This is a genomic window from Amycolatopsis sp. 3B14 (assembly GCF_050958625.1).
Classification (GTDB): domain Bacteria; phylum Actinomycetota; class Actinomycetes; order Mycobacteriales; family Pseudonocardiaceae; genus Amycolatopsis_E; species Amycolatopsis_E thermoflava.
Window position 1 is genome coordinate 56,640 of the sequence record NZ_JBHZEN010000060.1, and the last position, 53,313, is coordinate 109,952.

60 protein-coding genes and 1 pseudogene (1 of these 61 cut by a window edge) are annotated in these 53,313 nt (G+C 73.4%); 23 read left to right on the forward strand and 38 right to left on the reverse strand.

The window, feature by feature from the left end; translation table 11 throughout:
• Positions 1 to 223, forward strand: partial view of a response regulator gene (locus ACCP09_RS30675; RefSeq protein WP_400991332.1) — the final stretch only. 470 nt of this gene lie to the left of the window's left edge; the window shows 223 of its 693 coding nt (coding positions 471-693); its start codon lies off the left edge, out of view; the stop codon is at positions 221 to 223.
• 9 nt (positions 224 to 232) lie between these two features.
• A complete protein-coding gene (locus tag ACCP09_RS30680) occupies positions 233 to 655 on the forward strand; it encodes a nitroreductase/quinone reductase family protein (RefSeq protein ID WP_433752158.1) in 423 nt (140 codons plus the stop codon).
• 145 nt (positions 656 to 800) lie between these two features.
• Here ACCP09_RS30680 and ACCP09_RS30685 read toward each other — a convergent pair whose 3' ends face one another.
• Complete coding sequence (locus ACCP09_RS30685) at positions 801 to 1,715, reverse strand: LysR family transcriptional regulator (protein WP_433752160.1); 915 nt, start codon at positions 1,713 to 1,715, stop codon at positions 801 to 803.
• 123 nt (positions 1,716 to 1,838) lie between these two features.
• Here ACCP09_RS30685 and ACCP09_RS30690 point away from each other — a divergent pair, with 123 nt between their 5' ends.
• A complete protein-coding gene (locus tag ACCP09_RS30690; RefSeq protein WP_433752263.1) occupies positions 1,839 to 3,245 on the forward strand; it encodes an MFS transporter in 1,407 nt (468 codons plus the stop codon).
• Here ACCP09_RS30690 and ACCP09_RS30695 read toward each other — a convergent pair.
• From ACCP09_RS30695 to ACCP09_RS30710, 4 genes are read right to left on the reverse strand one after another with little or no spacing between them, the layout of a single operon-like run.
• Positions 3,205 to 3,855: an alpha/beta fold hydrolase gene (locus tag ACCP09_RS30695; protein ID WP_433752162.1), complete on the reverse strand. Its 651-nt coding sequence runs from the start codon at positions 3,853 to 3,855 to the stop codon at positions 3,205 to 3,207. The genes ACCP09_RS30690 and ACCP09_RS30695 overlap by 41 nt on opposite strands.
• Before the next feature lie 3 nt (positions 3,856 to 3,858).
• The gene (locus ACCP09_RS30700) at positions 3,859 to 4,176 is read right to left on the reverse strand and encodes a biotin/lipoyl-containing protein (protein WP_020418037.1); all 318 of its coding nucleotides are present in this window, start codon (positions 4,174 to 4,176) and stop codon (positions 3,859 to 3,861) included.
• A complete protein-coding gene (locus tag ACCP09_RS30705) occupies positions 4,169 to 5,158 on the reverse strand; it encodes an alpha-ketoacid dehydrogenase subunit beta (RefSeq protein WP_027929965.1) in 990 nt (329 codons plus the stop codon). Before ACCP09_RS30705 ends, ACCP09_RS30700 begins: the two co-directional genes overlap by 8 nt.
• Complete coding sequence (locus ACCP09_RS30710) at positions 5,151 to 6,122, reverse strand: thiamine pyrophosphate-dependent enzyme (protein WP_433752164.1); 972 nt, start codon at positions 6,120 to 6,122, stop codon at positions 5,151 to 5,153. Before ACCP09_RS30710 ends, ACCP09_RS30705 begins: the two co-directional genes overlap by 8 nt.
• Positions 6,123 to 6,277: 155 nt before the next feature.
• Between ACCP09_RS30710 and ACCP09_RS30715 the strand changes: the two genes are divergently transcribed.
• From ACCP09_RS30715 to ACCP09_RS30735, 5 genes are all read left to right on the forward strand, one after another.
• Positions 6,278 to 6,925: an IclR family transcriptional regulator gene (locus ACCP09_RS30715; protein ID WP_433752166.1), complete on the forward strand. Its 648-nt coding sequence runs from the start codon at positions 6,278 to 6,280 to the stop codon at positions 6,923 to 6,925.
• Between the two features lie 93 nt (positions 6,926 to 7,018).
• Complete coding sequence (locus ACCP09_RS30720) at positions 7,019 to 8,230, forward strand: CaiB/BaiF CoA transferase family protein (RefSeq protein ID WP_378337071.1); 1,212 nt, start codon at positions 7,019 to 7,021, stop codon at positions 8,228 to 8,230.
• Between the two features lies 1 nt (position 8,231).
• The gene (locus ACCP09_RS30725; protein WP_433752168.1) at positions 8,232 to 9,089 is read left to right on the forward strand and encodes a hydroxymethylglutaryl-CoA lyase; all 858 of its coding nucleotides are present in this window, start codon (positions 8,232 to 8,234) and stop codon (positions 9,087 to 9,089) included.
• Positions 9,090 to 9,169: 80 nt separating this feature from the next.
• Complete coding sequence (locus ACCP09_RS30730) at positions 9,170 to 10,453, forward strand: SLC13 family permease (protein ID WP_431910302.1); 1,284 nt, start codon at positions 9,170 to 9,172, stop codon at positions 10,451 to 10,453.
• A gap of 31 nt (positions 10,454 to 10,484) precedes the next feature.
• Entirely contained in the window at positions 10,485 to 11,003 is a 519-nt protein-coding gene (locus ACCP09_RS30735; RefSeq protein ID WP_433752170.1) for a gamma carbonic anhydrase family protein, read from the forward strand.
• 204 nt (positions 11,004 to 11,207) lie between these two features.
• Here ACCP09_RS30735 and ACCP09_RS30740 read toward each other — a convergent pair whose 3' ends face one another.
• The gene (locus ACCP09_RS30740) at positions 11,208 to 12,914 is read right to left on the reverse strand and encodes a DEAD/DEAH box helicase (RefSeq protein ID WP_433752172.1); all 1,707 of its coding nucleotides are present in this window, start codon (positions 12,912 to 12,914) and stop codon (positions 11,208 to 11,210) included.
• A gap of 163 nt (positions 12,915 to 13,077) precedes the next feature.
• Between ACCP09_RS30740 and ACCP09_RS30745 the strand changes: the two genes are divergently transcribed.
• Positions 13,078 to 14,001, forward strand: coding sequence for a DUF5829 family protein (locus ACCP09_RS30745; RefSeq protein ID WP_433752174.1), 924 nt, complete (start codon positions 13,078 to 13,080; stop codon positions 13,999 to 14,001).
• A gap of 39 nt (positions 14,002 to 14,040) precedes the next feature.
• On the opposite strand, the gene ACCP09_RS30750 is transcribed toward ACCP09_RS30745, so the two are convergent.
• A complete protein-coding gene (locus tag ACCP09_RS30750) occupies positions 14,041 to 14,700 on the reverse strand; it encodes a TetR/AcrR family transcriptional regulator (protein ID WP_231960920.1) in 660 nt (219 codons plus the stop codon).
• Between the two features lie 91 nt (positions 14,701 to 14,791).
• On the opposite strand from ACCP09_RS30750, the gene ACCP09_RS30755 reads away from it, so the two are divergent.
• Positions 14,792 to 16,198 carry an MFS transporter gene (locus ACCP09_RS30755; protein WP_433752176.1) on the forward strand — a complete coding sequence of 469 codons (1,407 nt, stop codon included), beginning with the start codon at positions 14,792 to 14,794 and terminating at the stop codon, positions 16,196 to 16,198.
• Here the strand turns inward: ACCP09_RS30755 and ACCP09_RS30760 are convergent.
• A complete protein-coding gene (locus tag ACCP09_RS30760; RefSeq protein WP_123686957.1) occupies positions 16,146 to 16,688 on the reverse strand; it encodes a MarR family winged helix-turn-helix transcriptional regulator in 543 nt (180 codons plus the stop codon). The genes ACCP09_RS30755 and ACCP09_RS30760 overlap by 53 nt on opposite strands.
• A gap of 55 nt (positions 16,689 to 16,743) precedes the next feature.
• Between ACCP09_RS30760 and ACCP09_RS30765 the strand changes: the two genes are divergently transcribed.
• Positions 16,744 to 17,463 carry an SDR family NAD(P)-dependent oxidoreductase gene (locus tag ACCP09_RS30765; protein ID WP_433752179.1) on the forward strand — a complete coding sequence of 240 codons (720 nt, stop codon included), beginning with the start codon at positions 16,744 to 16,746 and terminating at the stop codon, positions 17,461 to 17,463.
• 39 nt (positions 17,464 to 17,502) lie between these two features.
• The gene (locus tag ACCP09_RS30770) at positions 17,503 to 18,813 is read left to right on the forward strand and encodes a HEAT repeat domain-containing protein (RefSeq protein WP_433752181.1); all 1,311 of its coding nucleotides are present in this window, start codon (positions 17,503 to 17,505) and stop codon (positions 18,811 to 18,813) included.
• On the opposite strand, the gene ACCP09_RS30775 is transcribed toward ACCP09_RS30770, so the two are convergent.
• Positions 18,752 to 20,272 carry an MFS transporter gene (locus ACCP09_RS30775; protein ID WP_433752183.1) on the reverse strand — a complete coding sequence of 507 codons (1,521 nt, stop codon included), beginning with the start codon at positions 20,270 to 20,272 and terminating at the stop codon, positions 18,752 to 18,754. The genes ACCP09_RS30770 and ACCP09_RS30775 overlap by 62 nt on opposite strands.
• 90 nt (positions 20,273 to 20,362) lie before the next feature.
• Between ACCP09_RS30775 and ACCP09_RS30780 the strand changes: the two genes are divergently transcribed.
• Positions 20,363 to 20,893: a TetR/AcrR family transcriptional regulator gene (locus ACCP09_RS30780; RefSeq protein WP_433752185.1), complete on the forward strand. Its 531-nt coding sequence runs from the start codon at positions 20,363 to 20,365 to the stop codon at positions 20,891 to 20,893.
• Between the two features lie 3 nt (positions 20,894 to 20,896).
• Here the strand turns inward: ACCP09_RS30780 and ACCP09_RS30785 are convergent, their stop codons facing one another.
• Positions 20,897 to 21,721 (reverse strand): class I SAM-dependent methyltransferase, encoded by an 825-nt coding sequence (locus tag ACCP09_RS30785; protein WP_433752187.1) that lies wholly within the window; start codon positions 21,719 to 21,721, stop codon positions 20,897 to 20,899.
• A 186-nt stretch (positions 21,722 to 21,907) separates the two neighbouring features.
• Here ACCP09_RS30785 and ACCP09_RS30790 point away from each other — a divergent pair, with 186 nt between their 5' ends.
• Complete coding sequence (locus tag ACCP09_RS30790; RefSeq protein WP_433752189.1) at positions 21,908 to 22,582, forward strand: response regulator; 675 nt, start codon at positions 21,908 to 21,910, stop codon at positions 22,580 to 22,582.
• Between the two features lie 21 nt (positions 22,583 to 22,603).
• Here the strand turns inward: ACCP09_RS30790 and ACCP09_RS30795 are convergent, their stop codons facing one another.
• From ACCP09_RS30795 to ACCP09_RS30855, 13 genes are all read right to left on the reverse strand, one after another.
• On the reverse strand, positions 22,604 to 22,975 hold the full coding sequence (locus ACCP09_RS30795; protein WP_027929982.1) for a sporulation protein: 372 nt from the start codon (positions 22,973 to 22,975) through the stop codon (positions 22,604 to 22,606).
• 171 nt (positions 22,976 to 23,146) lie between these two features.
• Entirely contained in the window at positions 23,147 to 23,983 is an 837-nt protein-coding gene (locus ACCP09_RS30800; protein WP_027929983.1) for a mechanosensitive ion channel family protein, read from the reverse strand.
• Between the two features lie 83 nt (positions 23,984 to 24,066).
• On the reverse strand, positions 24,067 to 24,348 hold the full coding sequence (locus tag ACCP09_RS30805; protein ID WP_026153151.1) for a GlsB/YeaQ/YmgE family stress response membrane protein: 282 nt from the start codon (positions 24,346 to 24,348) through the stop codon (positions 24,067 to 24,069).
• Positions 24,349 to 24,413: 65 nt separating this feature from the next.
• The gene (locus tag ACCP09_RS30810; protein ID WP_433752192.1) at positions 24,414 to 24,704 is read right to left on the reverse strand and encodes a gas vesicle protein K; all 291 of its coding nucleotides are present in this window, start codon (positions 24,702 to 24,704) and stop codon (positions 24,414 to 24,416) included.
• The gene (locus tag ACCP09_RS30815; RefSeq protein ID WP_017982634.1) at positions 24,697 to 24,888 is read right to left on the reverse strand and encodes a gas vesicle protein; all 192 of its coding nucleotides are present in this window, start codon (positions 24,886 to 24,888) and stop codon (positions 24,697 to 24,699) included. The genes ACCP09_RS30810 and ACCP09_RS30815 overlap by 8 nt, the downstream gene beginning before the upstream one ends.
• On the reverse strand, positions 24,885 to 25,649 hold the full coding sequence (locus ACCP09_RS30820; RefSeq protein WP_027929984.1) for a GvpL/GvpF family gas vesicle protein: 765 nt from the start codon (positions 25,647 to 25,649) through the stop codon (positions 24,885 to 24,887). Before ACCP09_RS30820 ends, ACCP09_RS30815 begins: the two co-directional genes overlap by 4 nt.
• Entirely contained in the window at positions 25,642 to 25,998 is a 357-nt protein-coding gene (locus tag ACCP09_RS30825) for a gas vesicle protein (RefSeq protein WP_027929985.1), read from the reverse strand. Before ACCP09_RS30825 ends, ACCP09_RS30820 begins: the two co-directional genes overlap by 8 nt.
• Before the next feature lies 1 nt (position 25,999).
• Positions 26,000 to 26,302 carry a gas vesicle protein gene (locus tag ACCP09_RS30830; protein ID WP_037322426.1) on the reverse strand — a complete coding sequence of 101 codons (303 nt, stop codon included), beginning with the start codon at positions 26,300 to 26,302 and terminating at the stop codon, positions 26,000 to 26,002.
• A 7-nt stretch (positions 26,303 to 26,309) separates the two neighbouring features.
• Complete coding sequence (locus ACCP09_RS30835) at positions 26,310 to 26,555, reverse strand: gas vesicle protein GvpG (RefSeq protein WP_027929987.1); 246 nt, start codon at positions 26,553 to 26,555, stop codon at positions 26,310 to 26,312.
• Positions 26,556 to 26,558: 3 nt separating this feature from the next.
• Entirely contained in the window at positions 26,559 to 27,323 is a 765-nt protein-coding gene (locus ACCP09_RS30840) for a GvpL/GvpF family gas vesicle protein (protein WP_027929988.1), read from the reverse strand.
• The gene (gene gvpJ / locus ACCP09_RS30845) at positions 27,320 to 27,718 is read right to left on the reverse strand and encodes a gas vesicle protein GvpJ (protein WP_027929989.1); all 399 of its coding nucleotides are present in this window, start codon (positions 27,716 to 27,718) and stop codon (positions 27,320 to 27,322) included. Before gvpJ ends, ACCP09_RS30840 begins: the two co-directional genes overlap by 4 nt.
• Positions 27,715 to 28,746, reverse strand: a complete 1,032-nt coding sequence (locus ACCP09_RS30850; RefSeq protein ID WP_433752196.1) for an SRPBCC family protein — start codon at positions 28,744 to 28,746, stop codon at positions 27,715 to 27,717. Before ACCP09_RS30850 ends, gvpJ begins: the two co-directional genes overlap by 4 nt.
• 5 nt (positions 28,747 to 28,751) lie before the next feature.
• Complete coding sequence (locus ACCP09_RS30855) at positions 28,752 to 29,345, reverse strand: hypothetical protein (protein WP_027929991.1); 594 nt, start codon at positions 29,343 to 29,345, stop codon at positions 28,752 to 28,754.
• A 292-nt stretch (positions 29,346 to 29,637) separates the two neighbouring features.
• Here ACCP09_RS30855 and ACCP09_RS30860 point away from each other — a divergent pair, with 292 nt between their 5' ends.
• On the forward strand, positions 29,638 to 30,168 hold the full coding sequence (locus tag ACCP09_RS30860; RefSeq protein ID WP_433752198.1) for a helix-turn-helix domain-containing protein: 531 nt from the start codon (positions 29,638 to 29,640) through the stop codon (positions 30,166 to 30,168).
• Positions 30,169 to 30,311: 143 nt separating this feature from the next.
• Here the strand turns inward: ACCP09_RS30860 and ACCP09_RS30865 are convergent, their stop codons facing one another.
• The 3 genes from ACCP09_RS30865 to ACCP09_RS30875 form a co-directional block, all read right to left on the reverse strand.
• Entirely contained in the window at positions 30,312 to 31,550 is a 1,239-nt protein-coding gene (locus ACCP09_RS30865) for a sulfite oxidase (protein WP_433752200.1), read from the reverse strand.
• A 26-nt stretch (positions 31,551 to 31,576) separates the two neighbouring features.
• Positions 31,577 to 31,822 carry a hypothetical protein gene (locus tag ACCP09_RS30870; protein WP_228684650.1) on the reverse strand — a complete coding sequence of 82 codons (246 nt, stop codon included), beginning with the start codon at positions 31,820 to 31,822 and terminating at the stop codon, positions 31,577 to 31,579.
• 64 nt (positions 31,823 to 31,886) lie between these two features.
• A complete protein-coding gene (locus ACCP09_RS30875; RefSeq protein WP_027929995.1) occupies positions 31,887 to 32,678 on the reverse strand; it encodes an ArsR/SmtB family transcription factor in 792 nt (263 codons plus the stop codon).
• 83 nt (positions 32,679 to 32,761) lie between these two features.
• Here ACCP09_RS30875 and ACCP09_RS30880 point away from each other — a divergent pair, with 83 nt between their 5' ends.
• Positions 32,762 to 33,691: a LysR family transcriptional regulator gene (locus ACCP09_RS30880; protein ID WP_433752202.1), complete on the forward strand. Its 930-nt coding sequence runs from the start codon at positions 32,762 to 32,764 to the stop codon at positions 33,689 to 33,691.
• On the opposite strand, the pseudogene ACCP09_RS30885 reads toward ACCP09_RS30880, so the two are convergent.
• The 6 genes and pseudogenes from ACCP09_RS30885 to ACCP09_RS30910 form a co-directional block, all read right to left on the reverse strand.
• Positions 33,640 to 33,873, reverse strand: a pseudogene (locus ACCP09_RS30885) (sigma factor-like helix-turn-helix DNA-binding protein); the annotation flags it as partial. The gene ACCP09_RS30880 and the pseudogene ACCP09_RS30885 overlap by 52 nt on opposite strands.
• Before the next feature lie 124 nt (positions 33,874 to 33,997).
• The gene (locus ACCP09_RS30890) at positions 33,998 to 34,354 is read right to left on the reverse strand and encodes a hypothetical protein (protein ID WP_027929998.1); all 357 of its coding nucleotides are present in this window, start codon (positions 34,352 to 34,354) and stop codon (positions 33,998 to 34,000) included.
• 76 nt (positions 34,355 to 34,430) lie between these two features.
• Positions 34,431 to 34,946, reverse strand: a complete 516-nt coding sequence (locus tag ACCP09_RS30895) for a sugar O-acetyltransferase (protein WP_123687384.1) — start codon at positions 34,944 to 34,946, stop codon at positions 34,431 to 34,433.
• A gap of 24 nt (positions 34,947 to 34,970) precedes the next feature.
• Positions 34,971 to 35,759, reverse strand: a complete 789-nt coding sequence (locus tag ACCP09_RS30900) for a cyclase family protein (RefSeq protein ID WP_433752205.1) — start codon at positions 35,757 to 35,759, stop codon at positions 34,971 to 34,973.
• A gap of 3 nt (positions 35,760 to 35,762) precedes the next feature.
• A complete protein-coding gene (locus ACCP09_RS30905; RefSeq protein WP_027930001.1) occupies positions 35,763 to 37,046 on the reverse strand; it encodes an MFS transporter in 1,284 nt (427 codons plus the stop codon).
• A complete protein-coding gene (locus tag ACCP09_RS30910) occupies positions 37,043 to 38,242 on the reverse strand; it encodes a M20 metallopeptidase family protein (protein WP_433752207.1) in 1,200 nt (399 codons plus the stop codon). The genes ACCP09_RS30905 and ACCP09_RS30910 overlap by 4 nt, the downstream gene beginning before the upstream one ends.
• A gap of 113 nt (positions 38,243 to 38,355) precedes the next feature.
• On the opposite strand from ACCP09_RS30910, the gene ACCP09_RS30915 reads away from it, so the two are divergent.
• Positions 38,356 to 39,363 carry an Lrp/AsnC family transcriptional regulator gene (locus tag ACCP09_RS30915; protein WP_433752209.1) on the forward strand — a complete coding sequence of 336 codons (1,008 nt, stop codon included), beginning with the start codon at positions 38,356 to 38,358 and terminating at the stop codon, positions 39,361 to 39,363.
• 3 nt (positions 39,364 to 39,366) lie between these two features.
• On the opposite strand, the gene ACCP09_RS30920 is transcribed toward ACCP09_RS30915, so the two are convergent.
• Together ACCP09_RS30920 and sigJ are read right to left on the reverse strand one after the other, a co-directional pair.
• A complete protein-coding gene (locus ACCP09_RS30920; protein ID WP_433752211.1) occupies positions 39,367 to 39,711 on the reverse strand; it encodes an MmcQ/YjbR family DNA-binding protein in 345 nt (114 codons plus the stop codon).
• 48 nt (positions 39,712 to 39,759) lie between these two features.
• A complete protein-coding gene (gene sigJ, locus ACCP09_RS30925) occupies positions 39,760 to 40,641 on the reverse strand; it encodes an RNA polymerase sigma factor SigJ (protein ID WP_027930004.1) in 882 nt (293 codons plus the stop codon).
• 124 nt (positions 40,642 to 40,765) lie between these two features.
• Between sigJ and ACCP09_RS30930 the strand changes: the two genes are divergently transcribed.
• Both ACCP09_RS30930 and ACCP09_RS30935 read left to right on the forward strand, forming a co-directional pair.
• Positions 40,766 to 41,749 carry a GlxA family transcriptional regulator gene (locus ACCP09_RS30930; RefSeq protein WP_433752213.1) on the forward strand — a complete coding sequence of 328 codons (984 nt, stop codon included), beginning with the start codon at positions 40,766 to 40,768 and terminating at the stop codon, positions 41,747 to 41,749.
• 66 nt (positions 41,750 to 41,815) lie between these two features.
• Positions 41,816 to 42,418 (forward strand): isochorismatase family protein, encoded by a 603-nt coding sequence (locus ACCP09_RS30935; protein WP_378331863.1) that lies wholly within the window; start codon positions 41,816 to 41,818, stop codon positions 42,416 to 42,418.
• Between the two features lie 22 nt (positions 42,419 to 42,440).
• Here the strand turns inward: ACCP09_RS30935 and glpK (ACCP09_RS30940) are convergent, their stop codons facing one another.
• Complete coding sequence (gene glpK / locus ACCP09_RS30940) at positions 42,441 to 44,345, reverse strand: glycerol kinase GlpK (protein ID WP_433752265.1); 1,905 nt, start codon at positions 44,343 to 44,345, stop codon at positions 42,441 to 42,443.
• Between the two features lie 30 nt (positions 44,346 to 44,375).
• A complete protein-coding gene (locus tag ACCP09_RS30945; protein WP_027930008.1) occupies positions 44,376 to 45,137 on the reverse strand; it encodes an IclR family transcriptional regulator in 762 nt (253 codons plus the stop codon).
• 155 nt (positions 45,138 to 45,292) lie between these two features.
• On the opposite strand from ACCP09_RS30945, the gene ACCP09_RS30950 reads away from it, so the two are divergent.
• The 3 genes from ACCP09_RS30950 (at position 45,293) to glpD (ending at position 49,407) form a co-directional block, all read left to right on the forward strand.
• On the forward strand, positions 45,293 to 46,108 hold the full coding sequence (locus ACCP09_RS30950; protein WP_017982659.1) for an MIP/aquaporin family protein: 816 nt from the start codon (positions 45,293 to 45,295) through the stop codon (positions 46,106 to 46,108).
• Positions 46,109 to 46,126: 18 nt separating this feature from the next.
• A complete protein-coding gene (gene glpK / locus ACCP09_RS30955) occupies positions 46,127 to 47,638 on the forward strand; it encodes a glycerol kinase GlpK (protein WP_027930009.1) in 1,512 nt (503 codons plus the stop codon).
• Between the two features lie 83 nt (positions 47,639 to 47,721).
• Entirely contained in the window at positions 47,722 to 49,407 is a 1,686-nt protein-coding gene (glpD, locus tag ACCP09_RS30960; RefSeq protein ID WP_433752217.1) for a glycerol-3-phosphate dehydrogenase, read from the forward strand.
• Between the two features lie 435 nt (positions 49,408 to 49,842).
• Here the strand turns inward: glpD and ACCP09_RS30965 are convergent, their stop codons facing one another.
• Positions 49,843 to 50,295, reverse strand: a complete 453-nt coding sequence (locus ACCP09_RS30965) for a MarR family winged helix-turn-helix transcriptional regulator (RefSeq protein WP_148085769.1) — start codon at positions 50,293 to 50,295, stop codon at positions 49,843 to 49,845.
• A gap of 82 nt (positions 50,296 to 50,377) precedes the next feature.
• Here ACCP09_RS30965 and ACCP09_RS30970 point away from each other — a divergent pair, with 82 nt between their 5' ends.
• Positions 50,378 to 50,953: a class I SAM-dependent methyltransferase gene (locus ACCP09_RS30970; RefSeq protein ID WP_433752219.1), complete on the forward strand. Its 576-nt coding sequence runs from the start codon at positions 50,378 to 50,380 to the stop codon at positions 50,951 to 50,953.
• A 4-nt stretch (positions 50,954 to 50,957) separates the two neighbouring features.
• On the opposite strand, the gene ACCP09_RS30975 is transcribed toward ACCP09_RS30970, so the two are convergent.
• On the reverse strand, positions 50,958 to 53,276 hold the full coding sequence (locus tag ACCP09_RS30975) for a galactose oxidase-like domain-containing protein (RefSeq protein ID WP_433752221.1): 2,319 nt from the start codon (positions 53,274 to 53,276) through the stop codon (positions 50,958 to 50,960).
• Positions 53,277 to 53,313: the final 37 nt, after the last annotated feature.

Genomic DNA, 53,313 nt, shown 5'->3' on the forward strand with positions numbered 1-53,313 from the left:
GCGCGAGGCGGTGGCGCTGGTCGCGCAGGGGCTGTCCAACGACGAGATCGCCGAGCGCATGGTGATCAGCCCGCTGACCGCGAAGACGCACGTCAATCGCGCCATGACCAAGCTGCACGCGCGCGACCGCGCGCAACTGGTGGTGCTCGCCTACGAGTCCGGGCTGGTCACGCCCGCGAACCGGTCAGGAATCGAGAAGCACCGGCCCGCACCGCGGGGTTGACTGTCCGGCATGGCGAGCAAGCTCTCACTCTGGTTCCAGCGGCGCATGAACGCCCGCACCGTCACGCGCATCCGCCGCAAGGGCGGCCGGATGATGGGCATGGAGGTCCTGATCCTGCACACCACCGGCCGCCGCAGCGGGCAGCCTCGGGAGACGCCGGTGACCTGGTTCGCCGACGGCGACGACTGGCTGCTCGTCGCCTCCGGCGGCGGCAACCGGAACCCGGACTGGTATGCGAACCTGATGGCGCACCCGGACAAGGCGGCGATCGAGCTGTCCGGTCCGGACCGGGTGCCGGTGAAGCCGCAGCGGCTCGAGGGGGCCGACCGAGCCCGGGCGTGGCAGCGCATCGTCGCGGCACAGCCGCGCTACGACAAGTACCAGCGCAAGAGCGACCGTGAGTACCCGGTGGTCCGGCTGACCCGGCGGTGACCGCCTGGAGTCTCCGGCCATGGCCACCCCTCCCGGTGATCGTCGTGCCGGCCTGCTGCGCGCGGCGCGGCGCTGCTTCGCCCGCTACGGCTGAACGGAATTCCCGTCCGAGGAAACGAAACGGCTGCGGTCGCGGCCGAGGTGATCAAGCCGGTGCTGACGTTCGGTTGACCGCGTCCCGGATCGTGCCGCGGAGCCAGCGGTGCGCGGGGTCGGCGTCCAGCCGCGCGTGCCACTGCAGGTGCACCTCCAGCTCCGGCAACTCCGCCGCGACCGGGAACCACCGCAGGCCCAGCGCCCCGCCGTACTGGGCGGCCAGCCGCTGCGGCACCAGCCCGACGTAGCCGCTCGACGAAACCAGCAACGCGGCCACCGCGAAGGTCGGCACCACCGCGGCGACGTGCCGCTGCAGTCCGGCGGCGTCGAGCAGCTCGTCGAGGGGCCCGCGCGCCCGGCCGCGGCGGGACGCCGACACGTGCGGGTGCCGGCACAGCTGGGCCAGCGTCGGACGGCGGTGCCGCCCCAGCGGGCTGTCCGCCCGCACGATGCCGACCAGCCGTTCGCGGTACAGCACGGCCGTCCGGATGTCCGGCGCCGCTGCCCCCGCCACCCCGATGTCCAGGTCCACCGAGCCGTCGCGCAGGGCCTCGGCGCTCTCGCTGCCCTCCGCGACGAACCGCAGCGTCACCCCGGGCGCGACCGCGGACGCCGCCTCCACCGCGGCCGCCGCCAGTGTGGCCGCCACCCCGTCGTTGATGCGGATCGTGAAGGTTCGTTCCAGCTCCGCGAGCCGCACCTCACGATCTGCGCTGATCAACGCCGCCGCCTCCTCCAGCAGCGACCGCACCCGGGGCGCGGTGCGGAGCGCGAACGGCGTCGGCGCCATCCCGCGGCCCGCGCGCACCAGGATCGGGTCGTCCATCGCCCGCCGCAGCCTCCCGAGCGCGCGGCTGGTGGCCGGGATGGACAGGTGCAGCCGCTCGGCCGCCGCCGTCACGCTGCCCTCCCGGAGGAGGGCGTCGAACACCCGCAGCAGGTTCAGATCGAGCTGCTCGGCCACAGTTGCATGGTACGCAAGCTTGCCTTGTCAAAGTTGCGTGGCAGGCAGCCCACGCGAATCCCTAGCGTCCGTGTCATGCCACAAGTTCTCACCCGGGTTTCGCACCGGGGTCTGCTCACCGTGATGTGCGCGTGCGTCGTCCTCGTCGTCGGCATGGTCGCCGCGGTCAACCTGGCCGTGCCGATGCTCGCCGCGAGCGGCCTGCGACCGTCGGCCTCGGCGCTGGTCTGGATCGTCGACACCTACGTCGTCTTCTTCGCCTGCCTGGTGATCCCCGGCGGCGCGGCGGGCGACCGCTTCGGCCGCAAGGGCGTGCTGCTCGCCGGCCTGGCCCTGTTCGCGGCGGGCGCGCTGCTCTCGGCCATCGCGCCGGGCATCCCGCTCCTGCTCGCCGGGCGCGCGGTCACCGGGATCGGCGCGGCCGCCGTGCTGCCCAACACCCTCGCCGTGCTGCTGCATGCCGTCCCGGCCGACCGGACGGGCCCGGTCATCGCCACCTGGGCGTCGATGACCGGCATCGGCGGGGTGATCGGCAACGCGGGCGGCGGCGCGATCCTCACCGGCGGGTCGTGGCGCTGGCTGTTCGCCGCCGCGGTGCCGATCGCGCTGGTCCTGGCCGCGCTCGTGGCCCGGATCGCGCCGGTGTCGGCGCGCCACGACCGCCGCCTCGACGTGCCGGGCGCGGTGCTGCTGGTCGCCGCTTCGGTGGCGCTGCTGCTGGGCATCGTGCAGGGCCCGGAGGCCGGCTGGGGCAGCCCAGTGGTGATCGGCGGGTTCGTCTGCTCCGCCGTGTTGTTCGCGGTGTGGACGGTCGTCGAGCTGAAGGTCCGGCACCCGCTGCTGGATCCCCGGCTGTTCCGGATCGCCGGCCTGCGCAGCGCGTGCCTGGGCATGACGGCGATCTTCTTCGGCATGTTCGCGTTGTTCTACGTCAACGCGTCGTTCCTGCAGTACGGCAAGGGGTTCGGCGTGCTGTGGACCGGCCTCGGGGTCATCCCGCTGACGGTGCCGATCATCTTCGGCGCGCGGCACGTCAGCCGGCTGACGGCGCGGATCGGGCTCACCGCCGTGACCGCGCTCGCGTTCGCCTTCGTCGGCGCCGGCCTCCTCGGACTGTCCACGAGCGACACCGCCACCCCGTACACGCTCTACGCGGCCTGGCTCGTCGTGACCGGGATCGGCGTGACGCTGGCGCTGCCGACGCTGTCCGGGGTGATCGCCGGCTCGCTGCCCGCCGCGCAGGCCGGGGCCGCGACCGGGCTGCAGGCCACCACCCGCGAGTTCGGCAGCGCGCTCGGCGTCGCCGTCATCGGCACGGTGCTCACGTCACAGTTCAGCGCCGCGCTCCCCGAGGACGCGCGCGGCGCGCACACCGTCGCCGAGGCGCTCACCCGCGCCCCGGCCCACCAGGTGATCCCGGCGTTCGTGTCCGGCGCGGACACCGGGCTGCGGGTGCTCGGCGCCGCCGTGCTCGTCCTCGGGGCGCTGGTCATCCTGCAGGGGCGAGGAACGCGAGCGCCGCGTCCTTGAACCTGCGGCTGGACACCGCGTTGAAGTGGGTGCGCCGTCCGAGCGACACGAACGGCGCACCCAGCGACGCCGCGAACTCCGGCGCGTCCGCGGCGATCTCGTCCTGCTCACCGGCGGCGAACAACACGGGCACCGGCGGCGGGCCGTCGAGCCGGTGGCCGGCCATCCCGTCGACGCAGGCGTCCAGGTCGCCGCCGGACAGCGCCTCGCGCACGCGCTCCATCGACTCGCGGGCGACGGGGCGCCCGCCGATGCCGCCGAGCACCATCCGGCCGATCCGTCCCGGGGCGAGCCGCGCCAGCCCCCACCCGACCAGACCGCCCATCGAGTACGTCACGGCATCCACAGTGGACAACCCGGCCTCGTCGAGCACGGCGAGGACGTCCCGCGCCAGCCCGCCGGGCGCATACCCGGAGGCCGGCTTGCCGCTCTGCCCGTGCCCGCGCAGATCCACGACCACGTGCCCGAGCCCGGCCAGCGCCCGCACCCAGCCGGTCTGCTCCCAGGTGCGGACGCTGTCCGAGGCGAAGCCGTGGATCAGCAGCACCGGCCGCGGGCCGGGCGCGTGGTCGAACCAGATCTTGGTGCCGTCGGCGGCGGTGGCGAACACGCCTCAGTCCTCCGGCAGGGTCAGGCGGACGCGCCGCTGTGGCTTGCGCTCCTCCGGGACGGTGCCGACGATCCCGGCGTCCTCCACGGTGAAGGTGACCAGCGGCGCGCCGACCGCGAGTTCCTCGTCCTCGCCGACGTGCAGCCGGGTGACGCGGCCGGACTGGGGCGAGGGGATCTCGACGGCGGACTTGGTGGTCTCCAGTTCGACCAGCGGCGCGTTGCGCTCGACCCAGTCGCCCTCGGCGACGAGCCACTCCAGCACGCGGGCGCTGATCAGGCCCTCGCCGAGGTCGGGCAGGGGGAAGGTCACTTCAGCCACGGCGGTACTCCAGGGTGGTCTGCACGGCGGTCAGGATGCGGTCGACGCTGGGCAGGTACTCGTCCTCCAGCGCGCCGGACGGGTAGGGCACGTCGAACCCGGCGACCCGCTGCACGGGGGCGCGCAGGTCGGCGAAGCAGCGTTCGGTGATCAGCGCGGACACCTCGGCGCCGAGCCCGGCGGTCAGCGGCGCCTCGTGCACGACGACCGCGCGGCGAGTGCGGGCCACCGACCGCGCGAGCCCGTCGGTGTCGATCGGCTTGAGCCAGCGCAGGTCGAGGACTTCCAGTTCGACCCCGTCCTCGGCGGCCAGTTCGGCGGCCTGCAGGCAGCGGGCGACCATCGCGCCCCACGCGACCAGGGTGCCGTGCTTGCCGGGCCGGGCGATGCGGCTGGTGCCGGGCGGCGGCATCTCGGCCGGCTCGGTGGGGTCGAACGTCTCGCGGTGCCAGTACCGGGACTTGGGTTCGAGGAAGATCACCGGGTCGGGATCGGCGATGGCCTGCCGCAGCAGGCGGTAGCCCTCGCTCGGGGTGGCGGGCGCGACGACCTTGAGGCCCGGCACGTGCGCGAACAGCGCCTCCAGGCTTTCGCCGTGGTGCTCGGGCGCCTTGATCCCGCCGAAGCTGGGCAGCCGCAACGTGATCGGCATGTTCAGCACGCCCCGGCTGCGGTAGTGCATGCGCGCGACCTGGTTGACGATCTGGTCGATCGCGGGGTAGCTGAAGCCGTCGAACTGGATTTCCGGCACCGGCCGCCACCCGGCCACCGCCAGCCCGACCGCCATGCCCATGATCGCGGACTCGGCGAGCGGGGTGTCGAACACGCGGTGCTCGCCGAACTTGTCGCGCAGCCCGTCGGTCACCCGGAACACCCCGCCGAGCGTGCCGACGTCCTCGCCGAAGATCAGCACCCGGTCGTCGTCCTCGCACGCGTGGCGCAGGGCGAGGTTCAGCGCCTGCTGCAACGAGAACTCAGGCATCGAGGGACTCCTTCCACACCCGCTGCTGCTCCAGCAGGGCCGTCGTGGGCTCGCGGTAGACGAACGAGAACAGCTCCTCGGCGGGCGGTGGTTTCAGCGCCAGCAGGCCGTCGCGGACACCGCTCACCACCGTGGCGGCGTGCGCCTCGGCGGCGGCGACCTCGTCGGCGGACAGCAGCGCGGCCGCGCGGGTCAGCGGGTCCCGGTCGAGCCATGCGCGCTCGTCCTCCAGCGTGCGGTAGCGGCCGGGATCGTCCGATGTGGAGTGCGGGCCCATCCGGTAGGTCATGGCCTCGATCACGGTCGGGCCGCCGCCGTCGCGGGCGCGGTCCAGCGCGGCGCGGGTCGCCTCGAACACCGCGACCACGTCGTTGCCGTCGACGCGCACGCCCTCGATGCCGTACCCGGCGGCGCGGGCCGCCACCGAGCCGCCCGCCACCTGCTCCGCTGTCGGCACGGAGATCGCCCAGCCGTTGTTCTGGCAGAAGAAGACCACCGGCAGCCGGTAGACGCCGGCGAAGTTCATCGCCTCGTGCACGTCGCCCTGTGAGCTGGCGCCGTCGCCGAAGTAGGTGATCGCCGCGCCGCCGGTGTCGTCGAGCTTCGCGCCCATCGCCCAGCCGACCGCGTGGGTGACGGGGCCGCCGACGACGGCGTTGAACGGCGCCAGCCGGGAGGCCTTCGGGTCGTAGAGCCCGCCGTGCCACACGTTGAGGTGGGTCGCGAGGTAGCCGACGAGGTCGACGCCCATCGCCACCGCGACGCCGAGCTCGCGGTAGCAGGGGAAGGCGAAGTCGCGGGTCAGGTCGAGCGCGGCGGCGCTGCCGACCTGCGCTGCCTCCTGGCCCTTGGCGGGCGCGTAGGCGGGGAACACGCCCTGGCGCTGCAGCGCGATGGCCTCTTCGTCGAGCCGGCGCGCCACGACCATCAGGCGGTGGAGCGCGGGGAGATCAGCTTCGTGCATGGCCGAAGGGTGCGTGGCGGCGCCGAAGCTGCGCAAGTGTCGCCCCCGACGCTGATCATTGTGCGCGTTCTGCCCGGCGTTTGACCGCTTTCACTGGTCACTTTGTCCAGCGAGCCGCCGCGGCGACCGCGTACCGGCGGCGCTACGGTGTCGGCGTGGCGGACGACGAGCAGCGGCGCGAGACGGTGTCGACCGGGGTCGGTGTGCTGGACCGGGTGGTCGCGATCCTGGACGTGGTCGAGGCGAACCCGATGGGGGCCAGCGAGATCGCCCGCGCGCTGGGACTGTCGGTGCCGACCGCCCACCGTCTGGTGTCCGCCATGGTCAAGCACGGCCTGCTGCACCGCGACGACGACGGCCGCCACCACATCGGCCCCCGGTTCGCCTCGTCCGCGCTGACGGCCGCCGCGACGCCGGTGCTCACCGGGCTGCGGGCCGAGACCGGCGAGACGGCCCAGCTGTGGGTGCTGCGCGGTGAGGACCGGCTGTGTGTGGCCAGCGAGGAGTCGCCCCATGAGCTCCGCGCCGCCGTGCCCGTGGGCACGGTGCTGCCGTTGTCGGACAAGGGATCGGCAGCTCTGGCGCTCACTGGCGCCGGGCGGGGCTGGGTGGAGAGCGTGTCCGAGCGGACCCCCGGCCTGTGCTCGGTCAGCGCGCCCGTGCGCTACCGCGGCGACGTGGTCGCCGCGGTCTGCCTGGCCGCCCCGGTGTTCCGGGTGTCCGACGACGGGCCAGGCGCGCAGTACGGCGACCTCGTGGTCGCAGCCGCGGAAACCCTGGGAAGGGCGTTGCGCCACCGCTGAAGTTGCGCGCCGGTCTTGTGGCGCCGGCTCTCGCGGCTTATGGTCCTTCTCGATAAATGACAGCGTTAGTCATTATTTGAGAACGGAGGCGTTGTGGCCGACGCTCCCCTGACCGGCATCCGCGTGCTCGAACTCGGCAACTTCATCGCCGCCCCCTTCGCCACCCGCGTCTTCGCCGACTTCGGCGCCGAGGTGATCAAGGTCGAACGGCCCGGCGTCGGCGACGAGCTGCGCGGCTGGCGCCGCACCCGCGGCAGCACCTCGATGCTGTTCCGGACCATCGCCCGCAACAAGAAGTCGGTCACGCTGGACCTCAAGCAGGACGAGGGCCGCGCGCTCGTCCTGGACCTGGTGCGGCAGTGCGACGTGGTGGTCGAGAACTTCCGCCCCGGCACGCTGGAACGCTGGGGCCTCGGGCCGGCCGACCTCACCACGGTGAACCCGGACCTCGTGGTCGTCCGCATCTCCGGCTACGGGCAGACCGGCCCGTACCGCGACCGCGCCGGGTTCGGCGGCGTCGCCGAAGCCTTCGGCGGGCTGCGGCAGGTCACCGGGCACCCCGACCGTCCCCCGGTGCGGCCGGCCGCGCCGATCGCCGACGCCGCCGCCGGGCTCTACGGCGTCGTCGGCGCGCTGATGTTGTTGCTGGGCAAGGCACGCGGTCTCCCCCACGACGGCCCGCGGGTCGCCGACGTCGCGCTCTACGAGTCGGTGTTCATGATGATGGAGTCGCTGATCCCGGACTACGACGCCTACGGCGTGGTGCGCGAGCGCACCGCGGGGAACCTGCCCGGTGTGGTGCCCAGCGGCGTCTACCCCACCGCCGACGGGCAGTCGGTCATGATCGCGGGCAACTCCAGCGGCGCGTTCGGCCGCCTGATGACCGCGGTCGGCCGCCAGGACCTGGCCGAGGACCCGGCGCTCGCCGACGGTGACGCCCGCTCCGCCCGGGAAGACGAACTCGACGCCGCCATCACCGCGTGGACATCCGCGCACACCGCGCCGGAGGCGGTGCGGATCCTCAACGAAGCCGGGGTGCCTGCGGGGCCGGTGTACGACGCGCGGGCCATCGCGGCGGACGAGCACTACCGCGCGCGGGACATGCTGCGCCCCCTCAAGGTCGTGGTCGAGGACGAGCCCGAGGAGATCCGCTTCCCCGGCGTGGTCCCGCGCCTGCCCGGCGCCCCCGGCGACGTCCGGTGGGCGGGCCCGGAACTGGGCGAGCACACCGAAGCCGTGCTCGGCGGGCTGCTCGGCATCGGCGCCGACCGCCTGTCCGGCTACCGCGAGCGGAAGGTGATCTGAGGTGAGCGTGACCATCACCGACGTGGTGCTGCGCGACGGCCTGCAGGACGAGCCGGCCGTGGTGCCGGTGGCCGACCGGGTCGCGATCGCGGAGGCGCTCGTCGCCGCCGGCCTGCGGCACCTGGAAGCCGGATCGTTCGTCAACCCCGCCAAGGTGCCGCAGATGGCCGGGGCGGAGGACCTGGTGGCCGCCCTGCCGCACCAGGACTCCGTGCACTACACCTTCCTCGCGCTCAACGCCCGCGGCGTGCGCCGCGCCGTCGCCGCGGGCGCCCGCGACGTGCTGGTCGTCGCCTCCGCCAGCAGCGGGCACAGCCGCGCCAACGCCGGCCGGGACAGCGACGCCGCGCTGGACGACCTGGCCCGCGCGGTGGCCGAGCACCCCGGAACCGCTTTCCGGGCCGGCATTTCGACCGCGTTCGTGTGCCCGTTCGACGGCGCGGTCACCCCGGACCGGCTGGTCGCGGTCAGCCGGCGGTTCACCGCTATGGGCATCCGCCGCATCGGGCTCGCCGACACGCTGGGCACCGCCACGCCGGACCAGGTCATGACCTCGCTCGCGCACGTCCGCGACGCACTGCCCGACGTCGAACTCTCCCTGCACCTGCACAACGCGCACGGTCGGGCACTGAGCACAGTGGACGCCGCGATCGAGGCGGGCGTCACCCGCTTCGACAGCGCCGCGGGCGGCTACGGCGGCTGCCCGTTCGCGCCCGGTGCCCACGGCAACATCGCCACCGAGGATCTCGTGGCCCACCTGCACGCCCGCGGCATCCCCACCGGGATCGACGAAGACGTGCTGTCCACCGCGGTCGCCACCGTGCGGGACGCGCTGCGCCGCGCCCCCGCACCGGCCTGACCGGCCGCGTCGTTCCCCTGGTCCCTCGTCAATGGTGACGTGGCCCGCCCCGCGGGCGTGCGTGACCGGAACAGGTCGCAATGGTCCAGTTCGTTTCACTCCTCGTCCTCGTGGCGGTGTTCACCATCGCCACAGTCCTGCCCGTCAACATGGGGATCCTCGCGTTCGTCGCCGCGTTCGTCGTCGGCGCGATCTCCGGCATCTCCGTCGACGACGTAACCGGGTACTTCCCCGGCGACACGTTCGTCCTCGTCGTCGGCATCACGCTGCTGTTCGGGGTGGCGAAGGTCAACGGCACGATCGACCTCGTCGTCGCCGCATCGCTCAAGCTGGTGCGCGGGCGGCGGTGGGCGGTGGTGTGGCTGATGTTCGCGCTCGCCGCCGTGCTCATGTCGCTGGGGTCGGTGCTCGCGGTCGGCATGCTCGCACCCATCGCGATGCCCATCGCGGCCCGCTACCGGATCAACCCGCTGCTGATGGGCATGATGCTCAGCCACGGCGCGTTGTCGGCCGCGTTCTCCCCCATCACCGTCTACGGCGCGTTCACCACCGGCATGGTGCACGACGCCGGCCTGGACCTCAGCCCGCTGCTGCTGTTCGCCGTGCCGTTCGGGCTCAACGTGCTCATCGCCGCCGTGCTGTTCGCGGTCCTCGGGCGCGACCTCTTCGGCCGCGACGAGGACGTGGCGGGACCGGCCCAGCCGGCCGGCGGTGGCGGGTCCACCGGCACGCTCACGCGGACCCGGACCACCGTCGTCACCGAGGCGCGGGTCACCCCGCTGCGGGTGATCACCCTGACCGGCATGCTCGCGCTGCTGGTCACCGGGGCGTTCGGGATCGACGTCGGGCTGGCGGCGTTCGTCATCGCCGCCGTCCTGCTGCTGCTCGCCCCGGACCGGCACAAGCCGTCGGCCGACGAGGTCGCCTGGCCCGCCGTGCTGCTGGTGTGCGGGATGCTGTCGTACATGGCGGTGCTGAAGGAGAACGGCACCCTGGCGATGCTCGGCAAAGCGGCCGCGGCACTCGGGTCGCCGGTGCTCGCCGCGCTGCTGCTGTGCTTCGCCGTGGCGATCGTGTCCGCGTTCGGCTCGTCCATCGGCACCCTCGGGATCGCGCTTCCGCTGGCCGTGCCGTTGCTCGACCTCGGGCAGCTCGGCGCCGCCGGGTTCGTCGTCGCGCTCGGCTTCTGCTCCACCGTCGTGGACGTGAGCCCGTTCTCCACCAACGGGATCATCGTGCTCGCGCAGGCCCAGGTCCCCGACAAGCGCGTCTTCCAGCGCCGCATGCTCGCCTACAGCGCGCTCGTCGTGGCGGGCGCGCCCCTGCTCGCCTGGACGGCGGCGATCCTGCCGTCCGCACTCTGATCCACAGTAGACAGGTTGGGAAAGGACACCCATGGCACACCTCACCGTGGACGGCAAGGAGCCGTCCGTCGACGCGGGCGCGTGGATCGCGCCGGGCGCGGTGGTCGCCGGCGCGGTCACCGTCGCCGCGGGCGCCGGCGTCTGGTACACGGCCGTGCTGCGCGCGGACCTGGACACGATCACCGTCGGCGCGGGCAGCAACATCCAGGACGGCACGATCGTGCACGCCGATCCCGGGTTCCCCGTCACGATCGGCTCCGGAGTGAGCGTCGGGCACCGTGCGGTCCTGCACGGCTGCACCATCGAGGACGACTGCCTGATCGGGATGGGCGCGGTGGTGCTCAACGGCGCGAGGATCGGAGCGGGCAGCCTCGTCGCGGCGGGCGCGGTGGTGCTCGAGGGCGCGGACATCCCGCCCGGCTCACTGGTCGCCGGACTCCCGGCGAAGGTCCGGCGCCCGCTCACCGCCGAGGAACAGGCGGGGACGCGCGCGAATGCCGAGAACTACAAGGCACTGGCGCGGGTCCACGCGCAGGCCCAGGGCGCTTGACGCTCGGTGCAGGCCGCGCCTGGGCACGACGGGGCTGCGGCCCGGCGCAGGTCCGCGCCCGGGCGGCGTGGCTACCAGCACGGGGCCACTCGGGCGCGGCGCGCCCGAGTGGGCCCCAGGACGCGTCGGGCCCGGGGCAACTCCCCCAGGCGCACCCCCGGCTTGGTTCATCCCGCGCGCAGCGCGGTTGGCTCCCAGCGCAGATCAGCGAGAGGAGCCACCCCGGCGGCGGCCGGTGCGGGCGCCCGCGGAGAAGGCCGCGGCCCCGCCCGACCGCCGTGCGGAGGTGGCGCCCGTACGGCCCGTCTGCTGCCGCTCGCCACCCGGCTGCTGCCGGGCTCCCGGCTCTTGCCGGGCGCTGCCGCCGGACCTGCGCGCACCCGCACCACGGCCAGGCTGCCGCACATCCGGCTCGCGCCGACCGGCACCGCCAGACCCGCCCGGCTCTTGCCGCACGTCCGGTTTCCGCCGGCCTCCGGATCCACGTGCGGCACCCGCGCCCGGGTCTTGCCGACCGTCACCACGCGGACGCTGCCGCGCCTCACCACGGCCCGGCTGCTCCCGCCCGTCCCCACCCGGCTTGCGCCGGGCGCCACCGGAACCTCGCGCGGCCGCACCGGCCCGCTTCTCCCGCGGCTCCGCGCCCGACCGGCGCGACGCACCCGCACCACCCCGGCGCGCGGCCGCGCCCGCGCCGCTGCGCGCTGGGAGCTTGCGGAAGACCCGGTCGCCCGGTGCGAGCTCGCTCAGCAGCTCGTGCCCCGGCGCCAACCGGGTCGTGACCGGGCTGATCCCGGCCTTCCTGGTCAGGTCGCGGACGTCCGAAATCTGGTCGTCGGTCATCAGGGTGATCACCACGCCCGCCGCGCCGGCTCGGGCGGTTCGGCCGGAACGGTGCAGGTAGGCCTTGTGCTCGACCGGCGGGTCCGCGTGGATGACCCGCGCCACGTCGTCCACGTGGATGCCGCGGGCGGCGATGTCGGTGGCGACCAGCGTGGTCGCGCTGCCGTCGGAGAACGCGGCCAGGTTGCGGGTCCGCGCGGTCTGGCCGAGGTTGCCGTGCAGCTCCACCGCGGGCACGCCCGCCGCGACGAGCTTGCGCGTCAGCGCCTTCGCCCGGTGCTTGGTGCGGGTGAACACGACCGTCCGGCCCGGCGCGGCCGCCAGGTCCACCAGCACGTCCAGCCGCGTGTCCGGCTCGACGTGCAGCACGTGGTGCTCCATCGTCGCCACCGGCGAGCGCGCGGAGTCGACGCTGTGCGTGACCGGGTCGCTGAGGAACCGCTTCACGAGCACGTCGACCCCGGCGTCCAGGGTGGCCGAGAACAACAGCCGCTGACCGTCGCGCGGTGTGCGGTCCAGCAGCCGCTTCACCTGCGGCAGGAACCCGAGGTCGGCCATGTGGTCGGCCTCGTCGAGGACGGTGATCTCGACGGCGTCCAGGTGCGCGTGCCCGCTCGCGAGGTGGTCGGCGAGCCGGCCGGGGCACGCGACCAGCACGTCGACCCCGGCGCGCAGCCCGGCGATCTGCGGCGCCGCGCCGACCCCGCCGAACACGGTCATGGTGCGCAGCGACAGCGCCTCGGCCAGCGGCGCCAGCGCCGCGTCGATCTGGGTGGCGAGTTCGCGGGTCGGCGCGAGGATCAGCGCGCGGGGCCGCCCTGGCCTGCGCGGCGCGCTGCTCGCGGCGAGCCGGGTCAGCACCGGGAGCGCGAACGCGTAGGTCTTGCCGGAGCCGGTGCGGCCCCGGCCGAGCACGTCCCGGCCGGCCAGCGAGTGCGGCAGGGTCGCCGCCTGGATCGGGAACGGCGCGTCGATGCCCCGCTCGGCCAGCGCGGCGACCAGCACCGGGGGCACGCCGAGCGCGGCGAAGGAAGGCGCGGCGGAAGCGGACACAGGGGCAGAAGTCACGGGGAAAGCTCCGAACGTCGGGGGTCGTCCTGCCCGGCGCGGACCGGCACGGTCGCGGCACGTGGTGGCCGACAACGAAACGCGGCCCGAGGCAGAACTGTGCGGGCCGCGATCACCAGTGTAGACCACGGTGCCGGTTGACCGGTCGGGATTCAATCCCGCCATGATCCGACAACTGCGTTTCCGGCGGAAGATCGCCGCACTCACCCTCGCTGTCGCCGGGGCGGCCGTGGCCGCGCCCGCCGCCCAGGCCGACGAAGACGGCCGCGTGCCGCAGCTGCTGTTCTACAACCACGCCTACGACGTGCTGGACAGACAGACCGCGGACGCCGTCGAGCACTCCGCCTACCTGCGGGAGTTCGCGAACTTCGAGGTCCGCACCACCACCGGCGGCGGCATCACCTGGACCGGCCGCTACCTGAAGGGGCGCGAGACCTACCTCGAACTGTTCGGCGTCGGCGACCTGCCCGGCTCCGACGGCCTGTTCGGCGCGGCGGGGACCGCGCTGTCCAGCGAGCGCGCCGGCGACCTGGCCAAGGTGCGGCAGCGCCTCCAGGACCAGGGCATCACCCCGGTGGACTACCGGCAGACCCGGGACTTCGGCGACGGCGTCCCGGTGCCCTGGTTCGACACCGTGCGCGCCGCGCCCGCGTACCAGGCGTTCGACGGCTGGGCGATGGAGTACCTGCCGGAGTACTTCGCCGATCCGCGCAGCGGCACCGAGCCCGCCGCCACGCCCGACGACGTGAGCCGCGAGCGGTACCTGCCCGACGGCTACCAGGACCACCTGATGCGGGACATCGCCGCGATCCGCATCGGGGTCACCCCGGAGGACCTCGCGATCACGGTGCCGCTGCTGACCGCGGGCGGTTTCAAGGTGGTCACCCTGGCCGACGGCAGCGTGATCGCCAGCGGCGGCGGCACCACGATCCGCTACGACGCGGTGCCCCGCGAGCAGGCGGGCCTCAAGCAGGTCGTGTTCACGCTCAACCGGTCGGTGCCGCGGCACGTCGAGCAGATCGGCCAGTCGAACCTGGTGGTCGGCCCCGGCTCGACGGCGGTCTGGACGTTCACCGGCACCGCCTGATCCCGCGGCGCGGGGCCGGCCCTGGCCGGCCCCGCGCCGTCACCGCCGGTCGAGCAGGCCGTCGACGAGCGCGCGCAGGCCGTCGGCGTAGGTGTCGCGTGCCGCCAGCTCCGGCCAGCGGTCCCCGATCGCCGCCAGGTGCGGCGTCTCCGCCGGGTCGAAGCGGAAGGCGGCGTCGCGCGTGGGCCGTTCGTCCCGGCGCGCGGAGCGGGCGCGGACGAGGACCTCGCCCGCCGTGTAGTACCAGATGCCGCGGAAGACGCCGACGGCCTGCGCGTGCGTGCATCCGCTCTCGACGGCGCCGCCCACGATCGTCTCGACCATCCACAGCGCCGGTTCGTCGAGCAGGCCGACGAACCCGTCGACGGTGACGACCTCCGCGGCCCACGGCCACGCCGCGAGAGCCTCGTGCATCACCGTGGCCGCCACGACGATCCGCTCCCGCGGGTCGTCCGGCAGCCGGGGCCGATCGAGCTGCCCGGTGTAGGTGTTGAGCAGCTGCACCAGCAGGTCCGCCTTGTCCCGCACGTGGTGGTACAGGGTCGTCGGCCCGATCCCCAGTTCCGCGGCCAGCTTGCGGACGCTCAGCTTCTCCCAGCCGTCGCGGTCGATGAGCCGCCGCGCGGCCGCCAGGATCTCCGCGCGGGACGTCACCGGTGGCCGCCCGGTCCGGGCGCGCGCTGCATCGGGTCGGGGCACGGGTCCATCATGCTGCCCTCCTCCGCGGTCGACAGCCGGACCCCGCCGGTGCTACTTTCGGAACGCGTTCGAAAACTCCGGAGGACTGGGCATGACGAAGACGGAATCGACGGCGCCGGCTGTCCGGGCGGGGCTCACCCTCGCCGCGGTGGCCGTCGTGCAGTTCACGGTGTCGCTGGACCTGTCGGTGGTGAACGTCGGGCTGCCGCGGATCGCGGCGGCGCTCGGCTTCACCGCGGTGGGCCTGACCTGGGTGATCCACGCCTACGCGCTCACCTTCGGCGGGCTGCTCCTGCTCGGCGGCAAGCTGGCCGACCGGCACGGCCGGAGGCGGGTCCTGCTGACCGGGCTCGCCGTGTTCGGCATCGCTTCGCTGGCGGGCGGTTTCGCGCAGGACCCCGGTCAACTGGTCGCGGCACGCGCCGTGCAGGGCATCGGCGCCGCGGCGGCCGCCCCGGCCGCGCTGGCGCTGCTGACCTCGACCTTCCCCGCCGGACCGGAACGAGTGCGGGCCTTCGGCGTGTGGAGCGCGACGAACGCCGCCGGCGGCGCGCTAGGTGTGCTCATCGGCGGCGTCCTCACCGAGTACGCGGGCTGGCGGTGGGTGATGTTCGTCAGCGCGCCGATGGCGGCTGTCGCGCTGGTGCTGGCACGGCGCGGCGTCGCCGCCGACCAGCCGGCCCGCGACGGCAGGCCGGACGTGCTGGGCGCCGTCCTGGCCACCGCGGGCATGACCACGCTCGTGTTCGGCGTCGTGCGCACCGACCAGCACGGATGGGCCTCGCCGGTCACGCTCGTCACGCTGGCGCTCGCCGTCGCGCTGCTCGCCGCGTTCGTCCACATCGAACGGACGACAGCCCGCGATCCGCTGGTGCGTCCGGGGTTGCTCGCCAACCGTGCGGTGGCCGGGGCGAACCTCTACAACCTGCTCCTCGGCGCGGCGATGGCGTCGGCGTTCTACTTCGTCTCGCTCTACCTGCAGCAGGTGCTCGGGACCGGGCCCGCGGCGGCCGGGGTCCAGTTCCTGCCCTTCGCGCTCGGGGTGGTCGCCGGGTCGGTGCTGGCCGTCAAGCTCGGCCACCGGTTCGCGCCGCGGACGCTGATGGCGGGCGGCGGGGTGCTGACCGCGGCGGGATTCGCCTGGTTCGGCTTCCTGAGCGCCGACGGGTCGTTCCTGGCCGACGTCCTCGGCCCGTCGATCGTGACGAGTGTCGGCTTCGGACTGTGCCTCGGGCCGGTGGTGTCGGTGGCCACGGGCGGTGTCGCGCCGGGCGAGGCGGGCACGGCCTCCGGTCTGCTCAACAGTTCGCGGCAGATCGGGGCGTCGCTCGGGCTGGCCGCGCTCGGCACGGCCGCGCACAGCAGATCCGGCACCCCCGTCGACGGGTACGCGTTCGGCCTCGCGCTGGGCGCCGGGCTCCTGGTCGTCGCCGTGCTGATCGCGCTCACCCTGGTTCCGGCGCGAGTGTCCGCTCCAGCCGCGCGAGCAGGCCGGTGAGGGCTTGGCGCTCGTCCGGGGCGAGCCCGCCGATCAGGTCCGCCTCGTGTTCGAGCAGCCTGCGCACGGTGGTCTCGATGAGGCGGTGCCCGGCGTCGGTGAGCCGGACGGCGACCGCGCGGCGCGATGCCGACGAGGGGGCCCGTGCGACGAGCCCCGCCCGCTCGGCGCGGGCCACGCGCTGGGACACCGCCCCGGGGGTGACCAGCGTGCGCCGGGTGATCTCGCGGGTGGTCAGCTCGTACGGCGGGCCCGCGCGCCGGATCACGCTCAGCAGGTCCAGTGTGGACGGATCGACGCCGAGTTCGGCCAGGGTGCGCCGCCGGTCGTCGGCGAGGAGCTTCGCCACCCGCCACACCGGCGTGATGATCTCGATGGATTCGGTGCGCACGCCGGGCAGCTCGCGCCGCCACGACTCGGCGATGTCGTGCGCGGGCCACCGCAGGATCGACGCCATCGGGTAGCCGTCGGCGCCGGGGTCGTTCGACACGGCCTGCCTCCCTCCGCTACGTTTAGAGCTAAACATAGCAGAGAGGAGATGCTCAGTGGGTCGGATCGTGCTGGTCACCGGCGGTGGGAACGGAATCGGCAGGGCGGTCGCCGCCCGGTTCCGCGCGGCCGGGGACACCGTGGTCGTCACCGGCCGCAACGGCGAACGGCTCGCCAGGGCCGCGGCCGAGATCGGCGCGCGGGCCATCACCTGTGACGCCACCGATCCGGAGCAGGTGGCGCGGATGGCCGACGACCTCGGGCCGGAGCTGGACGTGCTGGTCAACATGGCGGGCGGCAACACCGACCTCACCGCGCCCGCCGGCGAGGGCCTCGGCGAGGTGCTGCGGGCGTGGCGGGCGAACCTGGACGCCAATCTGCTCAGCGCCGTGCTCACCACCACCGCCGTGCGGGACCGGATGCGACCGGGCGGGTCGATCATCAACATCGGCTCGATCGGCGCGGAGTACGCCGCGTCCTCCTACGGCGCGGCGAAGGCGGCGCTGGCGGCCTGGACGGCCGGGCTGTCGTCGGAGGTCGGGCCGAAGGGTGTGACGGCCAATCTGATCGCGCCCGGCTACATCGCGGAAACCGGTTTCTTCCACGGAAAACTCAGCGAGGACCGGCGCAGTGCCCTGATCGCGGCCACGCACAACGGCCGGGCGGGCCACCCGGACGACGTCGCGGCGACGACGTTCTTCCTCGCCTCCGAGGGCGCCCGGCACATCACGGGACAGACCCTGCACGTCAACGGCGGGGCCCACACCACGCGATAACCGGTTGGCGGACGGTCCCGCAGGCGCGACGATCGCCGGGTGCGGATCAACCAGGACGAGGTGGCGGAGCGACTCGCGGCGGTGCGTGCCGCGCGGAACGCCGACGCCGAGGTCGCGGCGATGGCGGGGGCGAGCCCGCGCCTGTGGCTCGCCGTCGACGACGGCGCGCGGCGCCACCCGCGGGGGCACCGCGGCGTCCTGGCCCGGGCGCTCGGCCGGGACGGCCGCCTCCGCGAAGCCGCGCTGACGCGGCTCGACGAGCGGATCGCCCTGCCGGTGCTGGCGATCCGCGCGGCGGACTGGGTGCCGCAGGTGCGCGAGCGCGCCCGGCGGGAGTGCCTCCGCCACCTCTTCCGGGACCCGATGACCGCGGTGGACCTGTTCCCGTTCGCGTGCCTGCTGCGGCCACGCGCGCAGGGCGAGTGGCTGGCCGTGACACTCGAAGGCATGCTGCGGACGCCCGAAGTCCGCTCGGCCACCCTCGCCTCCCCCGACGTGCTCACCCGCCGGACCGTCTACACCTCGGGGCGCGCCGACGTCGGCGAGCTGACGGCCGGGCTCCAGGACGCGGACCTGAAGATCCGGCTGGCCTGCGCGGCCCGCCTGGCCGGCAGCACCGACCCCGAGGTGCTGCACCTGCTCCGCAGCAGCGGCACGGCCGCCCTGCGCGCCCGGGCGGTCCGCGACCCCGCTGACGCGCTGCCGGCGCTGGCCGACCCCGCTTCGCTGGTCCGCGCGTACGCCCAGTTCGTCCTGCGCCGGGCGGGCGAGGACCCGGCCCCGCACTACCGCAAGCTGGTGACCGCGGCGGCGAGCCCGGGCGCGGTCGCGGGCCTCGGCGAGACCGGAACCGAGGCCGACGGGGCGCTGCTCCTGCCGCTGCTCGCCGATCCCCGGCCCAAGGTGCGCGCCGAAACCGTCCGCGCCTTGCGGCACCTGCGGGTGGTCCCGGTCGACCGCCTGGCGCCGTTGCTGGCCGACCCGTCCCCGCGCGTCGCGCGGCAGGTGGTGCTCGCGCTGCGCGGGTGCGCCACCGAGATCGACGAGGCGGCGCTACGCCGCATGCTCGATCCCGGCCAGCCCGGGCACCGCAGGCGCAACGCGTTCCAGTTGCTGTCCGCCCGCGACACCTGGACCCGCCTCGCCCTGGACCTGCGCCTGCTGCTGGGCCCGGACGAGCCGCTCCGGGAAACCGCTCGCAACGACCTGAGCAACTGGTTCGCCCACGGGTCCGCGACCACCTACACCGCCCCGCGCGGCGAGCGGGCCGCCGAACTGCGCGACCTCGTCAGCCGCGCGGAGCCGCTGCTCGGCGAGGCTCGTGCGCGGGTGCTGCGCCTGTTCCTCTAGACCGCAGCAGGACCAGCGCCTGCACCCCGGTGTAGGCGAGCAGCGCGGCCCCGGCCACGGCACTCACCTGCAGGCCGTGCACGAACGCCGCCCTGGCCGCGGCCAGCAGGGCCTCGGCCAGGGCGGGCGGCAGCCCGGCGGCCGCGGCGACCGCGCCGCCGAGGGTTTCGCGTGCCGTCTCCCCCGCGTCGCCCGGCACGCCGGCCCGGTAGAACGCCGCCGCGATGCTGCCCAGCACCGCCGTGCCGAGCGCGCCGCCCAGCTCGAACCCCGTCTCCGAGATCGCCGACGCCGCACCGGCACGCGCGGGCGGCGCCGCGGTGATGATGAGGTCGTTGGTGAGCGTCTCGGACAGCGCCACCCCAAAGCCGACCAGAGCCATCCCGGCCACCAGAATCGCCAGTCCACTGTGGACGCCGAGCGTCACCAGCGCCGCGAAACCCGCCGCCGCGGCCAGCAGCCCGCCGCCGATCAGCCGCGGGACCGGAACACGCCGGGCGAGCCGGGCGGCGGCGAACGAGCCCGCGATCCCGGCGACCGTCGTCGGCAGCAGCCACAGCGCCGCCGTCATCGGCCGCAGCCCCAGCACCAGCTGGAGATACTGCGGCACCAGGAACAGCAGGCCGACGAGCGCGAACACGCCGAGCATGTTGGTCAGCACCGACGCGCTGAACCGGCGGTCCCGGAACAGCGCCAGGTCCAGCATCGGATCCGGCAGGGCGCGCTGACGCCGCACGAACACCACCGCGAACGCCGCGCCGGTCAGCACGCTCCCGGCCGCGAGCGGATCGGCGCCGTGCTCGGCGAACCGCTTGATGCCGTACACCACGGGCAGCACCGCGGCCAGCGACAGCACGGCGGACAGCGGGTCGAAGCGGCCGGGCCGCGGGTCGCGCGCCTCCGGCAGCAGGAACGGCCCCGCGACGAGCAGCACCACCATCACCGGCACGTTGATCAGGAACACCGAGCCCCACCAGAAGTGCTCCAGCAGCCAGCCGCCCAGCACCGGGCCGAGCGCCATCCCGCCGGAGAACCCGGCGCCCCACACCGCGATCGCGGTCCGCCGCCGCGCCGGGTCCGTGAAGATCGACCGGATCAGCGCCAGCGTCGACGGCATCAGGGTCGCCCCGCCGACACCGAGCAGCGCCCGCGCCGCGATGAGCATGCCCGGGCTGGTCGCGAACGCCGCGGCCACGGACGCGACGCCGAACGCGACGGCGCCGGACAGCAGCAGTTTGCGCCGCCCGATCCGGTCCCCCAGCGTGCCCATCAGCACCAGCAGCCCGCCGAGCACGAACGAGTAGATGTCGACGATCCACAGCTGCTCGGCGCCGGTCGGGCCGAGGTCCTCGCTCAGGTACGGCAGCGCGAACCCGAGCACCGTCATGTCGACGCTGATCAGCAGCACCGGCAGGACCAGCACACCCAGCGCGGCCCAGTCCCGGCGTCCCCCGGCCATCACGATCACGATCCTTTTCTGAACAGTCCGGACGGTACAGTTTGCCCCTCGGATCGAAACTAAACCGTCCGGACGGTATAGTCAAGCGTCATGGGACGCCCCTCCGCGCGGGAACAGATCCTCGACGCTTACCAGGACATCCTCATCGAGAGCGGTTCGGCCGCGGTCACGCTCGACGCCGTCGCCGCGCGCGCGAAGGTGTCGAAGGGCGGGCTGCTGTACCACTTCGGGTCGAAGGACGCCCTGCTCGACGGCCTCCTCGACCGGCTGCTGCGGCTGACGGCGGCGGACGTCGAGTACGCGCGCACCGCGCCCGAGGGCGTGGTGCGCTACTACCTGCTCTCCTCGGTGACCGACGCGGACATGACCAAGCCCGCCCACCGCGCGTCGATCGCCGCGCTGCGGCTGCTGGGCAGCGAGCCGAAGGTCACCGACGCGATGAACGAGGTCGGCCGGCTGTGGTCGGAGCTGCTGGCCGGGCACGTCGGCGATCCGCTCACCGCCGAGATCGTGGGACTGCTGGGCGACGGGCTGTACCTGCGCGCCACGCTCGGCGGGCAGGCGCCGCAGCCGTTGCTCGACCGGCTGCCGGAAGCGCTGCGCCGGCTGGGCCTGTCCTGACGCTCAGACGGTTGGCACCCGCGCCCAGGCGCTGACCAGCGGCGGCAGGATCGCGATTGCGCCGGCTTCCGTCGCCTCGGCGACCAGCCGGGCGGGCAGGCGGTCGAGGTCGGCGAGGTCGCCGACGTCCAGTCCGAGTTGGACGGCCACCGGCAACAGGGCGCGCCACACGCCCATCACGAAGCCCAGGATGTCCGGATCGGACAGTGGGCCGAGGCACGCGCCCATCGTCAAGGCGGGCATGGGCAGGCCGGCCGCGTGGAAGAGCCCCGGCAGCGCGGTGCCCGTCTCGGTGGTCGCGCCCGCACCCCGGAACGCCTGCACGATGATGTCCCGCACCCGGTCGAACAGCGAGATCTCCGGGGCGCTGCGGGCGCCGCTGACGTCGAAGTCCTGGAAGGACACCAGGCCGCCCGGCCGGACCAGCCCGGCCAGCCGGCGCAGCGCGGCGACCGGGTCCGGCAGGTGCATGAGGATCAGGCGGCCGATGACCGCGTCGAACGGCCGGGGCGCGTCCAGCTCCTCGATCGCGGCGTGGCGGAATGTGACGTTCGACAGCCCGGCCCCGGCGGCCCGCTGCGCGGCGAGGTCGAGGATCGAGGCCTGCGCGTCGACACCGGTCACCGACCCCGCGGGCCCGACGAGGTGCGCCGCGGCGATCGACACGTCGCCCGGGCCGCAGCCGACGTCAAGGACGCGCATGCCGGGTTCGAGCCCGGCCTGGCGCAAGGCGTGCTCGGTGTGGCCGCGGTAGAGGCGCCCCTGCAGGAGGAGCCGCTCGACCTCGGGATCGTGGTGCCCAAGCACATAGCCGGTTCCGGTGCTCATCCGCCCAGTCTCCCCGCGCTGCGGGCGGACCGGGGAAAACGGCCCGTTAACAACCGCCGGGAACGCACCGGGGCAGGTGGTGAGACGCGAAAGTGACCTTGGTCCCCGCCGGAGGTGACTTCCGCCGGGTCACGCGAGCTCCGGTTGGCTCTAGGTTGGGGAGGTCACCTGCGAAAGGGTCCTGCCGTGATCACCGTGTTCCTGGTCGACGACCACGAGGTCGTCCGCCGCGGCGTCGCCGAGCTGCTCGGCACCGACTCCGAACTCGAGGTCGTCGGCGAAGCCGCCACCGCCGCGCAGGCCATGGCCCGGATCCCCGCGCTCAAACCCGACGTCGTGGTGCTCGACGTGCGCCTGCCCGACGGCAACGGCATCGAACTCTGCCGTGAGCTGCGGTCACGGATCCCCGGGCTCAACGTCCTCATCCTGACCTCCTACACCGACGAGGAGGCCATGCTCAACGCCATCCTCGCCGGCGCGGGCGGCTACGCCATCAAGGACATCGCCGCGCTGCACCTGGTGTCGGCCGTGCGCGAGGTCGGCTCCGGCCGGTCCCTGCTCGACACGCGTGCCGCGTCGACCCTGATGGCCAAACTGCGGGCGAACGCCGCCGACCACGGGCCGCTGGCCGGCCTCACCGACCGCGAGCGCACCCTGCTCGACCTCATCGGCGAAGGACTGACCAACGCCCAGATCGCCCAGCGCATGTTCCTCGCCGAGAAGACCATCAAGAACTACGTCTCCCGGCTGCTGGCCAAACTCGGACTGGAACGCCGCACCCAGGCGGCCGTGCTCGCCGCCAAACTCCAGACCGGCGAGCACGCCGACGCGCCCCGGCCCGGGGCGTCCGTGGTGCGCTGACGGCACCGCGCCGGCCAGCGGTCAGGGCGCGGGCACCGCCGCGGCCCGCGCGATGGCCCGGCGGGCGTGGACCTTCGCGATGCGCGAGCTGAACAGCAACACGGCCACGACGACCGCGCCCACGACGCCGACCAGCCGGTTGACGTCGATGGCAGGCTCCCAGCGCAGCGTGCCGTCCTTGATGACGTAGGCCCCGGTCGGCTTGGCGGTCAGTCCGAACCCGCCGCCCTCGCCGTGCTGCCCCTCCTTGTCGACGCCGTCGCCGCCGCCCGCGCCGCTGGCGACGCTCGCCGCCGCGATCACCGTGATGCCGTCCTTCTCGTAGGGCTCGGTGTACACGAGCTTCGCACCGGCCGAGCTCTTCGCCTTCTCGATCAGCTCGTCGATCTTCATCGCGACCCTCCTGGAGACCTGTGGGATGAAGGCATCGTGGTGCGCCCGCGGCCCCGCGCGGAAGTGCCGATGGTCCCCGGGATTCACGACGAACGTCCGGCGCGGGCGAAATCCGCGCACGGCAAGCGAACGGGGCGCCACGAGTAGTGGCGCCCCGTTCGCTGCACGAGGTCAGGCCTGCGGCCGGTCCTGCGGCATCGTCCCGCTGCCCGGCGACGACGACGGCGGCATCGCCGCGGTCCGTTCCTGCGGCATCGTGGCGGTTTCGGCCGCGTGCCGCGGCGCCCCGGCGCCGGCTTCCCGTTCCGCGTCCTCGCGGCCGCGGCGGTAGGCCTCGGCCCTGGTGCGGGCCGACGGGATCTCCTCCTCGGCCCGGTTGAGCCAGCGGTCCCAGCGCTGCTGCATCGGCCGCATCAGGCCACCGCCCGCGCCGACGACCAGCACACCGCCGACGGTCGCGAGCAGTGCGATCAGCACCGGCCCGGTGACCGTGGTGGCCACGCCGATCTGGTTCAGCGCCGCGATGACACCGAAGGCGATCACCACGACCTGCACCATCTTCGCGACCAGCGGGCCGTAGCTGAGCCCGCCCATCGCGCCGCGGATCAGGTCGTGCAGCGCGCTGCCGACGGCCGCGGCGACGATCACGATGACGATGGCCACGATGGCGCGCGGCAGCCAGGCGACGATGGCCGCCAGGATGGCGCTGACCGGGTTCGGCCCGAACACGCCGAACGCCAGCTGCAGGGCGATCAGCAGGACCGCGTAGTAGACGAGCGCGGCCAGCAGCCCGCTCGCGTCGTACCGGGACTGTTCCAGCGCTCGCTTGATCCCGCCGCGCTCCACGGCCCGGTCGAAACCGACCCGTTCCAGCACGACTTTGACGACCTTGCGCAACGCCTTCGCGACGAGCCAGCCGACGACCAGCACAACCAGGAATACGGCGAACTTCGGCAGGAACGTGATCACGGCTCCGACCGCGTCGTTCCAGAATTCGGTGAGGTTCATCTTTCACATCCGTGAACTGAGGGGACCGGGCGCCCGGCCCGGGCCGGAAACCGTGTCCGGACCGGGCCGGGCCGGGAAGGGGGTCAGTGCATGAGCTTGCGCCGGCGGCCGCCCCGCAGGGCGGTGGCCAGCGAGACCCCGAGGACGGCGAGCACCAGCTGGGTCAGCACTTCGAGCCAGTCGATACCGTCGGTGTCGGCGTACCCGACACCCCGGGCGATCGCGGTGCCTGCGAAGGCCGCGACGATACCGACGACGATGGTCAGCCAGATCGGGATGTTCTGCTTCCCCGGCGCCAGCAGGCGGCCGAGAACACCGATGACCAACCCCACGAGCAAGGCACTGATGATTCCGGATATAGCCATCGCAACTCCATTGTTCGGCGATGCTTCCGGATTCCCGGACAATTCCCGGCGAAACCTTTTTCACATCACCGCCGATCCGACAGCAACGGGCCGAGCGGGCCGAGATCGATGTTCAATTCCTCCGGGGACACCCCGAAATGCTCGCACAGTTCCGTCATGCGCTCGTCCAGGCGCATGAGCGTCAGCCCGATCGCCTCGATCTGCTCGTCGGTGAGGTCGCCGCGGTCGACCCGGCGCAGCGCCTGTTTCTCCATCAGTTGCCGCAGCAGTTCCACCACGGTCAGCACGAGGCCGGCCAGACCGCGCTCGACGCTGTCCGGATCGGTGTCGATGCGGCGCTTCGCGGGGTCAGTCATCGGCGGGCTGCAGGGCGCTCACGGAGGACAGCAGGGTCCGCAGCGAGATGTGCACGAGGTCGACGTCGGCGATGGACAGGGTGATCTCGCCGGTCACGACGACCCCGCCGGCGAGGACCCGGTCGAGCAGGTCGACCAGCGCCACCGGCTGGTCGGCGACGGGCGCGGGAACCGGTTCGGTCATGTTTCCTCCAAGGACGAGAACGAGTACGGCGGCCACGGCCCGGTGAGCTGCACCCGGATCGCCGGGCTGTCGTCGTCGCAGGCCGCCACCGCCTCGGCGAAGGTGCGCGCGTCGTCGTCGCCGACGAGGTAGGCGGCGTTGAGCACCATCTGCTGGTCGTCACCGGACAACGCCTTGCTCTGCAACGGGTGCAGGCGCGCGCCGGCGGCCAGCGCCGCGAGTCTGGAATGGACCTTCGCGGCCTGCTCGCGCGCGAGCCGTTCGGATTCCGCGCGCGCGTCCCGTTCGGCCCGGCGCCGGGCGAGGTACGCCGTCCCGGCCCCCCGGCGGGACGGCGTCTCCTCGCGCCCGGGCGGCGGCTCTCCGGCGAAGACCTTGACGCCCCACTCGGTCCGCCCGGCGACGCGGTCCAGGGTGCGCGTCAGCTCGTGCCCGCGGTGTTCGAGGACGCGGCGCACGCCGTGCTCGTCGCGGTACACCGTGGCCAGCCGCACCGGCACGACCGGACCGGCGCCGGCGAGGGCGCCGACCACGGCGTCGTGCGCGCGGGCCACGGCGCCGAGCCAGTCCAGGTCCTCCAGGTTGCGGTGCAGGGCCTCCTCGCCGAACGTCTCCAGTGGAACGTCGCCGACGACCGCCGCCAGCCCGCCTGCCTCCACCGTGCGCAGCGCTTCCCCGGCGACGCCGGGCAGTTCCCCTGCCGCGCCGGCGCCCTCCCGCCGGGTCACGGCGTAGAGCCAGATCCCGCTGTCCTCAGTCACGGTGCCGGTCCTCGATCACGGCGCGCTCGTCCGCGCCCTCCAGCTCCTCGACGCGGGCCCGCAGCTCGCGGTTCTCCCGCTGCAGCCGCGTGGTGTCGCCGGAGAGCCACGGATCGCTTTCCCACCAGTTGATCCCGACCTCCCGCGCGGTCTCCAGCGAGGCGATCACCAGCCGCAGCTTGATGGTCAGCAGTTCGATGTCGAGCAGGTTGACCCGGATGTCCCCGGCGATCACCAGGCCCTTGTCGAGCACTCTCTCGAGGATGTCCCCCAGGTTGGCGGGCTGGTGGTTGCCGAGCGCGGGGGACCCGCCTCCGCCCGGCGTGGTGGCCGGCTGCCCAGCGGCCATGTCAGGACACCCCGCTTCCGCTGTCGGCCCGGCCGCGGACGTACCGCTTGGTGCGCCGGTAGGCGAGCAGCTCGCCGTCCGCGCCGAGTTCCAGCTCGTACAGGGCCAGCATGTCGGCCGAGGACGGGATGCGCCGGTCCTCCAGCACTTCGAGCTCGACGAGCCAGCCGTCGTCGGTGGGTTCGACCGAGGTGACCGACACCGGGTTCCGGCTGATCAGCTCACCGGCGTGGGCGAGTGCCCGCGACGCCGCTTCCGGCGCGGACAGCGCGCCGTCCCCTTCGGCCTCATCGCGTGGAGCCACTGGCGGGTCACCTCTCCTTCTCGTCGGTCTCCGTCACGTTCAGCCGCCGCAGGACCTGCTGCTGGACCTCGGCCTCCTCCTCGGGCGAGATCTCCCCGGCCGCGCGTTTCTCCTCCGCCGCTTCGAGTTCGCGGCGGATCGACGCCGGCGCGGCGAGTTCCTCGTTGACCCGGCGCTGGATCAGCTCACCGAGCTGGATCACGCCGCGGACCGGCAGCAGCGGGAGGCCGAGGATCCCGGACAGCAGGCCCATCGGCTACGCCTCCGGCCGTTGTGTCACGACGAAGTCGTATGCCGCGAGCGGGCCCAGCAGGCGCACCTCGGCGCGGCCCGACCAGTCCCGCGCGACGCGGTCGACGGCTTCCTCCAGATCGGACTGCTTGGCCGTCTCGACGAGGCACGCGAGATGCACCGCGTCCTCTTCGTGCGTCGGCTCGCGCGGGGCGATCTGGGCGCCGATCCCGGCGAGCGCGTCGGCGACCCGCTTGGTGTCGGCCTCGCGGCGGGCGGCGATCGCGTTGCCGATCCCCTCGCCCAGCGCGATCCGCTCGTTGCGCGTGGCGTCCTCGGACTTCCCGCGGATCGCCTCGCGCAGCTGGGCGAGCTGCTCGTCGGACTCGAGGATCTCGCGGAGGATGGTCTCCTCCACGTAGCGCGCCTTGACGACGTACTGCGCCTTGCCCTCCAGCTCGTCCAGTGCCGCGACGAAGTCGTCCTGGTTGGCTTCGAGCAGTTCGGTGCGCACGGCGTCCTCGTCGGTGACCACGGCGCCGAAGCGCAACGGCAGCACCGGCACCTCGGCGGCGGCCGCGTCGAGCAGCGACGCGTGGGCGGTGAGGTCCTCGGGCCGCCCGAGCGGCTTGTCCCTCGGCACCTCGCTCACCAGCGCGGCGATCCGGTCGTGCTTGACCGCGCGGACCTCGGCGGGCGGGTCGCCGACGCCGCGGGCCTCCGGATCGGTCTCCACGTCGGACGGCACGATGCCGTACACGTAGACCACCGTCTCGCGCTCCTCGGTCATCGCCCACCGTCCTTCCGGCGCCCGGCGCGCTCCGGCTCCTCGTTGCCGCCGAGGAGGTCCTGCAGCTTGTCACCGGCGGCTTCGAGCGCTCCCCGTGTCTTCGCCTTGGCGCCGCCGGAGGTCACGTCCTCCAGCAGGTCCGGCAGGCCCTTCTGCTCGGTGTCGGAGATGTCGAGCCGGTTCACCGCCTCCGCGAACCGCAGGTAGGTGTCCACGCTCGCGATGACGACCCGCGCGTCGATGGTCAGCAGTTCGATCCCGACCAGCGACACGCGCACGTAGGCGTCCAGGACGAGTCCCTTGTCCAGGATGGTGTCGATCACGTCCGCGAGACTGCTGGAGGTGGGCCGGTCCAGGCCCCCGCCACCGCCCGACGGCTGCACCGCTGTCGTCATCGCCTGCTCCCCCGTCCTCTGCCCGCCGACGCCCGGGCACGTGTACGCCGCGCCGGCGGTTCCTCGGCCTCTTCTTCGGGTTCTTCTTCTTCGGGTTCTTCCTCGTCGGGCGCCTCGGCCTCGTCGGCCTCGGGTTCCTCGGGTTCTTCCTCGTTCCCGGGTTCCTCGTCGCCGTCCTGGACCTCGCCGTCGTGGATCTCGCCGCGCCAGCCCTCGACGTCGTCCGGGTGCAGGATCGCCTCGGTCATCACGTGCCGCTGGAAGTGCTTGAGCTCCAGCCGCGCGCGCCGCCCCTGGGCCCGCCAGATGTTGCCGGTGCGCTCGAACAGCCCCTGCGGGTGGTACTCCAGCACCAGCACGACGCGGGTCAGGTCCGGGGTCAGCTCGTGGAAGGTCACCGCGCCGTCGACGTGGCCCTTCTCGCCCTCGGACCGCCACACGATGCGCTCGTTGGGGACCTGTTCGAGGATCGTGGACTCCCACGTGCGGTGCGACCAGAAGATCTGCGCCTTCCACGTCAGCTTCTCGTCGCTGGTCTGGTCGACGTTCTCGACCTTCTTCATGAAGCGCGGGAACTCGGTGAAGCGGGTCCACTGGTCGTAGACCAGGTCGATCGGGGCGCCGATGTCGGCCTGCTCGACGATGTTGGTGACCTTGAGCTTGCCGCCCCCGCCACCGCCGCCGCCGCCGCCGACGGCGTCCTTCACCTTGTCCGCGAGCCCGGAAAGCCCGCCCTTGACCGCGCCCATCATGGCCTTGCCCTTGACGCTGGGCTTGCCGCCGGTGACGGCTTCGATCAGGCCGCCACCGCCGCCACCCGAGGCGTAGTCCTGCAGGCGGCCGGAGGTCGAGGTGATCCGGTTCGCCAGCGAGGTCGACGCGCGGGTGGTGACCGCGCCGGCCAGTTTGCGCAGGGCTTCGGTCAGCTCGGTGGACGGCTTCGGCGCGGCGTCGGCCACGCCGGAGACCGTGTCGGTGGCCGCGCCGGTGGCCTTGTCGAGGGTCTTCCTGATCTGGTCGGTCGCCATGGCGCTCACCTCCGCGCCCGGCGGACCGGGGTGCGAGCGGCAGCCGCCCGGCCGGTGCGGCGCGCCCGGGTCGGAGCGGGCTCTTCGTCTTCGTCTTCGTCCTCGGGCTCGGGTTCCGGTTCGGCCCGGCGGCGCCGGGTGGCGGTGCGGCGGGCGCGCGCCGGTGGCGCGGGCTCCTCCTCGGGCTCCTCCTCCGGCTCCTCCTGGGTCTCTTCGTCCTCTTCGGGCGCTTCTTCGGACCGGTCCTCGGTCTCCTCGTCGGTCTCCTCCGGCTCCTCTTCCGCGCCCTCGTCCCCGGACGGGCGCTTGGCACCGTCCTGGAGACGTTCGCTGAGCGACTCGATGCGCTGCGAGGCCGCCGTCACCGCGGCCGCCTTCGCCGCGCTCAGCAGCTGGTCGCGGGCGACGTCGGTCAGTTTCGTCAGCTCCGCGGACGATCCGAGCTGGCTCAGGCCGTTCTGCAGCAGCTTCCCCGGCGTGACGCCGGTCTTGCCGGTCGCCCCCGCGGCCGCGATCATCAGCGCCAGGCGCATCTTCTTCGTGCGGCCCAGTAGGTAGCCGAGCCCGACACCGAGGGCGACACGCGATCCTGCCTTCATTCGTAAGTCCTCCTGACTCCGGCGATTGGCGAGTCCTGCCGACAACCCACGCGCCACCCCCCGAACTCATCGGGGCGAGCAGGATGTACCGGCCGAGAACTACCCCGCGGCCACACCGGAAAAACTGCGAGCGGCGCGCGAAAAACAATTTCCAGGAAACGATCTCTCTTCAAGATCTACTCACGGCTTGCCTACTGGCGCGTAAGAAACGCGGTTCAACAGCTCGTCTTGCGCGGCGGCGTCCGACGTGGACTTATACTCCGGGCAATCGCCGCGACAATTCACCGGGAAAATGGGTGACGAAACGAGTACCGATAGCGAGGGAATCGAGAGCGGATCCGCTGTCACCGGAACCGCGGCGAAGTTGCTGTCGGCTGCCCGCGCGCAGCGGCGAATGTCGCAACGGGAACTGGCGCGCCTGGCCGGCGTGCCACAGTCGACGGTGGCGACGATCGAGGCGGGCCGCCGCCAGCCATCGGTCGCGATGCTCGAACGCCTCCTGCGCGCCGCGGGGTTCCACCTGGCCACCGAACTCGTGAACGCGCTGCGCCCGAGCGAACTCCTGGAGCGGCAGCGCCGGAGCGTCACCGAGGTCCTCGCGCGGTACCCGGTCACGCGGGCGTGGCTGACCGGCCCCGCCGCCCGCGGCGAGGACCGCCCGGACTCCGACCTCGACCTGGTGGTGGCGCTACGCCCCGGCGCGGCGGCCGGCGATGTCGCCGGGCTGGCCGGGGAACTGTCCACGGTGCTCGGCTGCCCGGTCGCCGTGACGACCGGCGACCCGGGCGGTGGAGAGAACTTCTTCTACACGCGCACGGCTTAGGTCGTGTCCGGTAGGGGATCCGGGCGACCGCGATCCCGTCGAGCAGCGGCAACAGTTGCGGGTTGTCGCCGGCGTGACCACGGGTGAGCAGCACCCGCATCAGCAGGCCTCGCCACCTCACCCCGACCCACCACAACCCAAGATCAAGCACCCAAGGCCGGATCAACCACCGGACACGACCTAGACCACCACCACCGGGGTCGCGCCCAGCGCCCGTCGCGCGTGGCGGCGGGCCAGGACCGCGCCACCGGCCCGCGACTTGAAACCGCCACCACCGGGTGGCGGACGACGGCGCCGAACAGGTAGCCCTGCGTGTTGTACGGCTCGGTGTCCGGCTGGGCCACACCGTGGCGGTCCACCGCGCGCGCCCGCAGCGTGTGCTCGCCCGGGTGCGGGCGCCACCGCAGCGTCCACCGCTGCCACCCGCGGCCGCTGCCGACGAACTCGGCGCGCCGCCAGGTGCGGCCGTCGTCGGTGCTCACCTCGACCCGGCGGATGCCGCCGGAGCCGGACCAGGACCGGCCGCGCAGCACGTGCTCCCGGCCCGCGGCGAGGGTCGCCCGCCACGGCAGTTCGAACACGCTCTTGGTGTTCTGCCGCGTCACCAGCACCCCTTCGGGCGGGTAGTCCGGGCCGGTCAGCCGGTAGTACTGCGTGTCCCACGGCGAGTCGAGCGGGGTGCGGGACACCTGGATGCGGCCGAGCCACTTGATGGACGCGATGCCGATCCAGCCCGGCACCACCAGCCGGGCCGGGAAGCCGTGGTCCGGCGGCAGCGGTTCGCCGTTCATCTCGTACGCGACCAGCACGTCGTCGAGCGCCTTGCCCACCGGCAGCGGGCGCCGCACCCGGCCCAGGTTCACCCCGCCGGTGACGTAGTCGGCGTCGAGGCCTTCGGGCAGCACGTCGACGGCGTCGCGGGCGAGGCCGGCCCGGTGCAGCAGCGTGGCCAGCGGCACGCCCCGCCAGCGCGCCACCCCGATCGCACCGAGCCGCCACGCGGTGCCGGCGACGGTCTGCCCCTGCTGGGAGGTGAAGAAGCTGCGCCCGTTGCCCGCGCACTCGATGGCCGCGGTGATCGTCTCCGACGGCAGGCGCAGCAGGTCGTCGTAGGTGACGGTGACCGGGCCGCCGCGCAGCCCGTCGCCGGTGATCTCCAGGCGCCAGGTCCGCGCGTCGAGCAGCGGGGTGGCGGTGTGGTTGCGCACGAAGAACCGGGACACCGGCACGACGTCGCCGACCGGGTGCGGCGAGTCCCACCGCAGCTCGGCGTTCGTGCCGAGCACGGTGAAGTCCTCCGGTGGCAGCGGTTTCACGATGGGAGTGTCGGCCGCCGCGGCCGCCGTTGTCCACACCGGACCGGCCGCGGCGACCCCCGCCATGCCGAGCACGGTCCGCCGCCGCACGTTCACAGCGCGAGGTCCGCGGCGAGCACGTGGAAGGCTTCCCGTTCCCGTCCGGAGAGCGGCACCGTGAGACGGTCCGCCGGATGGCCCAGGGGCGGGTAATCCGGACGGGGCAACGCGAACCCGACGTCGTAGGGCGCGCCGACCGGGACCATCGCGTGACCGATGCTGCCGAGCGCGCGCCCGAACGCGCGGAGGATCCGGGCCACCGTCACCACCCCCTGAGCCGTGGAAGTTCCTCCGATCATGGGGGATCCCGGGCGTTGCGCGGTAGCCGTCCCACAGAGCGGGCGGCCGCTCAGCGCGGCGGGGTCAGGCGTGCGCCGCCGACATCTCCCATGGCGCCTGCGGCAGCACGTCACCGGTCTCCAGCAGCGACTTCAGGTTCGCCAGCACCGCGGGCCAGCCGCTGGAGATGCCGTTGCGCATCTCCTCGTTGGGCAGCCTCTCGTGGGTCACGGTGAGGCGCACGATCTCCTCGTGAGGCTCGACGAGGAACGTGACCACCGACGGATCGCGCGACTCGCCCAGCGAATCCTCGAACGTGATCACCAGCCGGGTCGGCGGCTCGGACTCGAGCACCTTGCCCACCACGTCCACAGCGCCCGACCCGTCCACGCGGCGGTGCTCCCACACCGAACCGGGCTGCCAGTCGGAGATGTTGGCGTGCCCCCAGTAGCGGGCGGTCAGGTCCGCGTCGGTGAGCGCCCGCCACACCTGGTCGGCGCTCGCGCGGATGTAGGTGACGTAGACGTAGTCCGGGACGGTCATGGCGTACTCCTCTGCCTGGTCTTTGATGGCCGCGAGCACACGCAGCCGGGGTTTGTCGAACTCGGCGATCCAGCGCTGCTCGATCTCATGGATGGGCCCGGGGTTGAGGTAGTGCAGGCGTTCCCGGCCGCGGCGCACCACGGTCACGAGGTTGGCCCGCACCAGGACGTCGAGGTGCTGGGTCGCCGACTGACGGGCCATGCCCAGCGGCTCGCACACCTGGCTCAGGGTCTGCCCGTTCTGCTCCCGCAGGCGGTCGAGCAGCAGCCGCCGGGTCGGGTCGGCCAGTGCCTTGAACACCACGTCCATCGCTTCCGCGCTCACGCCGACCATTATGCAGGTAATTACCTGCCTTTTGTCAACAACGGCTTCGACGCGGCGGCACAACCGCTGGTTGTGGCAGTAGGTTCGGCGTCGTGGATCTCGAGGCGGTGCGCACCTTCGCCGCGGTCGCCGCGGCGGGCCGGTTCCAGGCGGCCGCGGACGAGCTGGGCGTCACGCAGCAGGCGGCGTCGAAACGGGTGGCCGGCCTGGAGCGGCAGCTCGGCGTGCGGCTGTTCGTGCGCGCGGCCGGGGGTGTGCGGCTGACGGTGGACGGGCAGGCGTTCCTGCCGCACGCCCGCGAACTGCTCCGCGCGGCCGAGCGCGCGCTGACGGCGGTCACGCCGGGGCGGCGGGCGCTGCGGATCGACGTGCTGAACCGGCGGGTCGCGGCCGCCGGCATCCTGCACGATTTCTACCGGCAGCAGCCCGGCATCGAACTGGACGTGGTGACCCTGACCGTGGACGCCGCGTCGGCGCTGGCCGAGGTCGGCGCGGGCACGCTCGACGCCACCTTCCGGTCGCTGCGGGCGACCGCGGGGAAGGTGCCGGCCGGGCTGCGGGCGGCGCGCGTGATCGACGACCGGCACCAGGTGCTGGTCGGTCCGCGGCACCCGCTGGCGCGCGCGGCGGCGGTGACGCTCGCCGAGCTCGCCGGGCACCCGATCTGGATGCCCGGCCTCGCCGACACCGAGGCGAAGGGCTACTACGAAGACCTCGCGGCCGCGTTCGGGCTGACCATCGACACGATCGGGCCGAGCTTCGGGGTCGAAGCGCTGCTCGCGGAGATCGCCGACTCGGCCCGGCTGGCCACCTTCGTCGGCGAGGGCTCGCGGTACCTGTGGCCGGAGAGCTACGACCTGCGCCGGATCCCGGTCGTCGGCCCGACGCCGGTGTACCCGCACTCGGTGATCTGGCGGGCCGACAACGCCCACCCGGTGCTGGCGAGCTTCCTCGGCTACCTGCACAGCCGCTACCGGGCCACCGCGGGCGGGGACGTCTGGGTGCCGGAGTGGGCGCGCTGAGCCTTCGCGGCGAGGGCCTTGCGCAGGCTCGCGAGCGCCCGGTACTGCGCGACGCGCACGGCGCCCGGGGTCGACCCGACGACCTCGGCCGTCTCCTGCGCGGACCACCCGGCGACCACTCGCAGCACGACGATCTCGCGTTGCTTGTCCGGCAGCACCCGCAGCAAGGCCGACATCCGTCGCTCAGTTCGCCGAGGACGAGCTCGGTCACCGCGTCCTCGGAGACCGGCCACCCGAGCTTGCGGAGGGGCATGGCGCGCTCCACCGGTAAGTGACGCACGGCGGGCACAGGCGACCGAGAAATCTTCAGGCGGCGCGCCGCACCGCGCGGGATGCCGCGGCGAGGCTCGCTTCGCAGGCGGTGATCAGTTGCGCGTCGGCGCGGGTGTGGCTTCCCCGGGCGCACTTGGGGCACCTCAGGGCGACCGTGCCGAGCACCTCGTCGACCGCCACCTCCAGCGCGCGTTTGCAGGGGCGGCACCACCGGTGCCCGCTGACCTGGCTGACGTGCAGGTCGCTGTGGCAGCACTGGTGGATCCACCGCCGGTGCACCGGGCAGGTGATCCGGTCCAGCGGGTCCAGGAAACCGCACTCCTCGGCGTGGTCCTCGGCGACGAGCGCGTCGTCCAGTGCGATCCGGGTCAGCAGCGTCGTGGTGGTCATCGCTCTCGTCCTTCCTCCTCGTCCTTACCGGTACGTCGAACCACCACACGCCGGATCGACGGGACGGGGAGGAAATTCAGAGTTTCTTCACCACGCGCGCCGGGTTGCCGACCGCCACCACGTCCGGCGGCAGATCGCGCGTCACCACCGACCCCGCGCCCACCACCGTGTTCTCCCCGATCGTCACGCCGGGGCACACGATCACCCCACCACCGAGCCACACGTTGTCGTGCAGGGTGATCGGCTCCGCGGCCTCCCACTTGTCCCGCCGCAGCCGCGCGTCGAGCGGGTGGGTGGGGGTCAGCAGCTGGACGCCGGGGCCGATCTGCGCGTCCGCGCCGATCGTGATCGGGGCGACGTCCAGCAGCACCGCGCCGTAGTTGAGGAACGCGCGCGGCCCGACGGTGACGTGCGAGCCGTAGTCGACGTACAGCGGCGGCCGCACCTCGGTGTCCTCCCCGACCGAGCCCAGCAGCTCACGCAGCACCGCCGGGTCCCCGCCGTCGTTGAACCGCCGCTGCAGTTCCGCCGCACGGCGCAGCGAGGCCTGCAGCTCCGGGTCGTCCGCGCGGTACAGCTCCCCCGCGAGCATCCGTTCCTTCTGACCGGTCACGCGTCACCACACTGCCAGCGGCCGCACGGGCGCGCCAGTGGCCCCGACGACCGGCAGCGGCGCGCACACGAACAGGAACTCCGCCGGCCCGGCCGCCGCCAGCTCCTCCAGGTTCATCACCTCGATGATGTTGATCCCGTTCTCCTGCAACAGGATCCGGTGCACCGGCAGCCGCCCCAGCCCCGCCTCCGGGCCGATCTGCTCCAGCGCGATCGTGTCGCCGCCGACCGCGCGCACCCCGCGCTCGGCCAGCCACTCCGCGCCGCTCGCATCCAGTCCCGGCACGCCACCCTCGCCGCCGAGGTAGTCCGCAGGCCGGTCCCACAGCTGCGCCCACCCGGTGCGGACGAGGGCGACGTCCCCAGCGTGCACGTCCAGACCGGTCGCGGCGAGATCCTCCGCGGTGACGGCCTCCCCCGGTCCGAGCCGCGGCACCTCCCGCAGCCGCGGGATGTCGAACAGCACCCCGCGGCACAGGATCGGCGGCACCGCCTCGATGCCGCCGACCCGGTAGCGTCCCCGCTCCAGCGCCTGCGCCACCGGCACCCCGCCGTGCAGGACGCCGTCGGCCGCGACGTGGCTGACCGCGTCCATGTGGGTGCCGACGTGCCCGCCCATCACGATCAGCTCGTGCGACCCGGTGAGGCCGTCCTCGCGGACGATGTCACCGTGCCGCTGGGCGAGCGCGAACCGGAACGGCGGGTGCGTCGGCGAGGACGGCATGCCGTTCTCCAGCGGCTGCGAGAGGTCGGCGATGCGGTGGCCGTCGGTCAGCGCGTCCAGCAGGGACATGGTTCAGCTCAGTTCCTTGGCTCGGGTCTCGGGCAGGGTGGCGATGGCGGCGGTGGACACCAGCATCAGCAGGACGAGGTATCCGGTGAAGGCGGACCGGCCGAACTCGGCGCCCACCCACGCCTGAAGATACGGCGCGGTCCCGCCGAAGGCCGCGACGGCGATCGAGTACGGCACGGCGAGCCCCAGTGCGCGGATCGCGGTCGGGAACATCTCCGCGTACACCGCGGGCAGGATCGACACGCCCGCGGAGATGAACACCGCCGCCAGGCTCATGCCCAGGAACAGCTGCCACGCGCTGGTGCGCACGAGGAACTGCACCGGGAACAGCAGCGCCGCGCACCCGAGGGTGGAGATCAGCAGCACCGGCTTGCGTCCGATCCGGTCCGACAGCATGCCCCAGAACGGCATCGTGACCATGAGGATCACCGCCGACCCGACCCCGGCCCACAGCGCGGCGGTCGACCCGATGTGCAGGGAGCTGATCGCGTACGCCGGGGCGGCGATAACCCACGAGTAGTAGACGACGGTGAACCCGACGGACAGCCCGATCACCTGCAGCGCCTGCCTGCGGTGCTCCACGATCGCCGGCCACAGCCGGGCCTTCTCGCGCCGCCGCGACGCGGTGAACGTCTCGCTCTCGGCCAGGTTCCGTCGCATGTAGACGGCCACCAGCCCGAACACGCCGCCGAGCAGGAACGGGATGCGCCAGCCGAAGGACTGCATCTGCTCCGGCGTCAGCACGACCGTGAGGACGAGCCCCAGCACGACGCCGACGGTGTTGCCGAAGACGCTGGCGATGTAGATCAGGCTGGACCACCGCCCGCGCTGGGCCGCGGGCGCCATTTCGGACAGGTAGGTCTGCGCCGACGGCAGTTCCCCGCCGCAGGCCAGGCCCTGCACCACGCGGGCGAGCAGCAGGATCAGCGACGCCCACGCTCCGACGGCGGCGTAGGTGGGGGCGACACCGATGGCGAAGCTGGCGCCCGCGATGGTCGCGACCGTCACCGTCATCGCGGTCCGCCGCCCGGCGCGGTCGGCGAACCAGCCGAACAGCAGCCCGCCCAGCGGCCGCGCGACGAACCCGACGGCGAACACGGCCAGGCTGGACAGCATCGCGGAGAACTGGTTGCCGCGGTCGAAGAACTGGGTGGCGAAGAACGGCACGAAGATCGCGTAGATGCCCCAGTCGTACCACTCGAGCGCGTGCCCGAGGCCGGTGCCGACGAGCGTGGTGGTGCGGCGCGTGGCCGGGGCCCGGGTGCCGCGCTGCGCGGTCTCGGTCATGGTCGGTCTCCTTCGGACGCGAGCCGGCGTCGTGCCAGCTCGGTGAACAGGGCCGCGCCGTCGGCGAGCACGGAGTCGTCGAACACGGCGTGCGGGCTGTGGTTGAACGCCGCCCGGCGCGGGTCGGCGCCGGCGGGCAGCGCGCCGAGGGCGAGGAAGCAGCCGGGCACCTCGGCCAGGACGCGGGAGAAGTCCTCGGCGCCGGCGATGGGGTTGGGCATGGTGGCGTAGCCGTCGTCGCCGAACGTCTCGCGCACCACGTCGCGGGCGAACGCGGTCTCGCCGTCGTCGTTGACCGTCGCGGGACGGGCTTCCAGGTACTCGGCGTCGGCCTCGACGTCGTGGGCCTGCGCGATGCCCCGCACCAGCCGGACCGCGGCGTCGCGCACGCGCTGCCCGGCGTCGCGGGAGAAGGTCCGGACGGTGGCCTCGAACCGCGCGGTCTCCGGGATGATGTTGCTGCGGGATCCCGCCCGCACCACCCCGACGGTGAGCACCACGGGGTCGAAGACGTCGAAGCGGCGGGTGACCATCGTCTGCAGCGCGGTGATCATCTCGGCGGCGACCGGCACCGGGTCGCGCGCCAGGTGCGGGGCGGAGCCGTGCCCGCCGCGGCCGCGCACGGTGACCGCGAAGGACGCCGAAGCGGCCATCATCGGCCCTGGCCTGCTGGTGAAACCGGGCTCGAACGTGGAGAACACGTGCAGCCCGTAGGCGGCCTCGACACGCGGGCCTGCGGCGTCGAGCACGCCTTCGTCGATCATGGCCCGCGCGCCCTCCCAGCCCTCCTCCCCCGGCTGGAACATGAACACCACGTCCCCGCCCAGCCGGTCGCGGCGGTCGGACAGCAGCCGGGCCGCGCCGGCGAGCATCGCGGTGTGCAGGTCGTGCCCGCAGGCGTGCATGGTCCCCTCGGCACGCGAGGCGTAGTCCAGCCCGGTCGCCTCCTGCACGGGCAGCCCGTCCATGTCGGCGCGCAGCAGCACCGCCCGGCCGGAGTCGGCGCCCCGGAGCACGGCGGTGACCGCGGTGGAGCTGCGGCCGGTGGTGATCTCCAGCGGCAGGCCGTCCAGCGCCGCGAGCACGCGCTCCTGCGTGCGGGGCAGGTGCAGGCCGACCTCCGGCTCGCGGTGCAGGTCCCGCCGCAGCCGGATGAGGTCCTCCGCCATCGCCCTGGCGTCCGCCACGACCGACATCCGTTCTCGCCCTCCTCGTCGTCACGTTGTTCCCAGGAGTTTGCGCAACGGCTACCCTTTGGCCGCCGAAATCGAATGATTCGCGCACCGTTTCCGGGATCGGGGAGGTTTTCGTGCATCCGGATCTGGACGAGCGGGACCTCGAGCTGCTCCACGGGATGCAGATCGCGCCGCGGGTGACCTGGGCGGACGCGGCCAGGATCCTGGGCACGACCCCGGCGACGGTGGCGGCGCGCTGGGCCCGCCTGCGGGAGGCCGGGGTGGCGTGGGTGACGGCCCACCCCGGCGGCGACTACCGGCGAGTCGTCCTGGCCCTGGTCGAGGTGGACTGCCTGCCCGGCGCGCGGGACGAGGTGGTGCGGGCGGTGTGCGCGGATCCGCGGGCGGTCACCGTCGAGGAGTCGACGCGCGGCCGGGACCTGCTGCTCACCGTGATCACCCCCGACCTGGCCGGGCTCACCACGTTCGTGCTCGACGACCTGCCGCGGATGCCCGGCCTGCAGCGGCAGCGCACGCACGTCGTCAGCGCCACCCACCGCGACGGCAGCTCGTGGCGGCTGGACGCGCTGAACCGGTCGCAGGAGCTGGCGTTCGATGCCGCCGCCCGGGCCACCCGCCCGGCGCCGGGCGTGACCCCGCCGCCGAACGCGGGTCCGCTGATCTCCGCGCTGGCGCACGACGGGCGGCGCACGGCCGCCGAGCTCGCGTCGCTGACCGGCCGCAACCCGGCGACCGTGCGGCGGCAGCTGGCCCGGCTGCTCGCCTCGGGGCTGTTGTCGTTCCGGTGCGAGGTCGCCCAGTCGGTGTCGCGCTGGCCGATCAGCAGCACCTGGCTGGCCAGCGTCGCCCCGGCCGACCAGCAACGCACCGTCGACGCGATCACCACGCTGCCGGAGCTGCGGATGTGCCTGTCCACCACCGGCGACAGCAACATCGCGTTCACCGTGTGGACCCGGTCGCTGGCCGATCTGCTGCGCCTGGAGCGCCTCATCGGGGAGAAGCTGCCGTGGCTCACCGTGCGGGACAACGGGATCAACCTGCGCACCCCGAAGCGGATGGGCTGGCTGCTCACCGCGGACGGGCGCGCGACCGGCGAGATCGTGCCGCCCGTGACGTGGTGATCGCTAGCGCGGCAACGGCTGCGCGGCGATGAGCTCCTCCGGCGCGGACAGCCGCCACGCCTCGTAGACCAGTTCGGCCAGCTCGTCGGCGTCGATGCCGGCCAGGTGGACCACCACCCAGCCGAACCCGCCGGCGGTGAACTGCTCCTCGAACACCTCCGGCCGCTCCGCGACCAGCGCCTGCTGCTCGATCAGCGTCTGCTTCAGCCCCACGGTCTCCGTGCGCGGCCAGTAGTAGCCGAACCGCTTGCCGCGCACGCTGAAGGACGTGTACTCGCTGCCCTTGCCGCGCTCGACCTCCGCCAGCGCGTCCACCATCTCGTGGAACTCCGCACTGCGCACGCTCATCGCCCACCCCCGTCGTCCGGGCACCAGCCTAGACAAACCGGGCAGGGGTCAGGAATCGGTCCAGGGCCGCAGTTTCTCCGGGTTGCGCACCGCCCAGATCCGGCTGACGCGGTCGCCGTCGACCTCGAACGCCAGCACCGCCTCGGTGCGGCCGGCGTGCCGGACCACCAGGCCGGGCTGGCCGTTGACCGGGCGTTCCTCAAGGCCCAGGCCGGGGGCCTGCTCGACGAGCGCGGCCATGTAGCGGGCGATCTCCGCCGCGCCTTCGATCGGGTGCGGCGCGGCGCTGACGAGCCCGCCGCCGTCGGCGACCACCGTCGCGCCGGGGTCGAGCAGGCCGACCAGCGCCCGGATGTCCCGGTTTTCCCACGCGCGCTTGAAGTTCCGCACGACCGCCGCCCGCTGCTCGGCGGAGGTGGCGGGCACCCGCGCGTCGCGGACGCGGCGCCGCGCCGACGTGGCCAGCTGACGGCACGCCGCGGGTGTGCGGCCGACGATCTCGGCGACCTCGGCGAACGGGTAGCCGAACACGTCGTGCAGCACGAACGCCACCCGCTCGGCCGGGGTCATCGCGTCGAGCACCACGAGGAAGGCCATGCTGACCGACTCGTCGAGCGTGACGCGGTCGGCCGGGTCGGCGGCGGACCCGCGGTCGGGCAGCGGCTCCGGGATCCACTCGCCGACGTACCGCTCGCGGCGGGCGCGGGCCGAGCCGAGCAGGTCGAGGCAGATCCGGCTGGCCACCGTCGTCAGCCACGCGCCCGGGGAGGCGATCGCCTCCTGCTGCGCGCGGGACAGGGAGTACCACCGGGCGTAGGTCTCCTGCACGACGTCCTCGGCGTCGGCCAGCGTGCCGAGCAGCCGGTAGGCGAGGTTGATCAGCTGGCGCCGCTCGCTGACGACGGCGCTCAGGCCCGGATCGGTGGTCATGGCGGCTCCCTCGGTGACGTGCTCCCCCTGTTCGACGAGACAGCGCCCTCGATTGTGAGGCGTGTCCGGATGTGACAGAACACCGTCATTGCCGCCATGGCCGGCCGCCGGTCACGATGGGTGCATGCCAACCACCCGCCGTGTCGTGATCGCGGTCTTCCCCGACGTCGACCTCCTCGACGTCACCGGCCCGGCCGAGGTGTTCACGCTGGCCAACCGGGCGACCCGGGGCTCGGCGGGCTACGTCGTCCAGCTCGCCGGACCGGACGGCGGCGTGGTGGCCACGTCGGCGGGGGTGCGGCTGGTGACGGATCTGGCGTTCGCCGACGTGGACGGCGCGCTGGACACGCTCCTGGTGCCCGGCGCGGTCGACCTGCGCCCGGACGGGCCGGTCGCGCGGATCGACCAGGAGGTGGTGACCTGGGTCAAGGCGACCGCGCCGCAGGCCCGCCGGGTCGCCTCGGTGTGCGTGGGAGCGCACGTGGTGGCCGCGGCCGGGCTGCTGGACGGCAAGACCGCCACCACCCACTGGTCGACCGCCGCGCAGCTGGCCGCCGACCACCCGGCGGTGCGGGTGGACCCCGACCCGATCTTCGTGCGCAGCGGGAACGTGTGGACCGGCGCCGGGATCAGCGCCTGCATGGACCTCGCGCTGGCGCTGGTGGCCGAGGACCTCGGCGAGGAGGTCGCCCTGGACGTGGCGCGGCAGCTGGTCATGTACCTCAAGCGCCAGGGCGGGCAGAGCCAGTTCTCGGTCCCGCTGAGCACGCCGCCCGCCTCCCGCCGGGACATCGACGAGCTGCGGATGTTCATCGCCGACCACCTCGACGGCGACCTGTCCACCGCGGCGCTGGCGGCCCGGATGTGCCTGAGCGAGCGGCATTTCGCCCGGGTCTTCCGGCAGGAGACCGGCCATCCGCCGGCCGCCTACGTCGAGGCCGCCCGGGTGGAGGCCGCGCGCCGTCTGCTGGAGAGCACCGACGAGCCGCTGGACCGGATCGCCGCGGCATGCGGGCTCGGCTCGGTGGAGACCCTGCACCGGGCGATGCGCAAGCAGATCGGCACCACGCCGGCGGCCTACCGACGCCGGTTCCGCACCACCGTCTGACCCGGTGATTCCGGGCGCGGCACTCCCGCCGCGCCTGCCGTTTCCCTGCCCAGAAGGAGTTTCGTCATGCCCGTTTCCCCGACCCTGCGGGACGTGTTGGGCCTCGGCGCCGGGCTGCCCCGGCTCGCCGACGCCACCGTCGTGCTGATCGACTTCCAGAACACCTACCGCACCGGGGTGATGGCCCTCGAAGGCGCCGAGCCCGCTCTCGCCGCGGCGGCCCGCCTGCTCGCCGCCGCCCGCGCGGCCGGCGCGCCGGTCGTGCACGTCATCAACGACGGCGGGCCCGGCAGCCCGTACGACATCCGGGCCGACATCGGCGCGATCAGCCCCGAGGTGTCGCCCGCCGAGGGTGAGCCCGTGGTGGTCAAGCGGTTCCCGGACGCCTTCCACGAGACCGGGCTGGAGAAGGTGCTGCGCGAGCTGGGTTCCGGCACGGAGCTGGTGCTGGCCGGTTTCATGACCCACATGTGCGTAACGTTCACCGCCCAGGGCGCCTTCAACCGCGGCTACCGCCCGACGGTCGTCGCCGAGGCCACCGCCACGCGGAGCCTGCCTGCCCCGGACGGCACGCCGGTGGCGGCGGGCACGCTGCGTACCGCGGCCCTGACGACGATCGGCGACCTGTTCGGCACGATCGCCCCGACGGTGGAGGACCTGATCCGCTGAACACTCCGGCGTGGGCTGCCCTTCACAGGCGCAGCCCGCGCCGTGGATCCGGCGTGGCGTCCAGCCGGCGCGCGCGTTCCGCCGCGAACGCCCGCCCCAGGCTCAGCCGCTCGGCGGGCGACACCGTGCGGCGCAGCTCGTTCAGCAGACCGCGCTCCTCCGCGCGGATGTGGTCCTCCACAACGGTTTCCAGGCGCAGCAACGCCTTCTCCGAAGCGGACTCCGCCAGCGCGCGCACGTCGGCGGCGATGTCCGTCCCGGGCGCGGCCGGGTGCAGGACCCGCGAAGTCGCCGTGGCGTGGGCGGTCAGCAGCGACACCAGCTCACCCGCCAGTGCGGCCCGGTCGGCCTCGTCGTTGCGCAGCTCCCGGAACAGCTCCTCCATCCGCCGGTGGTCGGCCTGCACCAGCTCGGTCACGTCGGTGCCTGCGGTCGCCGCCGGGGACGGGCGGGTCCAACCGAACGTCAGCTCCACCGCCTGCCGCCAGTGCGCGTACTCCCGCTCGCGGCGGGACGGGTCCATCTCCGGCAGCCACTCGCCGGCGCGGTGCCAGTTGCGCCGCAGCCCCTCCAGGTCCGGCCAGTACCCGACCGACAGCCCCGCCGCGTAGGCCGCGCCCAGCGACACCGTCTCGGCCACCATCGGGCGCACCACCGGCACGTCCAGGACGTCCGCGACGAACTGCATCAGCAGGTTGTCCGCGGTCATCCCGCCGTCGACGCGCAGCGTGGACAACGCGAGCCCGGAGTCGGCGTTCATCGCCTCCACCACCTCGCGCGTCTGCCAGCCGGTGGCCTCCAGCACCGCCCGCGCCAGGTGCCCCTTGGTGATGTAGGAGGTGAGCCCGGCGATCACGCCGCGCGCCTCGCTGTGCCAGTGCGGCGCGAACAACCCCGAGAACGCCGGCACGATGTAGCACCCGCCGTTGTCCTCCACCGTCCGCGCCAGCGTCTCGATCTCCGGCGCGCTGCCGATCAGGCCGAGCCCGTCGCGGAACCACTGGACCAGCGAGCCGGTGACGGCGATCGAGCCTTCCAGCGCGTACACCGCGGGCTCCTCGCCGATGCGGAACCCGACCGTGGTGAGCATGCCGTGCGTGGACAGCACCGGCGTGGTCCCCGTGTTGAGCAGGAGGAAACTGCCGGTGCCGTAGGTGCACTTCGCCTCGCCCGGCGCGAAGCACGTCTGGCCGAACAACGCGGCCTGCTGGTCGCCGAGCGCGGCGGCGATCCGGATCCCCGGCACCACCCGCGACGTCGTGCCGTACACCTCGGTGGACGAGCGGATCTCCGGCAGCATCGCGCGCGGCACGTCGAAGAACTCCAGCAGCTCGTCGTCCCAGGACAGCGTCCGCAGGTTCATCAGCATCGTGCGCGAGGCGTTGGTGACGTCGGTGACGTGCACGCCGCCGTCCGGCCCGCCGGTGAGGTTCCAGATCAGCCAGCTCTCGATCGTGCCGAACAGCACGTCCCCGCGCTCGGCCCGCTCGCGCAGCCCCGGCATGTGCTCCAGCTGCCAGCGGATGCGCGGCGCCGAGAAGTACGTTGCCAGCGGCAGCCCGCACAGCCGCCGGACGCGGTCCGCGCCCGGCTCCCGGGCCAGCGCCTCGACCATCGCGTCGGTGCGGGTGTCCTGCCACACGATCGCCCGCCCCACGGGCACGCCGGTGTGCCGGTCCCACAGCACGGTCGTCTCGCGCTGGTTGGCGATGCCGAGCGCGGCGACCTGCTCAGCGCCGATGCCCGCGTCGGCCAGCGCCTGCGGCACGATCCGGCCGAGGTTGCGCCAGATCTCGGTCGCGTCGTGCTCGACCCAGCCCGGGCGCGGGAAGTGCTGCTGGTGCTCGCGCTGCGCCACGGACACCAGCCGCCCGCGGGCGTCGAACAGGATGCACCGGGTCGACGTGGTGCCCTGGTCGACCGCCATCACGTAGTGCTGCACCGGATCACCTCCTCCTCACCGGGACGCGACGAGGTCGCGGGAGACCGCCCTGGCCGCGTCGCGGACCTGCTCCAGCAGCCGCGGTTTCGGGTGCCCGCTGGGCTCGCAGATCCGGTCCTCGGCGCCGGAGACGCCGATCGCGCCGACCACGATGCCACCGTGCCCGCGGATGGGCGCGGCGATCCCGGCCTCGCCGGGCACCATCTCGCCGCGCTCGGCCGCCCAGCCTGCCCGGCGGACCTCGGCCAGCGCGCGGGCGACCGCGGCAGGCGGCAGGGTGCGCCGGGTGTAGGCCTCCGGCCCGGCCGCGCGCCAGGACGCCAGCAGCGCGGCGTCGTAGGCGAGCAGCACCTTGCCCAGCGCGGTGGCGTGCAGCGGCAGCATCGCGCCGACGTCCAGGGTCTGCGGGCTGTCGTCCGGGCGGAACACGTGGTGCACCACCAGCACCCGGCCCTCCAGCGGCGCGCCGATGCGCACCGCCTCGCCGCTGCGGGCGGCCAGCGCGTCGGCCCAGTTGATGGCGCGGGAGCGCAGCTCGTTCACGTCGAGGTAGCTGCTGCCCAGGTGCAGCAGGGCGGCGCCGAGCTGGTACTTGCCGGTGTCGCGGTCCTGTTCGACGAACCCGACGCCGGCGAGGGTGCGCAGGATGCCGTGCGCGGTGCCCTTGGCCAGCTCCAGCGACTCGGCGATCTCCACGACGCCGAGGCGCCCGGAACCGCGCGCCAGCAGCCGGAGGATCGCGGCGGCGCGCTCGATGGACTGGATGGGACCCGGCACAGCGGGGACCCTAACCCGCCCGCCGCGGGTTCGACAATGTCGAACCGCACTTCCGAGTGTTCGACAATGCCGACCACCGCGCGTTGCCGCGGTCTCACCGCCGGTCATAGCTTCGGCGTCACCAATGGGGGAACCGGTCCTTTGTGGAGGAAGCAATGACGCGAAGCCTCAAGGCTCACGGACTCGCCGGCGAACTCGCCGCCGAGTTCGTGGGGACGATGATCCTCATCCTGTTCGGATGCGGGGTGGTGGCCCAGGTGTCGGCCGCCGGCATCGGGGACCACGACAGCATCGCCTGGGCCTGGGGCATCGGCGTCACGCTGGGCGTCTACGTCGCATCGCGGATCAGCGGCGCCCACCTCAACCCCGCGATCACCGTCGCGCTCGCCGTGTTCCAGGGCTTCTCCTGGCGCAAGGTGGCGCCCTACGCGCTGGCCCAGACCGCCGGCGCGTTCGTCGCCGCGCTGCTGGTGCGCTGGAACTACACCGAGGTCCTGAACGCCGTCGACCCGGGCCTGACCATCAAGACCCAGGGCGTGTTCTCGACCCTGCCGGGCAACGGCACCCTGCCGGTGGGCGACTGGGGCGCCTTCCGCGACCAGGTGATCGGCACCGCGATCCTGGCGCTGGTCATCTTCGCGATCACCGACCTGCGCAACACCGCGCCGGCGGCCAACCTCGGCCCGGTCGTCGTCGGCTTCCTGGTCGTCGCGATCGGCATGGCCTGGGGCACCAACGCCGGCTACGCCATCAACCCGGCCCGCGACTTCGGGCCGCGCCTGGCGTCCTGGCTGACCGGCTACGACACCGCGTGGAGCGACCAGTACGGCAACCCGTACTGGTGGGTCCCGATCCTCGCGCCGATCGTCGGCGCGGTCATCGGCGGCGCGATCTACAAGTACTTCATCAGCCGCCACCTGCCCCGCACCGAGGACATCGGGCCCGCCAAGGCCCTCGAGCCCACCGCCTGAGTTCACGAAGGAGTGACCATGCCCGATTTCGTCGGTGCCGTCGACCAGGGCACCACCAGCACCCGGTTCATGATCTTCGACCACGGCGGCAACGAGATCGCCCGCCACCAGCTGGAGCACGAGCAGATCCTGCCCCGGCCGGGCTGGGTCGAGCACAACCCCACCGAGATCTGGGAGCGCACCCGCGCGGTGATCGCGAGCGCGCTGACCAAGGCGAACCTGACGGTCGCCGACCTGGCCGCGCTGGGCATCACCAACCAGCGCGAGACCACCGTGGTGTGGAACCGGCGCACCGGCCGCCCCTACACCAACGCCATCGTCTGGCAGGACACCCGCACCGACCGGATCGCCTCCGCGCTGGAGCGGGGCGGCCAGGGCGAGGTGATCCGCCGCAAGGCCGGGCTGCCGCCCGCCACGTATTTCTCCGGTGGCAAGCTGCAGTGGATCCTGGAGAACGTCGACGGGGTCCGGGCCGACGCGGAGAACGGCGACGCCCTGTTCGGCACCACCGACAGCTGGCTGATCTGGAACCTCACCGGCGGGGTGGACGGCGGCGTGCACGTCACCGACGTCACCAACGCCTCCCGCACCATGCTGATGGACCTGGAGAAGCTGGACTGGGACGACGAGCTGCTGTCGTTCTTCGGCATCCCGCGCCGGATGCTGCCGGAGATCAAGCCGTCGTCCGGCCACTTCGGCACCACCCGCGCCGACGGGCCGCTCGGCGGCGAGATCGCGATCACCGGCGTGCTCGGCGACCAGCAGGCGGCCACCGTCGGCCAGGTGTGCTTCCGGCCCGGCGAGGCCAAGAACACCTACGGCACCGGCAACTTCCTGCTGCTCAACACCGGCCACGAGCTGGTGCGGTCGAAGCACGGGCTGCTCACCACCCTGTGCTACCAGTTCGGCGACGACAAGCCGGTGTACGCGCTGGAAGGCTCCATCGCGGTCACCGGGTCGGCGGTGCAGTGGCTGCGCGACCAGCTCGGCATCATCAGCGGCGCCTCGCAGAGCGAGACCCTGGCCCGGCAGGTCGAGGACAACGGCGGGATCTACTTCGTCCCGGCGTTCTCCGGGCTGTTCGCGCCGTACTGGCGTTCCGACGCCCGCGGCGCGATCGTCGGCCTGACCCGCGCCACCACCAACGCCCACCTGGCGCGCGCCACCCTGGAATCGATCTGCTATCAGACGCGTGACGTCGTGGAGGCCATGCAGAACGACTCCGGCGTCACGCTCGACGTGCTGCGCGTCGACGGCGGCGTCACCGCGAACGAGCTGTGCATGCAGCTGCAGGCGGACATCCTCGGCGTGCCGGTGTCCCGGCCGGTCGTCGCCGAGACCACCGCGCTCGGGGCCGCCTACGCGGCCGGGCTGGCCGCCGGGTTCTGGCGGTCGACCGACGAGCTGGAACAGAACTGGAACGAGGACCGGCGCTGGGAGCCGTCGTGGAACGACGCCCAGCGCGCCGAGGGGTACGCCGGCTGGCAGAAGGCCGTCGGCCGCACCCTCGACTGGGTCGACGTCGAGTGAATCCCGTGCCGGAGCGGCCCGCGTGGCGACACCCCGAGGCGGCTCGCCGCTCCGGCACCTGGCCTGGAAAAGAGGAGAGAGCCGTGTCCCAACCCCTGTCCCCCGCCTACCGCGGCGACGCGCTGCGGCGGCTGGCGAACGAAGAGTTCGACGTGCTCGTCGTCGGTGGCGGCGTGACCGGCGCGGGCGCCGCGCTGGACGCGGCTTCGCGCGGGCTGTCGGTCGCCCTGGTCGAGGCCCGCGACCTGGCCGCGGGCACGTCCAGCCGGTCGAGCAAGCTGATCCACGGCGGTCTGCGCTACCTGGAGCAGCTGGACTTCAAGCTGGTGCGGGAGGCGCTGCGGGAACGCGGGCTGCTGCTGCGCACCCTCGCGCCGCACCTGGTGCGGCCGGTGAAGTTCCTGGTGCCGCTCCAGCACCGGGTCTGGGAGCGCGGCTACATCGGGGCCGGGGTCACGTTGTACGACACGCTCGGCGGGGCGCGGGCGCTGCCGCGGCACCGGCACCTGAGCCGGCGGCGCGCGTTCGAGGTGGCGCCCGGCCTCGCCGACGACGCGCTGATCGGCGCGATCCAGTACTACGACGCGCAGGTCGACGACGCGCGGCACACGATGATGATCGCGCGCACGGCGGCCGACCAGGGCGCGGCGGTGGTCACCAGGACGCGGGTGACCTCGCTGGTCCGCGACGGCGAGCGGGTCGTGGGCGCGCGGGTCACCGACCGGGAGAGCGGCGCGGAGATCACCGTGCGGGCGCGGGTGGTGATCGCCGCGACCGGGGTGTGGAGCGACGACATCGCCGAGGCCGCCGGCATCGAGAAGCCGTTCACGGTGCGCGCGTCGAAGGGCATCCACCTGGTGGTGCCGCGGGAGAAGATCGACCTGGACACCGGGCTGATCCTGCGCACCGAGAAGAGCGTGCTGTTCGTGATTCCGTGGGGCCCGCACTGGATCGTCGGCACCACGGACACCGAGTGGGACCTGGACCGCGACCACCCGGCGGCCAGCCGCGCGGACGTGGACTACGTGCTCGACCACGTGAACGCGGTGCTGCGCAAGCCGTTGACGCGCGACGACATCGAGGGCGTGTACGCCGGGCTGCGGCCGCTGCTGGCGGCGAAGGCGACCGCGACGACGAAGCTGTCGCGGGAGCACGCGGTGGCGCACCCGGTGCCGGGACTGGTGGTCGTGGCCGGTGGGAAGTACACGACGTACCGGGTGATGGCCGCGGACGCGGTGGACGCGGCGATGTCCGATGTGGACCGTCCGGCGCCGCCGTCGTGGACGGACAAGCTGCCGATCGTGGGCGCGCGCGGGTACGCGGAGGTCTGGGAGGGCCGGTACGCGCTCGCGCGGCGGGCGGGCCTGCCGGTGGCGCGGATCGAGCACCTGCTGGGCCGGTACGGCACGGCGGTCGAGGAGGTGCTGGCCCTGGTCGGTGAGCGGCCGGAGCTGGGCGAGGAGATCCCCGGGGCGCCGGACTACCTGAAGGCCGAGGCGGTGTACGCCGTGACACACGAAGGCGCGCTGCACCTGGAGGACGTGCTCACGCGGCGGACGCGGATCTCGATCGAGCAGCGGGACCGCGGACTCGCGGCGGCGCCCGCGGTGGCCGACCTGATCGCCCCGGAGCTGGGCTGGACCGCCGAGCGCCGCGACCGCGAGGTGGCGCACTACCGGGCCCGCGTCGAGGCGGAACGCACCGCCCAGGAAGCCCCCGACGACGCGACGGCGAACGAACGCCGCCTGGCGGTGCCCGCGCTGGGTTGAGGGTGCCGCGCCGTCCGGCCGGTGACTCCGGTTCGGACGGCGCCCCGGCCGTGACCGCACTCGGCTGAGGAATACCCGCGGCCTATCCGGACGGTGATCCCGCCCGGACCGTGCCCGGGCAGCGACCAGCCCTGCGGCCGCCGCCTGGCGGTGACCGCAGGGCAGAGGAATCCCGTGCACGGTCCCGACGGTGACCCCCGTCTGGACCGTGCCCGGGCAGCAAGCGCCGCCTGGATGGTGACCCCGTCCAGGCGGTGTCTTACCCCGGCGCATGGCCCCATCCGGGCCGGGCGAGCGCCGGTTCGCGTGGCAATCGGCCGGCCGGCGACCGCGGCCCTCAAGCGGGCAGGGCGGGAAGCCAGCAACGGCAGGCGTCCCGGCCTGCCGACGGGTCCGGCCCCGGGCGATCTCCCTGTGGGGTGGGATCACCCGGGGTCAGATCGCCTCCTGCGGGGGGTGGAAGCCGTCGAGTTCGCGGGCCAGCGCCCGCAGCCCCAGCATCAGCCCCTGCCGCTCCTCGGCGGTCATCGCGCCGAGCATGCGTTCGTGCCGTTCCCGCCAGGTTTCGCGGAGCCGCTTCGCCGCGGTGGTCCCCTCGCCGGTGATCCGCACGACCAGGTTGCGCCGGTTGCGCTCGTCCCGTTCCCGGGCGACCAGCCCCTTGCGCTCCAGCGCCGAGCAGACCCGGCTCATCCGGCTCTTGTCCACCCGCAGCCGGGCGCTGAGCTGCGCCTGCGTCACCTCCCCCGCCCCGAGCAGCTCGACGAGCACGACGCCCTCGGTCAGCGTCATCGCCGCCGCCCCGTCGCCGGCCGGCTCGTCGCCCTGCGTCGCGACCAGCCGCATGACCCGGGCGAGCAGGGCCTCCAGCGAGTCGATCTCCGCCACCACACCTCCATGGTTGATACTGGCAACCGTTGACGCTAGCATCGGTCACAGTTGCCACTGTCAACCATCATAGGGAGCGGTCATGCACCGGACACTGCACGGGCTCGGCCAGCGGCACCTCTTCGCCGACGGGCGGTCGTACGACAGGCACGCGGGCCGCGCGTTCCGCACTCTCCACCGGCGGGTCGCCGACGACGTCGCCGCGGCGGCGCCGAGCGGCGGGCTGGTGCTGGACGCCGGCTGCGGCACGGGCCTGCTCGCCGCGGAGATCGCGCAGCGGCGGCCGGATCTGCGGGTGCACGGCGTGGACCTGGAACAGGCCATGGTGGACGTCGCGGTCGAGCGCGCCGAGCGGGCGGGCCTCGCGGACCGGGTCAGGTTCACGGTCGCCGACCTGGCGGACCTCCCGCTGCCGGCCGCCACAGCCGATCTCGTCGTGTCCACGGCGAGCATGCACCACTGGACCGACGTCCCCGCGATCGTGACCGCCCTGCACCAGGTCCTGCGTCCCGGCGGTCCACTGTGGATATACGACATCCGCTGGGCACCCTCCGGCGCGGTCCGCGCGGCCACCGCCGCCGCCGGCCGCCGCACGGCCCGGACGCTCGTGCGCACGGGCGCGTTCCCGGTCGCGTTGTTCCAGCGCCTGGCGGTCTGACCGGTCAGCTCAGCCGCACCCACACCGCGGGTGACGGGACTCCCGCGTGGTTCACCACCGTCAGCAGGTACCAGCCGGGCGGCGCCAGGTTCGCCGACGCGGGCAGCCGCAACCCGAGCGTGTCCTCCCCCGTCACCGTGACCGGCAGATCCACCAGCCGCTGCTCCAGCTCGCTGGAGTGCGTGGTCGCGCCGGGGCGGATCAGCGACGCGCTCGCGATGTCCGCCGGGTCCGGGACGCCGGCCTCCAGCGTGTCGCCGTAGTGCACCTCCGGTGTCGTCACGACGACCAGCGGGCGCGGGCCGGCGAACAGGTACGGCGGCCAGAACACCTCGATGCGCATCTCCTCGGTCTTGCGCGCCGGGTTGGAGCCCGCGGTCACGACCTTGCCGTCCGGCATCAGCAGCGCGACCGAGTGGTACAGCCGCGGCACCCGGCTCTCCGCGGCCATCGTCCACGCCCCGCTCGCCGGGTCGAAGATCTCGGCGCCCAGCGCCGCCGCGTCGGCGTGCTCCTCCATCATCGAGCCGCCGTTGACCAGCACCGTCCGGTCCGGCAGCAGCGTCGCGCACAGGTGCATCCGCGCCATGTGCAGGTCAGCCGCGGGCGTGTAGCGGGGCGCGGCGGCGGAGAGGTCCGCGATGGCGGCCGACGCGGTCGCGCCGGAGTGGTCGTGCATGTCCCACGGCCCGCCGCCGACGATCATCACCCGCTGGTCCTGCGCCGGCGGCAGCAGCACGCTCGCCGACTGGTTGCGCAGCCCGGCGCCGGGCAGGCCCGGCACGTCGGTCACCTCGTTGGAAGCCAGGTCCCACACGCTCGGCCGCACCCCGTTGTTGCTGCCGTACTGGCCGCCGCTGTAGAACACGCGACCGTCGGCGAGCAGGAACAGGTGCCCGTACATCGGCCAGTGCGCCGAACCGGGCCGCGTGGTCCAGCCCGCGCCGCCGGTGTAGACCTCGGGCACGGTGTTGAGCATGCCGGACTCGTCGAGCCCGGCGACGGCGAGAACCCGCCCGTCGCCCAGCGCGAGCAGCGACGGGTACCACCGGCCGCCCGCCATGTCCGGTTGCGCCGTCCAGGTCAGCGTGTCCGGGTCGAACACGATCGACTGCCGCAGCCCGAAGAACGGGTCGTACTGCCCGGTGCCCCCGGCGGCGAGGAGCCTGCCGTCGGGCAGGAACGCGTGGCCGACGCAGAACAGGTCGACCGGCGTGTGCGGCTGCTCGACCTCATCACCCGGGTAGTGCCAGACCGTGGTGCCGTAGAGGTGCGCGTTGTGCCGGTCCGGGTCGTTGCTCGACCCGGCGAAGAACAGCACGTCCCCGGTGCGCAGGAGGGCGGCGTGCACGGCGAGGGCGCCGGAGTCGCGTTCGAGCAGGCGCCAGACCCCCATGTCGGGCGCCATGTGCAGGTCGGTGAGCGGGTGCAGCAACCGGTGCAGCGCGGCGTTCTGCCCGGCCGGGTTGTCCACCGCCAGCACGACGAAGTGCGGTTCGCCGCCGAAACCGGCGACGGCGAGGCCGCAGCCCTGGTTCTCCCAGAACCCCCAGTCCGGCACCGGGATCCACGGTCCCCAGCCGTCCGCGGGACGCACCTCGTCGTCGAGCCGCCAGCCGATCGTGCACAGCGCGCGGTTCTGGCCGGCCGGGTTGTCGACGGTCAGGACGATCAGCTCGTCGTTGCCGTCCCCGTCGAGATCGGCGACCGCCACGGCCGCGCCCTGGTTCTCCCAGAACCCCCAGTCGGGCACCGCACGCCACGGCCGCCAGTCCGTCACCACGCCGTCCGGGTTCAGCGTGCCGCTGCGGTAGAAACCGGCGTTCGCGCCCGCCGGCGCGTCGACCATGAACACGACCAGCTGCAGGCCGGCGGCGGTGCGGGCGACGGTGATGTCCCCGCCCGCGTTGAGCCAGGCGAACCAGTCCGGCACCGGCTGCCAGGGTGTCCAGCCGCCGGTGACCGCGCCGGTGTCCCGGTCGAGGGACCAGCCGACGCGGTAGAACGCCTGGTTCGGGCCGTCCGGCGCGTCGATCAGGTAGACGATCAGGTCGGGCTCGCCGTCGCCGTTCACGTCTGCCACGGCGACCCCGGCCGCGTCGTTCGCCCAGGGGAACCAGTCCGGCACCTGCTGCCAGCCGGTCCACCCGCCGGTCAGGGCGCCGGTCTGGTCCAGCCCGCGCCCGACGCGGTAGAAGGCGGCGTTGCGGCCGGGCGGGTTGTCGACCATCAGGAGCACGACGTCCCCGCCCGCGGTGGCGATCGACGCGCCGCTGTTCTCCCACGGGAACCAGTCCGGCACGGCGGTGAAATCGGTCTGCACCGGCCCGATCACACCCGCTCCGCGACCGCCCGGCTAG

Coding starts and splice junctions, on each gene's coding strand:
- ACCP09_RS30920 (WP_433752211.1), bottom strand. CDS start 39,711: ATGAGCGTGCGCAGTGCGGAGTTCCACGAGATGGTGGACGCGCTGGCG.
- ACCP09_RS30755 (WP_433752176.1), top strand. CDS start 14,792: ATGACGAAGACGGAATCGACGGCGCCGGCTGTCCGGGCGGGGCTCACC.
- ACCP09_RS30680 (WP_433752158.1), top strand. CDS start 233: ATGGCGAGCAAGCTCTCACTCTGGTTCCAGCGGCGCATGAACGCCCGC.
- ACCP09_RS30805 (WP_026153151.1), bottom strand. CDS start 24,348: ATGGCTATATCCGGAATCATCAGTGCCTTGCTCGTGGGGTTGGTCATC.
- ACCP09_RS30815 (WP_017982634.1), bottom strand. CDS start 24,888: ATGACCGAACCGGTTCCCGCGCCCGTCGCCGACCAGCCGGTGGCGCTG.
- ACCP09_RS30690 (WP_433752263.1), top strand. CDS start 1,839: ATGTGCGCGTGCGTCGTCCTCGTCGTCGGCATGGTCGCCGCGGTCAAC.
- ACCP09_RS30730 (WP_431910302.1), top strand. CDS start 9,170: ATGGTCCAGTTCGTTTCACTCCTCGTCCTCGTGGCGGTGTTCACCATC.
- ACCP09_RS30785 (WP_433752187.1), bottom strand. CDS start 21,721: ATGAGCACCGGAACCGGCTATGTGCTTGGGCACCACGATCCCGAGGTC.
- ACCP09_RS30900 (WP_433752205.1), bottom strand. CDS start 35,759: ATGTCCCTGCTGGACGCGCTGACCGACGGCCACCGCATCGCCGACCTC.
- ACCP09_RS30910 (WP_433752207.1), bottom strand. CDS start 38,242: ATGTCGGTCGTGGCGGACGCCAGGGCGATGGCGGAGGACCTCATCCGG.
- glpK (WP_027930009.1), top strand. CDS start 46,127: ATGCCCGATTTCGTCGGTGCCGTCGACCAGGGCACCACCAGCACCCGG.
- ACCP09_RS30895 (WP_123687384.1), bottom strand. CDS start 34,946: ATGCTCGCGGGGGAGCTGTACCGCGCGGACGACCCGGAGCTGCAGGCC.
- ACCP09_RS30930 (WP_433752213.1), top strand. CDS start 40,766: ATGCCAACCACCCGCCGTGTCGTGATCGCGGTCTTCCCCGACGTCGAC.
- ACCP09_RS30860 (WP_433752198.1), top strand. CDS start 29,638: ATGGGTGACGAAACGAGTACCGATAGCGAGGGAATCGAGAGCGGATCC.
- ACCP09_RS30865 (WP_433752200.1), bottom strand. CDS start 31,550: ATGGCGGGGGTCGCCGCGGCCGGTCCGGTGTGGACAACGGCGGCCGCG.
- ACCP09_RS30705 (WP_027929965.1), bottom strand. CDS start 5,158: ATGCCTGAGTTCTCGTTGCAGCAGGCGCTGAACCTCGCCCTGCGCCAC.
- ACCP09_RS30835 (WP_027929987.1), bottom strand. CDS start 26,555: ATGGGCCTGCTGTCCGGGATCCTCGGCCTCCCGCTGCTGCCGGTCCGC.
- ACCP09_RS30970 (WP_433752219.1), top strand. CDS start 50,378: ATGCACCGGACACTGCACGGGCTCGGCCAGCGGCACCTCTTCGCCGAC.
- ACCP09_RS30875 (WP_027929995.1), bottom strand. CDS start 32,678: ATGGTCGGCGTGAGCGCGGAAGCGATGGACGTGGTGTTCAAGGCACTG.
- ACCP09_RS30780 (WP_433752185.1), top strand. CDS start 20,363: ATGGGACGCCCCTCCGCGCGGGAACAGATCCTCGACGCTTACCAGGAC.
- ACCP09_RS30800 (WP_027929983.1), bottom strand. CDS start 23,983: ATGAACCTCACCGAATTCTGGAACGACGCGGTCGGAGCCGTGATCACG.
- ACCP09_RS30745 (WP_433752174.1), top strand. CDS start 13,078: ATGATCCGACAACTGCGTTTCCGGCGGAAGATCGCCGCACTCACCCTC.
- ACCP09_RS30870 (WP_228684650.1), bottom strand. CDS start 31,822: ATGATCGGAGGAACTTCCACGGCTCAGGGGGTGGTGACGGTGGCCCGG.
- glpK (WP_433752265.1), bottom strand. CDS start 44,345: ATGGCGGTCGACCAGGGCACCACGTCGACCCGGTGCATCCTGTTCGAC.
- ACCP09_RS30775 (WP_433752183.1), bottom strand. CDS start 20,272: ATGGCCGGGGGACGCCGGGACTGGGCCGCGCTGGGTGTGCTGGTCCTG.
- ACCP09_RS30855 (WP_027929991.1), bottom strand. CDS start 29,345: ATGAAGGCAGGATCGCGTGTCGCCCTCGGTGTCGGGCTCGGCTACCTA.
- ACCP09_RS30840 (WP_027929988.1), bottom strand. CDS start 27,323: ATGACCGAGGAGCGCGAGACGGTGGTCTACGTGTACGGCATCGTGCCG.
- ACCP09_RS30950 (WP_017982659.1), top strand. CDS start 45,293: ATGACGCGAAGCCTCAAGGCTCACGGACTCGCCGGCGAACTCGCCGCC.
- ACCP09_RS30905 (WP_027930001.1), bottom strand. CDS start 37,046: ATGACCGAGACCGCGCAGCGCGGCACCCGGGCCCCGGCCACGCGCCGC.
- ACCP09_RS30890 (WP_027929998.1), bottom strand. CDS start 34,354: ATGACCACCACGACGCTGCTGACCCGGATCGCACTGGACGACGCGCTC.
- gvpJ (WP_027929989.1), bottom strand. CDS start 27,718: ATGACGACAGCGGTGCAGCCGTCGGGCGGTGGCGGGGGCCTGGACCGG.
- ACCP09_RS30710 (WP_433752164.1), bottom strand. CDS start 6,122: ATGCACGAAGCTGATCTCCCCGCGCTCCACCGCCTGATGGTCGTGGCG.
- ACCP09_RS30735 (WP_433752170.1), top strand. CDS start 10,485: ATGGCACACCTCACCGTGGACGGCAAGGAGCCGTCCGTCGACGCGGGC.
- sigJ (WP_027930004.1), bottom strand. CDS start 40,641: ATGACCACCGATCCGGGCCTGAGCGCCGTCGTCAGCGAGCGGCGCCAG.
- ACCP09_RS30810 (WP_433752192.1), bottom strand. CDS start 24,704: ATGACTGACCCCGCGAAGCGCCGCATCGACACCGATCCGGACAGCGTC.
- ACCP09_RS30825 (WP_027929985.1), bottom strand. CDS start 25,998: ATGGCCGCTGGGCAGCCGGCCACCACGCCGGGCGGAGGCGGGTCCCCC.
- ACCP09_RS30795 (WP_027929982.1), bottom strand. CDS start 22,975: ATGAAGATCGACGAGCTGATCGAGAAGGCGAAGAGCTCGGCCGGTGCG.
- ACCP09_RS30850 (WP_433752196.1), bottom strand. CDS start 28,746: ATGGCGACCGACCAGATCAGGAAGACCCTCGACAAGGCCACCGGCGCG.
- ACCP09_RS30935 (WP_378331863.1), top strand. CDS start 41,816: ATGCCCGTTTCCCCGACCCTGCGGGACGTGTTGGGCCTCGGCGCCGGG.